Source organism: Amphritea sp., from assembly GCF_016744155.1.
Lineage (GTDB): Bacteria > Pseudomonadota > Gammaproteobacteria > Pseudomonadales > Balneatricaceae > Amphritea.
Map to the genome: position 1 here is coordinate 1 of NZ_JADGEW010000023.1, position 56126 is coordinate 56126.

64 protein-coding genes, 4 tRNA genes and 1 pseudogene (1 of these 69 running past the window's edge) are annotated in these 56126 nt (G+C 46.8%); 20 read left to right on the top strand and 49 right to left on the bottom strand.

All coding sequences use genetic code 11. The features are described 5' to 3' along the window. Positions 1-369: 369 nt before the first annotated feature. The 4 genes from QZZ54_RS15125 to QZZ54_RS15140 all read right to left on the bottom strand — a co-directional run bounded on the left by QZZ54_RS15125 (position 370) and on the right by QZZ54_RS15140 (position 2811). Positions 370-648 carry a hypothetical protein gene (locus QZZ54_RS15125; RefSeq protein WP_290703667.1) on the bottom strand — a complete coding sequence of 93 codons (279 nt, stop codon included), beginning with the start codon at positions 646-648 and terminating at the stop codon, positions 370-372. Between the two features lie 57 nt (positions 649-705). After that, the gene (locus QZZ54_RS15130) at positions 706-1371 is read right to left on the bottom strand and encodes a response regulator transcription factor (RefSeq protein ID WP_290703669.1); all 666 of its coding nucleotides are present in this window, start codon (positions 1369-1371) and stop codon (positions 706-708) included. 100 nt (positions 1372-1471) lie between these two features. Beyond that, a complete protein-coding gene (locus QZZ54_RS15135; protein WP_290703671.1) occupies positions 1472-1930 on the bottom strand; it encodes a response regulator in 459 nt (152 codons plus the stop codon). Positions 1931-1950: 20 nt separating this feature from the next. Further along, positions 1951-2811, bottom strand: coding sequence for a DNA-binding protein (locus tag QZZ54_RS15140; protein ID WP_290703673.1), 861 nt, complete (start codon positions 2809-2811; stop codon positions 1951-1953). 188 nt (positions 2812-2999) lie between these two features. On the opposite strand from QZZ54_RS15140, the gene gap reads away from it, so the two are divergent. Then, entirely contained in the window at positions 3000-4004 is a 1005-nt protein-coding gene (gap, locus tag QZZ54_RS15145; RefSeq protein ID WP_290703675.1) for a type I glyceraldehyde-3-phosphate dehydrogenase, read from the top strand. A 41-nt stretch (positions 4005-4045) separates the two neighbouring features. On the opposite strand, the gene QZZ54_RS15150 is transcribed toward gap, so the two are convergent. From QZZ54_RS15150 to QZZ54_RS15180, 7 genes are all read right to left on the bottom strand, one after another. Beyond that, positions 4046-4121 (bottom strand) — tRNA-Gly (locus QZZ54_RS15150). A 41-nt stretch (positions 4122-4162) separates the two neighbouring features. After that, a tRNA-Leu gene (locus QZZ54_RS15155) sits at positions 4163-4249 on the bottom strand. A gap of 10 nt (positions 4250-4259) precedes the next feature. Beyond that, positions 4260-4333, bottom strand: a tRNA-Cys gene (locus QZZ54_RS15160). Between the two features lie 52 nt (positions 4334-4385). Further along, positions 4386-4461 (bottom strand) — tRNA-Gly (locus tag QZZ54_RS15165). Positions 4462-4573: 112 nt separating this feature from the next. After that, a complete protein-coding gene (pgsA, locus tag QZZ54_RS15170) occupies positions 4574-5122 on the bottom strand; it encodes a CDP-diacylglycerol--glycerol-3-phosphate 3-phosphatidyltransferase (protein WP_290703677.1) in 549 nt (182 codons plus the stop codon). 54 nt (positions 5123-5176) lie between these two features. Continuing rightward, entirely contained in the window at positions 5177-7063 is a 1887-nt protein-coding gene (gene uvrC, locus QZZ54_RS15175) for an excinuclease ABC subunit UvrC (protein ID WP_290703679.1), read from the bottom strand. A gap of 25 nt (positions 7064-7088) precedes the next feature. Beyond that, complete coding sequence (locus QZZ54_RS15180; protein ID WP_290703681.1) at positions 7089-7403, bottom strand: excinuclease ABC subunit C; 315 nt, start codon at positions 7401-7403, stop codon at positions 7089-7091. A 97-nt stretch (positions 7404-7500) separates the two neighbouring features. Between QZZ54_RS15180 and QZZ54_RS15185 the strand changes: the two genes are divergently transcribed. Continuing rightward, on the top strand, positions 7501-8436 hold the full coding sequence (locus QZZ54_RS15185; protein ID WP_290703683.1) for a DUF1853 family protein: 936 nt from the start codon (positions 7501-7503) through the stop codon (positions 8434-8436). A 41-nt stretch (positions 8437-8477) separates the two neighbouring features. Here the strand turns inward: QZZ54_RS15185 and QZZ54_RS15190 are convergent, their stop codons facing one another. Together QZZ54_RS15190 and QZZ54_RS15195 are read right to left on the bottom strand one after the other, a co-directional pair. After that, positions 8478-8621, bottom strand: a complete 144-nt coding sequence (locus QZZ54_RS15190; protein WP_290703684.1) for a hypothetical protein — start codon at positions 8619-8621, stop codon at positions 8478-8480. Between the two features lie 175 nt (positions 8622-8796). Next, positions 8797-9669, bottom strand: a pseudogene (locus QZZ54_RS15195) (NAD(P)-dependent oxidoreductase); the annotation flags it as partial. Between the two features lie 82 nt (positions 9670-9751). Between QZZ54_RS15195 and QZZ54_RS15200 the strand changes: the two are divergent. Next, positions 9752-10282 carry a TlpA disulfide reductase family protein gene (locus tag QZZ54_RS15200; RefSeq protein WP_290703688.1) on the top strand — a complete coding sequence of 177 codons (531 nt, stop codon included), beginning with the start codon at positions 9752-9754 and terminating at the stop codon, positions 10280-10282. Positions 10283-10364: 82 nt separating this feature from the next. Here QZZ54_RS15200 and QZZ54_RS15205 read toward each other — a convergent pair whose 3' ends face one another. The 4 genes from QZZ54_RS15205 to QZZ54_RS15220 all read right to left on the bottom strand — a co-directional run bounded on the left by QZZ54_RS15205 (position 10365) and on the right by QZZ54_RS15220 (position 14221). Then, entirely contained in the window at positions 10365-11543 is a 1179-nt protein-coding gene (locus QZZ54_RS15205) for an alanine--glyoxylate aminotransferase family protein (protein ID WP_290703690.1), read from the bottom strand. A gap of 35 nt (positions 11544-11578) precedes the next feature. After that, the gene (gene mtnN / locus QZZ54_RS15210) at positions 11579-12337 is read right to left on the bottom strand and encodes a 5'-methylthioadenosine/S-adenosylhomocysteine nucleosidase (RefSeq protein WP_290703692.1); all 759 of its coding nucleotides are present in this window, start codon (positions 12335-12337) and stop codon (positions 11579-11581) included. Positions 12338-12439: 102 nt separating this feature from the next. After that, entirely contained in the window at positions 12440-13411 is a 972-nt protein-coding gene (locus QZZ54_RS15215) for a thioredoxin fold domain-containing protein (RefSeq protein ID WP_290703694.1), read from the bottom strand. 36 nt (positions 13412-13447) lie between these two features. Continuing rightward, positions 13448-14221 carry a pseudouridine synthase gene (locus QZZ54_RS15220; RefSeq protein ID WP_290703696.1) on the bottom strand — a complete coding sequence of 258 codons (774 nt, stop codon included), beginning with the start codon at positions 14219-14221 and terminating at the stop codon, positions 13448-13450. Between the two features lie 201 nt (positions 14222-14422). Here QZZ54_RS15220 and QZZ54_RS15225 point away from each other — a divergent pair, with 201 nt between their 5' ends. The 8 genes from QZZ54_RS15225 (at position 14423) to QZZ54_RS15260 (ending at position 18920) form a co-directional block, all read left to right on the top strand. Continuing rightward, complete coding sequence (locus QZZ54_RS15225; protein WP_290703698.1) at positions 14423-15103, top strand: Bax inhibitor-1/YccA family protein; 681 nt, start codon at positions 14423-14425, stop codon at positions 15101-15103. A 137-nt stretch (positions 15104-15240) separates the two neighbouring features. Further along, the gene (gene tusD, locus QZZ54_RS15230) at positions 15241-15633 is read left to right on the top strand and encodes a sulfurtransferase complex subunit TusD (protein ID WP_290703700.1); all 393 of its coding nucleotides are present in this window, start codon (positions 15241-15243) and stop codon (positions 15631-15633) included. A 2-nt stretch (positions 15634-15635) separates the two neighbouring features. Beyond that, entirely contained in the window at positions 15636-16004 is a 369-nt protein-coding gene (tusC, locus tag QZZ54_RS15235; RefSeq protein WP_290703702.1) for a sulfurtransferase complex subunit TusC, read from the top strand. A 2-nt stretch (positions 16005-16006) separates the two neighbouring features. Then, the gene (gene tusB, locus QZZ54_RS15240; protein ID WP_290703704.1) at positions 16007-16300 is read left to right on the top strand and encodes a sulfurtransferase complex subunit TusB; all 294 of its coding nucleotides are present in this window, start codon (positions 16007-16009) and stop codon (positions 16298-16300) included. Between the two features lies 1 nt (position 16301). Beyond that, a complete protein-coding gene (locus QZZ54_RS15245; protein ID WP_290703706.1) occupies positions 16302-16637 on the top strand; it encodes a TusE/DsrC/DsvC family sulfur relay protein in 336 nt (111 codons plus the stop codon). Positions 16638-16651: 14 nt separating this feature from the next. Continuing rightward, positions 16652-17590 (top strand): NAD(P)-dependent oxidoreductase, encoded by a 939-nt coding sequence (locus tag QZZ54_RS15250; protein ID WP_290703708.1) that lies wholly within the window; start codon positions 16652-16654, stop codon positions 17588-17590. After that, positions 17583-18359 (top strand): hydroxypyruvate isomerase family protein, encoded by a 777-nt coding sequence (locus QZZ54_RS15255; RefSeq protein ID WP_290703709.1) that lies wholly within the window; start codon positions 17583-17585, stop codon positions 18357-18359. Before QZZ54_RS15250 ends, QZZ54_RS15255 begins: the two co-directional genes overlap by 8 nt. A gap of 12 nt (positions 18360-18371) precedes the next feature. Continuing rightward, complete coding sequence (locus tag QZZ54_RS15260; RefSeq protein WP_290703711.1) at positions 18372-18920, top strand: chemotaxis protein CheW; 549 nt, start codon at positions 18372-18374, stop codon at positions 18918-18920. Between the two features lie 29 nt (positions 18921-18949). Here QZZ54_RS15260 and QZZ54_RS15265 read toward each other — a convergent pair whose 3' ends face one another. From QZZ54_RS15265 to QZZ54_RS15340, 16 genes are all read right to left on the bottom strand, one after another. Then, entirely contained in the window at positions 18950-19354 is a 405-nt protein-coding gene (locus tag QZZ54_RS15265) for a secondary thiamine-phosphate synthase enzyme YjbQ (RefSeq protein WP_290703713.1), read from the bottom strand. A gap of 119 nt (positions 19355-19473) precedes the next feature. Next, positions 19474-20574 (bottom strand): malate dehydrogenase, encoded by a 1101-nt coding sequence (locus QZZ54_RS15270; RefSeq protein WP_290703715.1) that lies wholly within the window; start codon positions 20572-20574, stop codon positions 19474-19476. A 147-nt stretch (positions 20575-20721) separates the two neighbouring features. After that, positions 20722-21618 (bottom strand): radical SAM protein, encoded by an 897-nt coding sequence (locus QZZ54_RS15275; RefSeq protein WP_290703717.1) that lies wholly within the window; start codon positions 21616-21618, stop codon positions 20722-20724. Continuing rightward, positions 21618-22403: a TatD family hydrolase gene (locus tag QZZ54_RS15280; protein WP_290703718.1), complete on the bottom strand. Its 786-nt coding sequence runs from the start codon at positions 22401-22403 to the stop codon at positions 21618-21620. Before QZZ54_RS15280 ends, QZZ54_RS15275 begins: the two co-directional genes overlap by 1 nt. Before the next feature lie 17 nt (positions 22404-22420). Next, entirely contained in the window at positions 22421-22771 is a 351-nt protein-coding gene (locus QZZ54_RS15285; RefSeq protein ID WP_290703720.1) for a PilZ domain-containing protein, read from the bottom strand. A 95-nt stretch (positions 22772-22866) separates the two neighbouring features. After that, positions 22867-23883, bottom strand: a complete 1017-nt coding sequence (locus QZZ54_RS15290) for a DNA polymerase III subunit delta' (RefSeq protein WP_290703722.1) — start codon at positions 23881-23883, stop codon at positions 22867-22869. Continuing rightward, positions 23876-24520, bottom strand: coding sequence for a dTMP kinase (tmk, locus tag QZZ54_RS15295; RefSeq protein ID WP_290703724.1), 645 nt, complete (start codon positions 24518-24520; stop codon positions 23876-23878). Before tmk ends, QZZ54_RS15290 begins: the two co-directional genes overlap by 8 nt. A 45-nt stretch (positions 24521-24565) precedes the next feature. Beyond that, the gene (gene mltG / locus QZZ54_RS15300; RefSeq protein WP_290703727.1) at positions 24566-25597 is read right to left on the bottom strand and encodes an endolytic transglycosylase MltG; all 1032 of its coding nucleotides are present in this window, start codon (positions 25595-25597) and stop codon (positions 24566-24568) included. Beyond that, complete coding sequence (gene pabC, locus QZZ54_RS15305) at positions 25597-26454, bottom strand: aminodeoxychorismate lyase (protein ID WP_290703729.1); 858 nt, start codon at positions 26452-26454, stop codon at positions 25597-25599. The genes mltG and pabC overlap by 1 nt, the downstream gene beginning before the upstream one ends. A gap of 36 nt (positions 26455-26490) precedes the next feature. After that, positions 26491-27729 (bottom strand): beta-ketoacyl-ACP synthase II, encoded by a 1239-nt coding sequence (fabF, locus tag QZZ54_RS15310; protein ID WP_290703732.1) that lies wholly within the window; start codon positions 27727-27729, stop codon positions 26491-26493. Positions 27730-27818: 89 nt separating this feature from the next. Continuing rightward, on the bottom strand, positions 27819-28052 hold the full coding sequence (acpP, locus tag QZZ54_RS15315) for an acyl carrier protein (protein ID WP_290703735.1): 234 nt from the start codon (positions 28050-28052) through the stop codon (positions 27819-27821). A gap of 160 nt (positions 28053-28212) precedes the next feature. Continuing rightward, positions 28213-28956, bottom strand: coding sequence for a 3-oxoacyl-ACP reductase FabG (fabG, locus tag QZZ54_RS15320; RefSeq protein ID WP_290703738.1), 744 nt, complete (start codon positions 28954-28956; stop codon positions 28213-28215). Positions 28957-28982: 26 nt separating this feature from the next. Next, on the bottom strand, positions 28983-29915 hold the full coding sequence (gene fabD, locus QZZ54_RS15325) for an ACP S-malonyltransferase (protein ID WP_290703740.1): 933 nt from the start codon (positions 29913-29915) through the stop codon (positions 28983-28985). A gap of 120 nt (positions 29916-30035) precedes the next feature. Further along, positions 30036-31067, bottom strand: coding sequence for a phosphate acyltransferase PlsX (plsX, locus tag QZZ54_RS15330; RefSeq protein ID WP_290703743.1), 1032 nt, complete (start codon positions 31065-31067; stop codon positions 30036-30038). Positions 31068-31069: 2 nt separating this feature from the next. Further along, positions 31070-31252 (bottom strand): 50S ribosomal protein L32, encoded by a 183-nt coding sequence (rpmF, locus tag QZZ54_RS15335; protein WP_290703746.1) that lies wholly within the window; start codon positions 31250-31252, stop codon positions 31070-31072. 18 nt (positions 31253-31270) lie between these two features. Then, positions 31271-31792 carry a YceD family protein gene (locus QZZ54_RS15340; RefSeq protein WP_290703749.1) on the bottom strand — a complete coding sequence of 174 codons (522 nt, stop codon included), beginning with the start codon at positions 31790-31792 and terminating at the stop codon, positions 31271-31273. A 121-nt stretch (positions 31793-31913) separates the two neighbouring features. Between QZZ54_RS15340 and QZZ54_RS15345 the strand changes: the two genes are divergently transcribed. From QZZ54_RS15345 to QZZ54_RS15355, 3 genes are all read left to right on the top strand, one after another. Then, complete coding sequence (locus tag QZZ54_RS15345; protein ID WP_290703751.1) at positions 31914-32492, top strand: nucleoside triphosphate pyrophosphatase; 579 nt, start codon at positions 31914-31916, stop codon at positions 32490-32492. A gap of 103 nt (positions 32493-32595) precedes the next feature. Then, positions 32596-33195 carry a YiiX/YebB-like N1pC/P60 family cysteine hydrolase gene (locus QZZ54_RS15350; RefSeq protein WP_290703754.1) on the top strand — a complete coding sequence of 200 codons (600 nt, stop codon included), beginning with the start codon at positions 32596-32598 and terminating at the stop codon, positions 33193-33195. 51 nt (positions 33196-33246) lie between these two features. Beyond that, positions 33247-33834: a YiiX/YebB-like N1pC/P60 family cysteine hydrolase gene (locus tag QZZ54_RS15355; protein WP_290703757.1), complete on the top strand. Its 588-nt coding sequence runs from the start codon at positions 33247-33249 to the stop codon at positions 33832-33834. A gap of 27 nt (positions 33835-33861) precedes the next feature. Here the strand turns inward: QZZ54_RS15355 and QZZ54_RS15360 are convergent, their stop codons facing one another. From QZZ54_RS15360 to QZZ54_RS15370, 3 genes are all read right to left on the bottom strand, one after another. Next, entirely contained in the window at positions 33862-34269 is a 408-nt protein-coding gene (locus tag QZZ54_RS15360; RefSeq protein ID WP_290703760.1) for a GFA family protein, read from the bottom strand. A 318-nt stretch (positions 34270-34587) separates the two neighbouring features. Continuing rightward, entirely contained in the window at positions 34588-35592 is a 1005-nt protein-coding gene (sppA, locus tag QZZ54_RS15365; protein WP_290703762.1) for a signal peptide peptidase SppA, read from the bottom strand. 27 nt (positions 35593-35619) lie between these two features. Further along, on the bottom strand, positions 35620-36282 hold the full coding sequence (locus QZZ54_RS15370; protein WP_290703764.1) for an HAD-IIIA family hydrolase: 663 nt from the start codon (positions 36280-36282) through the stop codon (positions 35620-35622). A 295-nt stretch (positions 36283-36577) separates the two neighbouring features. Here QZZ54_RS15370 and QZZ54_RS15375 point away from each other — a divergent pair, with 295 nt between their 5' ends. Together QZZ54_RS15375 and QZZ54_RS15380 are read left to right on the top strand one after the other, a co-directional pair. Then, positions 36578-36913, top strand: coding sequence for a c-type cytochrome (locus QZZ54_RS15375; protein ID WP_290703767.1), 336 nt, complete (start codon positions 36578-36580; stop codon positions 36911-36913). Positions 36914-36978: 65 nt separating this feature from the next. Further along, positions 36979-38286 carry an FAD/NAD(P)-binding oxidoreductase gene (locus QZZ54_RS15380; RefSeq protein ID WP_290703770.1) on the top strand — a complete coding sequence of 436 codons (1308 nt, stop codon included), beginning with the start codon at positions 36979-36981 and terminating at the stop codon, positions 38284-38286. A gap of 123 nt (positions 38287-38409) precedes the next feature. Here QZZ54_RS15380 and rraA read toward each other — a convergent pair whose 3' ends face one another. After that, the gene (rraA, locus tag QZZ54_RS15385) at positions 38410-38895 is read right to left on the bottom strand and encodes a ribonuclease E activity regulator RraA (RefSeq protein ID WP_290703773.1); all 486 of its coding nucleotides are present in this window, start codon (positions 38893-38895) and stop codon (positions 38410-38412) included. Between the two features lie 124 nt (positions 38896-39019). Beyond that, entirely contained in the window at positions 39020-39598 is a 579-nt protein-coding gene (locus QZZ54_RS15390) for a methyltransferase domain-containing protein (protein WP_290703776.1), read from the bottom strand. A 71-nt stretch (positions 39599-39669) separates the two neighbouring features. Between QZZ54_RS15390 and QZZ54_RS15395 the strand changes: the two genes are divergently transcribed. Further along, positions 39670-39903 carry a hypothetical protein gene (locus tag QZZ54_RS15395; RefSeq protein ID WP_290703779.1) on the top strand — a complete coding sequence of 78 codons (234 nt, stop codon included), beginning with the start codon at positions 39670-39672 and terminating at the stop codon, positions 39901-39903. A 65-nt stretch (positions 39904-39968) separates the two neighbouring features. Here the strand turns inward: QZZ54_RS15395 and QZZ54_RS15400 are convergent, their stop codons facing one another. Further along, on the bottom strand, positions 39969-43031 hold the full coding sequence (locus QZZ54_RS15400) for an FAD-binding and (Fe-S)-binding domain-containing protein (RefSeq protein ID WP_290703782.1): 3063 nt from the start codon (positions 43029-43031) through the stop codon (positions 39969-39971). Positions 43032-43138: 107 nt separating this feature from the next. On the opposite strand from QZZ54_RS15400, the gene QZZ54_RS15405 reads away from it, so the two are divergent. Next, positions 43139-44089 (top strand): LysR family transcriptional regulator, encoded by a 951-nt coding sequence (locus QZZ54_RS15405; RefSeq protein ID WP_290703785.1) that lies wholly within the window; start codon positions 43139-43141, stop codon positions 44087-44089. A gap of 56 nt (positions 44090-44145) precedes the next feature. On the opposite strand, the gene QZZ54_RS15410 is transcribed toward QZZ54_RS15405, so the two are convergent. From QZZ54_RS15410 to QZZ54_RS15430, 5 genes are all read right to left on the bottom strand, one after another. Then, complete coding sequence (locus tag QZZ54_RS15410) at positions 44146-44706, bottom strand: acyl-CoA thioesterase (protein WP_290703788.1); 561 nt, start codon at positions 44704-44706, stop codon at positions 44146-44148. A 73-nt stretch (positions 44707-44779) separates the two neighbouring features. Further along, a complete protein-coding gene (locus QZZ54_RS15415) occupies positions 44780-46594 on the bottom strand; it encodes an SLC13 family permease (RefSeq protein ID WP_290703789.1) in 1815 nt (604 codons plus the stop codon). 135 nt (positions 46595-46729) lie between these two features. Further along, positions 46730-47623 (bottom strand): EamA family transporter, encoded by an 894-nt coding sequence (locus tag QZZ54_RS15420; RefSeq protein ID WP_366645732.1) that lies wholly within the window; start codon positions 47621-47623, stop codon positions 46730-46732. A gap of 50 nt (positions 47624-47673) precedes the next feature. Next, positions 47674-48081 (bottom strand): GNAT family N-acetyltransferase, encoded by a 408-nt coding sequence (locus QZZ54_RS15425; protein ID WP_290703795.1) that lies wholly within the window; start codon positions 48079-48081, stop codon positions 47674-47676. 14 nt (positions 48082-48095) lie between these two features. Continuing rightward, positions 48096-48965: a helix-turn-helix domain-containing protein gene (locus tag QZZ54_RS15430; RefSeq protein WP_290703798.1), complete on the bottom strand. Its 870-nt coding sequence runs from the start codon at positions 48963-48965 to the stop codon at positions 48096-48098. A 149-nt stretch (positions 48966-49114) separates the two neighbouring features. Between QZZ54_RS15430 and QZZ54_RS15435 the strand changes: the two genes are divergently transcribed. Continuing rightward, positions 49115-50284 (top strand): PLP-dependent aminotransferase family protein, encoded by a 1170-nt coding sequence (locus tag QZZ54_RS15435; RefSeq protein ID WP_290703801.1) that lies wholly within the window; start codon positions 49115-49117, stop codon positions 50282-50284. Positions 50285-50361: 77 nt separating this feature from the next. Here QZZ54_RS15435 and QZZ54_RS15440 read toward each other — a convergent pair whose 3' ends face one another. The 5 genes from QZZ54_RS15440 to QZZ54_RS15460 all read right to left on the bottom strand — a co-directional run bounded on the left by QZZ54_RS15440 (position 50362) and on the right by QZZ54_RS15460 (position 55359). Then, positions 50362-53259, bottom strand: a complete 2898-nt coding sequence (locus QZZ54_RS15440; RefSeq protein WP_290703804.1) for an MFS transporter — start codon at positions 53257-53259, stop codon at positions 50362-50364. 177 nt (positions 53260-53436) lie between these two features. Then, positions 53437-53859 carry a hotdog fold thioesterase gene (locus QZZ54_RS15445; RefSeq protein WP_290703806.1) on the bottom strand — a complete coding sequence of 141 codons (423 nt, stop codon included), beginning with the start codon at positions 53857-53859 and terminating at the stop codon, positions 53437-53439. Positions 53860-54000: 141 nt separating this feature from the next. Continuing rightward, positions 54001-54369 (bottom strand): DCC1-like thiol-disulfide oxidoreductase family protein, encoded by a 369-nt coding sequence (locus tag QZZ54_RS15450; protein WP_290703809.1) that lies wholly within the window; start codon positions 54367-54369, stop codon positions 54001-54003. Positions 54370-54385: 16 nt separating this feature from the next. Next, positions 54386-54898: a YgjP-like metallopeptidase domain-containing protein gene (locus QZZ54_RS15455; protein ID WP_290703812.1), complete on the bottom strand. Its 513-nt coding sequence runs from the start codon at positions 54896-54898 to the stop codon at positions 54386-54388. Then, the gene (locus tag QZZ54_RS15460; RefSeq protein WP_290703815.1) at positions 54895-55359 is read right to left on the bottom strand and encodes a DUF1499 domain-containing protein; all 465 of its coding nucleotides are present in this window, start codon (positions 55357-55359) and stop codon (positions 54895-54897) included. The genes QZZ54_RS15455 and QZZ54_RS15460 overlap by 4 nt, the downstream gene beginning before the upstream one ends. A gap of 135 nt (positions 55360-55494) precedes the next feature. Here QZZ54_RS15460 and QZZ54_RS15465 point away from each other — a divergent pair, with 135 nt between their 5' ends. Continuing rightward, positions 55495-56126 carry the 5' portion of a DMT family transporter gene (locus QZZ54_RS15465; RefSeq protein ID WP_290703817.1) on the top strand. 253 nt of this gene lie beyond the right edge of the window, so only the first 632 of its 885 coding nucleotides appear in the window; it begins with the start codon at positions 55495-55497; its stop codon lies beyond the right edge, outside the window.

The window sequence follows — 56126 nt, forward strand, 5'->3', positions numbered from 1 at the left end:
CAGAACTGACGCATAATGCCGGATTATGTATAAAGAGTATGGGGCGTAAGAGACATTTTACGCCCCGTTTTTTAACATAATCGGCGGATATATTATGCGTAGTCATATAATTATCGATAATGCATTTATTTAGGCGTTTAGACAAAAGCGATGACTTACTACTAGTTATTGGAATCATCCAATACAGATGCGCGCTACGTGAAAAATCTGAAGGTTTTGGCGGTAATCATAGCCAGAGACCTCTCTGCGCACGCACAGCTAACAGAGTAAAATCATTACCTGCTCTGCTTAACCGTAAATTGCGATTTGGAGTATTTATAACAGAAGGATTCGCTGAGTAGCGAACCCAAACAATAGTTCAAAAAAGACTTAGGAAATGAGGATTGGCTGGTCCGGGCATTCGTAGCTACAAACTAAATATGGAGACACTGCGATCAATTCACGGGTTTGATAAGACTGAACGATAAGCTCCTGAGCACCACAGGCTTTATCGATTTTAGTTAGTACCTGATAAGGTGCACCCTTGCAAAGCATGCGTTGATTGCCAACGTAGAAGTCAGCATCAAGATAGATCTGATCACCGACGTTAATTTCACGCCAGATAAAATCGGCTTCAATAATTAATTCGGACTGATCCTGGTCATACATCGGCTCTGCCTCATATTGTATTCACTATCGTACAATTACAGTCTGAACTCAAATTGTTCAGGCTTGTACAATATTATGACGAATAGCGATATGTACAAGTTCAGAATTATTATTAATACTCAGTTTGCGCATGATATTGGCACGATGAGCATGAACTGTCTTAGGACTTAGGAACATCATTTCAGCGATCGAAGCGACCGACTGTCCCTCAGCGAGGCAGGAGAATATCTGGAATTCACGTTTAGTCAACTTACTAAAAGGAGAGCTGCTATCAGAAGCGCCTGGAGCAAGCATCTCGCGAATGCTTTCAGCGTAGTATGTGCGCCCTTCTGATATCTCATAAACAGCCTTGAGAAGCTCGTCGGGCGCGCAACGCTTAGTCAGATAACCCGAGGCACCCGCTTGAACCACATGGGCTGGAAACGGCTCGCTCTCCATAACCGTTAGCACAAGAACCTTAGCTTCCGGGTCCTTTGCTCTGATAATACGTATGGCCTCTAGCCCTCCATAAGCCTGTGCTGTATCGCTTTCTGAGCTATCGGTAGGCATTGATAGATCCATAATGACAATATCAGGCTTAACTGAAAAATACTTATCTATGGCTTCCTGACCGCTACTTGCTTCGGCAACAATATCTATCCGACTGTCATTATCTAGCAGGCGTTGAAAGCCCGCCCTGACAACAGGGTGATCATCAACCAGCAAAATCTTGATCATGCTCATATACAATTCAGATCCATTTGAAAACGTAGAGGTTTGGCGATTATACCGGGCGACGCGATGGATTACAGTGGATACTTTAGGTGTGTAAAGACTGCTTTAGCTATTCTTGATCATTATCAGTATTTAACAGGCTGTCGGCTCCCCGATATACGCCATGGGTTTCAATATCTAATGCAACCGCTGGGGACACGTCATCTGCCCGCACAACAACCGGCATAGCAACCAGCTCATCACTGTAACCAATAAGCTGAATGCCTTCTTTTCTGCAGTGTGACATAACTTTCTCAAGCGCCCGGATTACCGCAGTCTGACGCGTACTAAGATGACTATCACTGGGCCGGTCCTGAGAAGGCTTTTTACTGGTGACCTGGCGAGTAGCGTAACCCTGCTCATCAACCAACTGCAAAGTAATGCCAGCCAGCTTCTCCTTTACAAGAACGACCTTTGCCAATGAGAAAACAGCCTCGTCAGTGCAGCACACTGCACCTTCAGCATCGCATTCTTTAATCCCTGCAAGGATATCTTCGTATGACGAACCGTTATCCAGATAAGTATCCATAGTCTCAAATATTCAATTAGTTAGGTCTTTAAGTTAAAGCTTTGCAATAGATTGTGAAGACGTTCAATCTCACGATCTTTTTCACCCAGACGGGCCTCAATTAATGGGTCTGCATATTCTGCGCTAGATCTCTGCTCAAGCTCTCGATAACGGAGATCCTGCTGCCCTATAACTTGCTCAAGCTGGTGCTTCTCTTTCATTGCTTGTCGTTCAATATCAAAAAGCGTTTCTTTCAATTGCTTGTTTTCGTCCAGCAAATTTTGAGCATGCTTTTCAAGTCTCGAAGACTCCCCTTCAAGGTACTGATTTTTATGCTGATATTCCAGTAATTCTTGCTGCTGATTGACTCCACTCCCCTGTTCGAGTTGCTTCAGTGTTATTTCATACTCTTTTACCTTGCGGCGATAATCTCGATTTTCAGCATCCAGTCGCATCTCCCTCTCTTCCTGAGAAAGCTGCTTTTGCTGTAATTCTGAGATGGATTCAAGGCAGCGCTGATTCTCAGCAAGGAGGCGGTCAGACATATTCTGTAGATGACGCAAGTCTTCACGCTCTGCCGCGTTTCGGTCATCGAGCTTCTCTTTCAGCGCCAGATAACGCTGCTCAAGCTGCTGACGCTGATCATTTAACTGATGCTCAGCATACGCCAAAGCCTGCTGCCATAACGCATTTGCACTATCAAAAACAGGCTCTGGAATTTCCGGGCGCTTACTTTTCTCGAGCAACCTCACCCCAAGACCTTGCCACCAATCGTTCAGCGCTTTATTGATGGTTGTAAGACTGCCAGTACCCAGCTCATTTCGCACCATCTGCTGAGTCGGCCTTTTGCCTTGGGCCAACAGACCATCGGCAACCTCAAAAACCTTTTCATACGTTGTCATAATTTTGATGCTACTTTTCAACTTTGATATTAAAAATACATAATACATATTTAATACCAATAATATAATAGGATTCAACTCCCCGCCTCAAAGAGCAAACATTGCTTAGGAGATGAAGAACTTACTTTGTTTTAATTCATAATCGTTTTATGCTGAAAGACAGACATTAGCCACACAAGGAGATGCCCATGTCTATCAGAGTCGCTATTAACGGTTATGGTCGCATAGGACGCAATATACTCCGCGCCCTTTACGAGTCAGGCAAAAACCAACGCATCCAAATAGTCGCCATCAATGATCTGGGCGACAGTAGTGTTAACGCTCACCTTACTGAGTTCGACAGTGTGCACGGACATTTCAGCTTCCCCGTTAGTGCCAATCTGGATGTCATGGAGGTTGCAGGCGATAAAATCAAAATACTGAGCGAAGCCAATCCCCACGCTCTTCCCTGGGCTGAGCTTGATATCGATATCGTTTATGAGTGCACCGGCCACTTCAACAGCCGTGAAGCTGCGGCTGTGCATCTTGAGCAAGGCGCAAAGCGAGTCCTGATATCTGCGCCAGCTAAGAATGCCGACGCAACGATCGTATACGGAGTTAATCACTCAGAACTGAATCCTGAGCATCGGATTATATCCAATGCGTCCTGCACCACCAACTGCCTGGCACCGGTAGCTAAGATACTGAATGACAGCATAGGCATCAACGAAGGGATCATGACCACGATCCACGCCTACACTAACGACCAACACCTCACCGATGCGTATAGCAACGATATCTATCGGGCAAGGGCAGCCGCCCTCTCTATGATCCCTACCCGTACGGGCGCCGCCGAAGCTGTAGGCATTGTCATGCCGGAGCTCAAGGGAAAACTAACGGGTATGGCCGTACGCGTACCTACTGCGAATGTATCACTGGTAGATTTGTGCTTTACACCGGGAAGAAAAACGTCGGTTGAAGAGATAAATCAGCTAATGCTTGATGCCTCAACTGGCAGCCTTAAGGGCGTACTGGAATACAATGAGCGGCCACTGGTATCTGTTGATTTTAATCATCACCCAGCTTCGTCGATCTTTGACAGTACTCAGACCCAGGTTATGGGCGGGTTAGTAAAGGTATTTGCTTGGTACGATAATGAGTGGGGGTTTTCCAACCGAATGCTGGATACCACACTTGAGCTATTCAAAGAGTAGAAATTTAATCACTTGAGGGGAAATGATAGAAGTAAAGCGATTGGAGCGGAATATCGGGCTCGAACCGACGACCTGAACCTTGGCAAGGTTCCGCTCTACCAACTGAGCTAATTCCGCTTCGCTTGTCTTACTGAGTATAGATGAAGATTGTCTATAAATGGTGCCCGGAGCCGGACTTGAACCGGCACGACCTTTCAGTCGGGAGATTTTAAGTCTCCTATGTCTACCGATTCCATCATCCGGGCTAAACAAATATGGAGGCGCGGGTCGGAATCGAACCGGCGTTCACGGAGTTGCAGTCCGCTGCATGACCACTCTGCCACCGCGCCTAAAGAACTACTTACTTTCCAAGCTTTACTCTAGTAGTGCAAGTAAAGTAATTGGAGCGGAATATCGGGCTCGAACCGACGACCTGAACCTTGGCAAGGTTCCGCTCTACCAACTGAGCTAATTCCGCCTACTTCGTAAGAAGTGGTGCGTATTATAGACAGCTCACCTTTTATGTCAACAACTTTTCAACTGGAAAAAAACGCAATCAGATTAATAAGTTAGATCTGTATAACGATTAATCAAATATCGTCAGTCAGGTCCGGCCAAGCCGCTTTTAAATACACATACATAGACCATAGCGTCAGTACTGATGCAAGATACAGTGCACCAATGCCGATCCAGGACCACAACGAGTATGGCACCGCTCCCAGCATAATAAAGATCGCCACCATCTGCAGCGCAGTCTTGAGCTTGCCGACATACGACACGGCGATATTAGACCGCTTTCCTAGTCCTGCCATCCACTCACGCAGAGCTGAGATAACAATCTCCCGGCCGATAATAACAATGGCTGGAATGGTGATCCACCATATCGAATACATATCAACCAGAAGTACCAGCGCTGTCGCAACCATCAACTTATCAGCCACCGGGTCAAGAAATGCACCAAAGGGCGAAGTTTGATTAAGCTTACGGGCCAGATAACCATCAAGCCAATCCGTCGCTGCAGCAAACGCAAAAACAACGGCCGCAGCCATTGGCCCCCATGCGTATGGAAGGTAATAAATCATAACGAATACAGGAATCAAAATGATACGCAGTAAAGTCAGGATGTTAGGTATTTTCATCGACGTACTATTTTCCTGTTACAACGGGGCAAACTAGCGGCTTTATTGCTGCTGTTATGGGTCCGGATGCAGAGTTGCATATATATCTTCTGCAATTTTGCGGCTTATAGTAGAGACTTTTCCGATTTCTTCAATACTTGCCGTCTCAATAGACTGAACACTGCCAAAATGCTTTAACAGTTCTCTGCGGCGTTTTGGCCCCACTCCGGGGATTCCTTCAAGCGAAGACCTACGCCGCGCTTTGCCACGTCGGGCTCGATGACCAGTAATGGCAAATCGGTGCGCTTCATCGCGAATGTACTGTATCAGATGCAGTGCCGGAGAGTCAGAACGCAACACCACTTCAGCACCACTATCACCCAGTATTAGCGTCTCAAGGCCCGCTTTACGATCACTACCTTTCGCAACGCCTAAGATCAAAACCTCATTGATTTGCAGTTCAGCGAGCACATTCACCGCCTGGGTCACCTGCCCTTTACCACCATCAATCAGCAAAATATCAGGAAGTTTACCCTCACCTTTTTTCAACCGGGTATAACGCCGGGTAAGCGCCTGGTGCATAGCCGCATAGTCATCACCACCGGTTATATCTTCAATATTAAAATGACGATAGTCTGACTTTAGCGGCCCGTTACGATCGAATACCACACAGGAGGCCACAGTCGCCTCACCTGAGCTATGGCTAATATCAAAGCATTCCATCCGCTTTGGAACCGCTTCTAGCTGTAGCGCTTCCTGAAGCGCCAGGTAACGGTTGTAAGTATTCTGCTTGCTGGCAAGATGACTTTGCAGGTTTTGTTCGGCATTGGTTTGCGCCAACTTTTGCCAGCCGGCTTTATCTGAACGCACCCGATGCACCAATGAAACCTTGCGACCACTTTTCTCTGTCAGCGCTTCTTCAAGAATTTCACGGTCTGCGGTTTCTTCAATGGTAATCATAACCGGGGGGATTTCCCGACCACTACCTAGATACCACTGAGCAATAAAGGCCGACAGCAACTCAGGCGGCGTTTCTTCAATACTAAATCGAGGGTGATATACCTTACTGCCGATCACGCGTCCGCCTCGAACAAACAGCATATGCATACAGACAGCCCCTGATTGCTGGGCACAACCTATTACATCAGCATCACCACTCGCGCCGCTAACATGCTGCTGTTCCTGCACCTGCTGCAGACTAGAAATCTGATCCCGATAGATCGCGGCATCTTCAAAGTTAAGCGACATTGAAGCGTCATCCATTTGCGAAGCCAGTTCGGTCATAATGGTGCTATTTTTCCCTTCGAGAAACATCATCGCATGACGAATATCTGTCTGATAGGACTCAGGACTGGGAATAGCGACACAGGGAGCGCTGCAACGTTTAATTTGATATTGAAGACAGGGACGCGATCTGTTTTTAAAAAAACTTTCTTCGCACTGACGAATGCGAAACACTTTCTGCATAATAGCCAGGCTATCCCGAACCGCACCACTGCTGGGGAATGGCCCGAAATACCGGCCTTTTTGCCGTTTAGCCCCCCGGTGAAAACGCACTGCAGGGTACTCTTGCCCGGTAGATACAAAAATATAAGGGTAAGATTTATCATCCCGCAACAGAATATTGTAGGGTGGACGATTGGTTTTAATCAGATTTTGTTCCAACAGCAGCGCTTCTGTTTCACTGTTGGTAACCGTAACTTGTATATCCGCTATTCGGCTTACTAGCGCTACAGTCTTGGTATTCAATCCGGTGCTGCGAAAATAGCTACTAACCCGGTTTCTCAGGTTCTTAGCTTTACCCACGTAAAGAATCTCTCCTTTATCGTTAAACATCTGATAGATGCCGGGTCTGCGGGTTAGCCGGGATAGAAATGCCTTACTATCGAAGCCGGTTAAGGCGTCTTGCGTATCCTGCTGATGCAATTCAGTCAGAGAGCTGTTGTCTGAGGTATCATTCATCGGCCTATTCTAACTGCGCTCTATTCTAGACCTCAAGGATATTCAATAACTTATTAGCATCCATGTGAATATGAGTCGCGTCTTTATGAATAACCTCCAGTTGCTTCCGAGTTGTATCAGAGATACCTGCCCCCCGGGATAAACTAACCTCAAGAAAGACACTGATTTCAGCATAGTAGTAAAGCCTGGCATTAAAGCTCTGAGCGCGCTTCAGTTTAGTCAGCGCTATCTGAGCTCCATTAAGCAAAATAGTATTAATATCCGACTCGCCCATCATAGGATGGCGATCCTGTTCGTTTAGTGGAACTTTGAATTCTGTAGGACGGTTTTTTAGAGCCATGAGACATCCTGGTAAAAGTAGAGTAAAGTGAAAATCATTGTATTACTGTATGAGCTTTTCGCGTTAATGTGAACCTATGCTTTATGCGCAGAATGATATGACCAGACCGTCTGAGCTTTGCTCTGATTATCCTCAGGATTCAGGCACTATCTACCAACAAGAGATCGTCCGCGATCTGTTTTGGCTCATACGTAGCCCCTCACTCATGGAGCTGCCCGATCAACTATCCGTTGACTGGCTGTTCGACACCCCTGAAATTGAACAGCAGTTGGCGCTACTCGATAATAACCCAGAACAGTTACTCAGCAAGTTACGCCAACAAGCACGCTTTAGGCTAGGGTATTACTTCGAAGATTTAGTAAGACTTTATCTTAAGTTATTTATGCATCCCACTGATATTAAATGCAATATTCAAGTATCTAGAGATAAAACTACCGTTGGTGAATATGACTTTCTGATGGCGATGCAGGATGGCATTAAAATCCACCTGGAAGCCGCTGTTAAGTATTATCTTTGCACATCAGACGACCCTGATACCTGCCAGCTTAAAGACTTTATTGGCCCTAATCGCTCTGACAGGCTGGACCGTAAATGGCAACGCCTAACGACACATCAGATCAATCTGTCTAACACTGATGCGGGGAAAAACCAGGCGATAGCATTAGATCTGCTACCGGACCGCCACTCTATATTGTTGCGAGGCTTTCTGTTTTACCCACATAAACAGTGGCAACATTACCGGGCACCCGCACCGATCAGCCAGAACCATCTGCGAGGATGGTGGATTCGTACAAGCGAGCTTGAAAAGCTTAACCAGGACAGCCGCTATGTCGTTCTGATGAAACCACGCTGGCTGGCGATGGCTCAATGCAGCTTTCAGGAAACTATCTCCTTTTCAGAGCTGATTAAGACGACTGATAGCATTACTACTCCCCTTTTAATTGCCCGGCTTGAATACGATGCAGGCAAGAAATTATGGCTGGAGGTTGATCGTGGCTTTACCGTTCCAGATAACTGGAACTTACAGACATAAAAAAAGCAGCCTTAGGCTGCTTTTTTATTAATTCGAATCTATTAATCAGCGCGCTGTGATGCTTTAGCTGCATCTTTGGCAATGCACTTACGCAGGTAATGTAGTGCAACAAAACTACCCACTACCATTATTGCAACGAGCGCTACGCTTGGTGCAAAAGAGATCATAGTATACTTATCGGCCATAGAACTGTCCTCATTCGTCTCCGTAATATTAAATACGGATGTTTTATGTGGTTTTTATCATAATTAGTTATAAGGCGCGATTATAGAGCATCCGCCCTCAGGTACAATAGCCCTAAAGGCGTATTACAGAGTTTTGAGCGAACGGCACACTCATGCCGCTCGTTCGATTAGACGACTACTGCTCCAGCCGCTTAACCAGACTAGAAGTATCCCAACGATTTCCGCCCAGTTTCTGAACTTCTGCATAAAACTGATCAACCAGTGCTGTAACGGGCAACTGAGCACCGTTGCTACGGGCTTCATCAAGGGTTATGTTCAGATCCTTACGCATCCAGTCCACGGCGAAACCAAAATCAAACTGGTCATCTATCATTGTCTGATGACGATTAACCATCTGCCAGGAACCAGCCGCTCCATGCTGAATAACATCAAATACCTCAGAAGCATCAAGTCCCGCTTGCTTCGCAAAGTGCACTCCCTCAGCAAGCCCCTGTACCAGGCCAGCAATACAGATCTGATTAACCATTTTAGCCAGCTGACCACTACCGGCAGGCCCTAGCAATTTTGCAGACTTCGCATAACAATCAATAACAGGCGCAATAGTATTATAGGCCGGCTCTTGGCCACCAATCATAATACTCAGAACACCGTTCTCTGCCCCTGCCTGGCCTCCTGAAACCGGTGCGTCAAGAAATTCAAATCCCTGCTTAGAGGCAATTTCTGCCAGCTCCCGGGCTACTTTTGCAGAAGCCGTTGTGTGATCTACTAATACAGCGCCCTGCGCCATACTGCTGTATACACCTTGTGTTCCAGTCACGACCTGACGAAGGTCTTCGTCATTACCCACACAAGTAAAAACAATCTCCGCATCCCGCGCGGCTTCCGCCGGAGTCGCAGCACTAGACCCTTTATGTTGCTGACACCACTGATCAGCTTTTGCAGCTGTGCGGTTATAGACGGTTACTTCGTGTCCGGCTTGCGCCAGGTGGCCTGCCATTGGATAGCCCATTACGCCCAGACCGATAAATGCAACTTTCATACTTTTCCTACTCCACCCAGAGGCTGACTGTTGTTATCATCAGAGTATTCTATGCTATGAGTATAGAAACACCACTATTTTTCAGGGCCCTATGATGCCATCTAAAACACCTCAGAAAACCGTGCGACAATTATGCGGGGCTACGCTATTTATTTTTTTATGCTCTTTTGTAACCGCAGCGTCAGCAGCCGACAGCTTTTATGACAAACTTCAGGTGACTGACATAGAAGGCAACAGCCAAGACCTGAATACATATAAGGGGGGTGTGGTGCTGGTAAATTTCTGGGCTACCTGGTGTCCACCCTGCATAAAAGAGATGCCTTCAATGCAGCGTTTACAACAGCAGTTTGAGCCTGATAAATTTCAAATAGTGGCTATTAATATGGGCCAAAGCGCGACAACGGTAGAAAGCTTTCTGATGGAACAAAGCTTTGAATTTGATCTCCCCGTCTACCTTGATGACATGGGCCGTGCCTTTACTGATATGAAAATCCAGGGGATGCCATCCAGTTTTCTGCTAGACACTGAGGGCAACCTGATTGAAACCATTGTCGGCGCCCGAGAGTGGGATCATCCGGGTAATGTTGAGGCACTCCAAGCGCTGATAGATCAATCAGAATAATTTGTATGTATATACGCAGGTAAATAAGAGACAAAAAAAGGGGCCTTTATATGGCCCCTTTTTTATTTCTAACTATCCGTTCTTACTTTGCGTAAAACGCTTCTGCTGCAGTAAGTGCCTGGCCCTTTGCAATATCAGCGCCCATCCCAGATAGCGTGTTTTCCAACGCGCTGAGACAAAGCAGCACATTCTGTTTATTACACGCAGAACCCATCAAACCGATACGCCATACTTTACCGGCCAAAGCACCTAAACCAGCACCAATCTCTAAGTTGTAGTTAGCCAGCAGCTGACTACGAACTTTCGCTTCATCTATCCCTTCAGGGACGAATACAGAATTAAGCTGAGGCAGACGGTAAGGCTCATCTACCAGGAAGCCGATCCCCATCGCTTCCAGACCTGCGCGTAAAGCGTCGTGGTGATGGCGATGACGTGCCCATGCATTTTCAAGGCCTTCCTCTTCCAGCATCACCAGAGACTCATGGAACGCATAGAGTGAGTTTACCGGCGCAGTATGGTGATAAGCTCGCTTAGCACCGCCACCCCAATACCCCATAACCAACTTCTGATCCAGGAACCAGCTCGGTGTTTTGGATTGACGCTTTTCAATCGCCTCAACTGCACGCTCGCTGAAACTAATAGGAGAGATGCCCGGAGGACAGGACAAGCACTTCTGTGTGCCCGAATAAACAGCATCGATACCCCAGCCAGCAACATCTAACTCTGAACCACCCAGGGAGGTCACCGCATCAACAATAGACAGCGCGCCGTTGTCTCGTGCTATCTGACATAAATGTTTGGCATCAGAGAGTACACCGGTTGAGGTTTCAGCGTGAACAAATGCCAATATTTTAACATCACTATTCGCAGCAAATGCGGATTCAACCTTAGCCGGATCAACCGGTTTGCCCCACTCATCCTCAACCATGATAGCGATGCCACCGAAGCGCTCAACGTTCTCTTTCATCCGACCGCCGAATACACCGTTCTGACAAACAATAACCTTATCACCGGGCTCAACCAGATTTACAAAACAGGCTTCCATGCCGGCAGAGCCAGGAGCAGAGATCGGCATAGTCAGAGGGCTATCAGTTTTAAATGCATACTGCAGCATCTGCTTGACCTCATCCATCATACGGATGAATTCAGGATCAAGGTGACCAATAGTTGGGCGGGCCATTGCTGCAAGAACGCGAGGGCTGACATCTGAAGGACCTGGCCCCATCAGGGTGCGCAGCGGTGGATAGAAAGATTTTGTCATTTTCCGTTGCTCTTTATCGTTATTTTAAATATTAATTATGCAGCTTCATCGGCAATCGTCTGTACGATCGCCATCACCATCTCAGCTGAATGCTTAGCGGCAACAACCAGAAACTGCTCAAATGAAAGGTTGGATTCTTTCCCAGCTATATCCGACAGAGAGCGGATTACAATAAATGGGATATCAAACTGATGACAGGTCTGAGCAATAGCCGCCGCTTCCATCTCAACCGCTTTCATAGTCGGGAAATGTTCACGGGTTTTAGCTACCCGCTCAGGACAGTTCATAAAGGAATCACCGGTGGCGATCAGTCCCTGGACGGTTTTAATACCCTCCATGCGTGAGATACAGCGCTGGGCGACATCCGCCAGAAAATTATCGGGAATAAACGCGGCAGGCAAACCAGGAAGCTGGCCATGCTCATAACCAAAGATAGTGACATCAACATCGTGATGACGTACTTCAGTCGAGATTACAACGTCCCCTACTTCCAGCTCTTCAGAGAAGCCTCCAGCGGACCCGGTGTTAATCACACAAGTAGGTTGGAACTCTTGCAGCATTAGCGTGGTGCCAATAGCGGCATTCACTTTACCTATACCAGACTTGAGCAATACCACCTCAATACCATGCATAGATCCGGTATAAAGACTGTAACCGGCGATGGTATATTCCTGTCGCCCCTCCAGAGTTTCCTTCAGCAGTTCGACCTCTTCATCCATGGCGCCGATAATACCAATTTTAAGCTGATTAGACTGAGCCTTGAGCCGCTCAGAAAAGGAGATGTTGTTGATCATCCGGGGTGATTCCATCACTAAATAATATAAAGAGGTAAGGATACGCAATTTGTACGGTTGGACAATAGACCAAAAGCAGAAAACCGACAATATGGACGAATATTATTCAAGAATCTCTAACTTCAGCCCTTTTGCCCTCAAACGGTCACCCCGTTCATTAATAAAACGCTGGAATTCGGGTTCACGTAAATACTCGCCCTCTGAGACATACTCCAATGCGCTATTGAAATGGAAAGCACGAACATAAGCATCAATGCGTAGCTGCTCTATGCCTTGTGCATCAAGCAGCAACCAGGAAGGAAAATAGGATAAACCTAACTTGGACGCCCATTGTCTGGCGGACAGACGGGTTCCATCAGGTAGAATGATCTGCGGATTGCTCCCGAGATCGATAGTTATATATGTAAAATTATTAAGTAACTTCTGAGTATCAGGCCGCTCAAGAATATCGACGTCGAATTCCAGGCAATGATCACAGTCATCACTGACAAACTGTATAGCTACGGGCTTCCCTATAGGGATATCCAGTGTCTTCGCCCCTACCTCATCAGCAGGTGAAGCTAGAGGCAGAGCCTTCGCTTGTAGTTGATCCAGCTGTTTTAAGAAGGTATCAACTGGCCGATAGCCATCAATTCTCAATTGCGGGGAGCCATCTGTATTCAGAAAAATTAGCGTTGGGGTATATTGAACCCGCAATTTTACTGCAAACTCTTTCTCGGTCAGCTCGCTACCATCGGGCAGCGTTATGCTTCTGTCACCCCAAAGGTCCAGCGCTATCAGATCATAGCTCTGCTGCATTCTTGCATGAACGACAGGGTCACGGAAAACCTGAGTAATAAGGTTGTAGCAATAGGGACAGCCTGCCTGATGAAAATAAAGCACCAGATTGCGTTGCGCATCTGCAGCCTCTTCAATATCCTCGCCCAGATCCAGAAAACTCTCTTTAAACCAGTCAGGCTGGGGTATTTGTACGCCTTGTTCCAGCACCATCATCTTATGCTCAGCCAAAACACTCAATGACTGAAATAGCATGATCAGGATTAATAGACAGCGTCTGCACGAGATTACAGGCATAGCCTTTCCTTTATTAGCAGTAAGGGTTCTTCACATTCAGTTTGACGGTAATTCGCTATCCTGCAAGTTTTCGGATGAGGGTGCGGGATAAAGCCCCTGCCAACCAAATCCAGCAAACAACTTATCAACCCATGGAGTGACCGGGGCCTCAATAACAATGGGCTGACCTGAAAACGGATGAATGAACTCCAATTTAGTAGCCATCAAGAGTAAACGCTCTAAACCAAAGTTTTCCCTAAACAGGGTATTATGCTTCCCGTCACCGTGGTTTGTATCGCCAACCAGTGGGTGGAAAAGATGTTTAAGGTGGCGACGAATCTGATGCTTACGCCCTGTTTTTGGCTTAACCTCGATCAGCGAATAACGAGCTGCAGGGTATTTCCCCACAGGAATCGGCAGCTCAACCGTCCCCAGTCGCCTATATTCACTGACTGCCTCTTTAGCGGGCTTATCCGGATCGGCATGTTTGTCGGCAATCTTATCGAGAATCTCTTTCAGGGGATGATCAATAACCCCCGCTTCCTCGGTATAGCCACGACACACACAGAGATAGGTTTTCTGCACTTGTCGCTCAGCAAAGCAAAGGTTAAGCCTCTTTGCCGCTTCAGAAGATTTGGCAAAGATCAGTACTCCCGATGTCGGACGGTCCAGCCGATGAACGGTGTAGGCTTTGATGCCCATTTGCTCTCGAATTAAAGCGATCGCATTGGCCGCCCTACGCTCTATTGGGCTGGGATGAACCAGCATCCCCGCCGGCTTATCAATAGCAAGGTAGTGTTCATCTTCGAAAAGAATGTTGATGGAGGGCATCGTTATGGCTTATCTGGATTGCTCAAGCCGCGAAGCTTATCAATAAATCACCCTAATATCTTATGAACCTCCTTATTCATATCGGGTCATACTTATTAACACGTAATACCTGTATGGTTGAAATCCTGATAAAAACCTATATATATAGGATAACCGTTAAACTTAAACGGCACCTAAAGCCTTAATTTTCAGAGGGATAAGATGCGTAATATCGATACAATGACCGTCCGTTCAGAGGAATCTGTACTGTCGACCAACAAGGTGATTCGCAACACCTACACGCTGCTAGCGATGACACTGGTATTCAGTGCGGTAATGGCTGGCGTTTCCATGATCATTAACCCGCCTATGCTATTAGCTATTGGCGCTTTAATTGCTGGCTTTATACTGACGTTTGTCATCAATAAAAAACAGAATAGTGCCGCTGCGCTGCCACTTGTTTTTGCATTTACCGGACTGTTTGGCTTTGCATTAGGACCTATTCTTAATAGCTATCTAGCTATGGCTAATGGTGGCCAGATAGTCATGACCGCTATGGGTATGACTGCGGCGACCTTCCTTGGTCTGTCAGCTTATGTGCTGACTAGCAAGAAAGACTTCAGCTTCATGGGTGGTTTCCTGGCCGCTGGCATGATGGTTGTAATGATCTCCATGGTGGCATTGTTCGCCCTGCCATTCTTTGGTGTTCATATTCCAGCATTGCATTTGGCTTTCTCTGCGGCAGTTGTATTACTGATGGCAGGTTTCATCGTTTATGACACCAGCAATATCGTCAATGGTACTTACACCAACTACATCATGGCGACCGTAAGCCTCTACACCAGCATATTCAACCTGTTCATCCATCTGCTTAGCCTGGTTGGTTTCCTTAACGACGACTAAGCCTTTGAATATGCCTGTTTTAAAAAAGGTAGATATGAAAGCTTGACCCAAGCACTTCATACACTGAAACACCACACAAAGCCCTGCAATCCTGATAAGATTGCAGGGCTTTTTTAGTTAACTGAAAACAAGATACTATGATTTTTTCAATTGTCGTTACCGGTGCACCCTATAGCTCTCAGGCAGCAGACAGCGCCCTGCGTTACTGCAAAAGCCTGTTGAAACTTGAGCATCAGATACATCGAATCTTTTTTTACGCGGATGGCGTTCATAATGCTTCAGAACTGGCTGTGCCTCCTCAGGATGAAACCAACATCCCGAGTGAATGGGCGCAACTGGCTGAGCAACATAAGCTGGATATGGTTGTTTGTATCGCAGCAGCGGTCAGACGCGGCGTACTTGATGAAAACGAAGCTGGGCGTTATGAAAAAAACAGCCACAACCTTACTCCCCCCTTCGTACTATCCGGGCTTGGGCAGTTGGTGGAAGCGGGTATCGTTTCTGATCGTGTTGTAACTTTTGGGGCCTGATAATGAGCGATACAAAAAAGTCATTCCTGATCATTAATCGTAAAGCACCCTACGGTTGCAGCGCTGCCCGTGACGCTCTCGATGTAGCCCTTACTATCTCTGTATTTGAGCAGCCTTTGAGCCTGTTATTTATGGACGACGCTGTGCTTCAATTATTACCAGCACAGAATCCTGCTGGTATCGGACAGAAAAACCTGTCAGCCAATCTAGCTATGCTGGAGATGTACGATATCGATCAGCTGCATGTTTGTAGCGAAGCCCTACAACAGCGAGGCTTACGTGCTGAAGATATAGAGCTGAATATTAATCTGCTTGACCGGAGTGGTATTGCTACCCTGATCAAACAGCACGACCAAGTCCTGAGTTTCTGAATATGACCCTGCATACTATTAACAAAACACCGACGGAAAGTAGCGCACTCAACAATTGTTTAGCGTCACTCTCCGATGGCGATGCCCTGCTGTTGATCGAGAATGGTGTTTACGCTGCCATGCCAGGCTACGCAGAATTATTTACCCGGCTCCCGGCGTCCGTTCAATGCTACCTGCTAGGCGAAGACAGCTCCGCACGGGGACTGAATGATCTCAATCCCGATTTTCGCAGTATAGATTACGACGGATTTGTCGAGCTAAGCTGTCGATATAACAAAGTCGTGAGTTGGTTTTAGCATGACCGAAATTTTGATAAACGATCAACCTGTCCCTGTTGATCCTGAGGGATTTCTACGAAACCTTGGTGACTGGACCCCCGAAGCAGCTGAACAGTTAGCCCTGCAGGAAGGTGTTCAGCTGACGGAAGCCCATTGGGAAATTCTGACTGTCCTACGACAGTTTTATCAGACATTTGAGATGTCACCGGCGATGCGTCCTCTGGTTAAAGCCGTAGCGGCTGAACTGGGTCCTGATAAAGGAAAAAGTATCTATCTGATGTCCTTATTTCCCGGAAGCCCTGCCAAACTAGCCAGTAAGATCGCAGGCTTACCTAAACCCACTAACTGTTTGTAAGAGAGCTTCTCCAGATGAAGATTACTTTCCTTGGAATCGGCCTGATGGGACGCCCAATGGCCATAAACCTTCTGAAAGCGGGATACAGCCTTACGCTTTGGAATCGTACTCAAAGTAAAGCAGAAGCATTGATTGATCTTGGTGCGATTGTTAAAAGCAGCCCTCGGGATGCCGTCGCCAACGCTGACATCACTATTACCATGCTTGAAAACGGCCCCATCGTAGATCAGGTTTTATTTGCGCCCCAAGCAGACCTGACTTTCAAGCCTGGCAGTACCGTTATTGATATGAGTTCAATTCCGCCGGAGCTGGCCAAGCAGCATTACCGTCAATTCCAGACATTGGGTATCAATTATCTCGATGCACCGGTTTCAGGCGGCACAGTGGGAGCAGAACAAGCAGCGCTTTCAATTATGGCTGGTGGAGAAAAGACGGTGTTTGATGCCTGCCTCCAGGTTTTGAAAGCTCTAGGTAAGGCCACTTACATTGGCCCTGCGGGCTCTGGTCAACTGGCTAAGTGTGCGAACCAGGCCATTGTCGGGATTACTATCGGCGCTGTTGCAGAGGCTCTTTTACTGGCCGCTGAAGGCGGTGCTGATCCAGTCGCTGTCCGTGAAGCCTTGATGGGAGGGTTTGCCAGTAGCCGCATTCTGGAACTGCACGGACAGAGGATGATTGATCGGGAATTTAATCCCGGTGCGACCTCCAGAGTACAGTTAAAAGATTTACGTACTATTCTTGATACTGCCCGCTCAGAAAACCTGACCCTGCCGTTAGCACAGCAAACCTTTAATCAATATCAGGAACTGGTAAGCAAAGGTTATGAAGAGGTTGATCACAGCGGCCTGCTTCTGCAATTGGAGATGTTAAACGGTAATCGCACTCTCTCAGATAAGCCAACACAGTCTCCCTACTCTGAAGAGAATAATTCGGAGGCTAAGGAAAATGCCTGATTTTGCCGTTAACTTAAGCATGCTGTTCACTGAGGTTCCACTCGCGGAACGTTTCAGTTTAGCCGCAGAGCATGGCTTCAGAAAAGTGGAAATTCAGTTTCCATATGAACTTCCTGCCGTTCAACTCGCCAGCCTTCTCGAACAGAATAAACAGCAGTTGGTCTTACTGAATGCACCTGCAGGTAACTGGCATAAAAGTGACCGTGGCATTGCCTGCCAACCGCACAGAATTGAAGAGTTTCGCCAGGGAATATCTTTGGCCATTGAATACGCTAATATTCTAAAATGCAATAATATCAATATATTATCAGGCATAGCTCCGGTTGATTATGAGCCTATTGAGATTAAGCAGACCTTTATCGACAACCTCCGGTTTTGTGCGGAATCATTCGCTAAAGCAGGTATTCAGTTGTTAGTTGAAGCGATCAATACCCAGGACATTCCTGGTTTTTATCTTAATAACAGCCGTCAGGCTTTTGACCTTTTCAATGAAATTGACCACCCCAACATCAAGCTACAGTACGACATTTATCATATGCAGATCATGGAAGGGAATTTGATTCAAACCCTGCGAGAAAACCTTGATAAAATTGGCCACATCCAGTTTGCAGATGTTCCCGGAAGGCACGAACCCCAAACTGGGGAGCTTAACTTCAGCAATATTTTTCAAGCACTTGATGATATGGGATACTCCGGTATTACTAGCCTAGAATATAATCCTTCAACCAGCACGACTGAAAGTTTACGCTGGATGAAACAGATAGCATAAAGAGAGTGATCTATGGGTCTTGAAGACGCAGCAGCGCAATTACAGCAGATTCAGGCTGAACTTAGCTCAGATAGCTTTGATCTAAATAAGAAAAAAGGCGACTCAGAAGTTTATCGAAAGTGGGCTACGTTCACTATCGCCCAAGAACTTTACGCTATCGACGTAATGCAGGTAAAAGAGGTTCTTCGCTTTACCGACATCACCCCGGTTCCAGGGGCTCCTGATGGTATTCTAGGGATAATAAACCTCCGCGGTAGCGTAGTGACGGTTATCAGCTCCAGAACTCTTTTCAATCTCGAAGACAGAGAGATCGATCATAATACTCGTATTATGGTTGTTGAATTTGATGACCAGGAAGTACTTGGAATTTTAGTCGATGGTGTCGATGAAGTTCTTAATTTGCCGGAAAGTGAAACTGAGCGGGCACCAGGCCTCATTGGTGAAGATACCCAACGTCAGTTTGTACAGGGTGTTTGTTATCGCGAAGAGCAACTTATTATTCTACTGGATCTGGAAAAGATGCTGGTTGGAATGAAGTTACATATTGGCGAAAAACGATAGCCTTAAAGAGATTATTCAACCTGAATAATCTAGCCTATATGCACCGCTATCTGTCGCAACTGGCTACCATGGCGGTGTTCCCAGCAGAAAATCCCTTGCCACGTCCCCAACAATATCTGGCCACCCTTAACGGGCAAGGATAATGTGGTAGCAGTTAATGCTGCTTTTATATGAGCGGGCATATCATCCCGGCCCTCAAATACGTGCGTATAGATAGCATCACCTTCGGGAACCAAGCGATTTAACCAGTTTTCCAGATCATGCTGAGCGCTGGGATCTGCGTTCTCCTGTATTGTCAGACTGGCACTGGTATGCTGAATCAACAGAGAACAAAGCCCCTCTTTTACACCACTGGCAACTAACAACTGGCGCACCCTCTCTGTTATCTCATACAACCCCTGCCCGTGGGTTTTAATACTGATTATCTCCACCACAATCTACGTCTCCAAAAAATATCCTATAAAAGGCTCTCCCATAAAAAAGCCCCGCCAGATTAAATCTGTCGGGGCATTATCTCTAATTAAAGATTAGGAAGAACAGGGCTTACACAGAATTATAGTACTCTGTTGTTATTCATAAACTTACTTTCCGCGCTTGGCCCGGTGCCATCGGCATACAGGGTTACGCCGGATTTCAGACAGATAGTCAGGTCCATATGAGAGGCTTCTGTCTCTTCAGGCAACAGATCTGCAACAACCGCCTTTTCCTCAAGCAGCTCAAACTCAGTCGCGGTAAGCTGCTTACGACTGAAGTCACTGATATCAAGGCCGTGGACAATCTGATAACGACCATAATTACAGCGCACAGGGAAAGAGAAGAAAACTCCTTTCTCAATACCGTAACTGCCATCACTCAGAATACCCATGCTGACAATCTCACCAGGCTCAGTACCCTGAGTCCAGTTATGCATTTGGTCAACAATCGCTTGTGCTGCTGAGGCCGCACTGGAGAGCCCACGAGCTTTAATAATTTCACTGCCACGTTCCTGAACACGGGGAATGAAGTGATCCCGATACCAGGCTGTATCTATCTGCCCCATAGCAGGTACACCGAAAACGGTGGCATGATTCAAATCTGGATACTGGGTTGGAGAATGATTACCCCAGATAATGATATTCTGGATATCACGGGCCGTAACACCACACTGACTGGCAAGCATACCTTTGGCACGGTTGTGGTCCAGTCGTGTCAGACAGGTAAACTGAGAAGGACTGAGGTCTGGTGAATTACGACTGGCAATCAGCGCATTGGTGTTAGCCGGGTTACCGGTAACAAGTACCTTTACATCACGGTTAGCGAAATCATTAAGCGCCTTGCCCTGACGAGCAAATATTTCAGCGTTAACTTCGATCAGATCACTACGCTCCATCCCTGGCCCACGAGGACGGGCACCAACGAGTAATGCGTAATGGCAATTCTTAAAACCCTCTTCTACATTGTCATGCAGAGTAATGGTATGCAGTAATGGATAGGCACAATCTTCCAGCTCCATTGCAACACCACGCAGAGACTCCATAGCGCCGGGCAATTCGATCAACTGAAGGATCACTGGCTGATCCCTGCCCATCATTTCGCCAGCGGCAATTTTAAATAACAAACTATAACTAATGGCACCCGCAGCGCCTGTAACGGCTATTCGAACTGGCCTTCTCATGATCTATCACCTACTCATTATTTTTATATTCTTAACAGAACAGCTAATACGAAAGTATAGAGCAATAGTTTTTACATTGTAACTACTTCAAATTGATGAAATAGGATCAGGCTTAAGTACTAGTACAATAAGAAATAGGCGGGAAAGCTATAAAGCTCTATGGGAATTTTGACGAAGAAATACGCGTTCCGGTGTATCAATAGCTGTTCTAAGTTGTTTGAGCATTACGTCCAAATCTTTATTCAGCACGCCCTTCAACACTAAATAATTTGAGGCATGATCACTTCGGAAGATAGTTTTATCAAGACTCAGATTAGACATCATAAGCTCCATCTCCTCAAATAACTGACGCTGAGTCAGCGCAGTAAAGTCACCGCCATAACCTTCAATCAAGCGCTTATGCCCACTTTTGGAGAACAACACAAGGGTCGATAGGTAATCTGGTTGAACCGCATTAATCAGGCGAGCAGACGAAAGCGCATGCTGCTCACTAAAGCGCACACCGCCCAACCCATTAATTAGCATGACCGACGTTCTGATTCCCGCCTCTTTTGCTTTTAGCAGTGCATCCCTTGTACTCAGGAATGTTTCACCTTTATCAATGTAACTCAGTACTTCGTCATCGCCACTCTCGGCGCCTACATAGATAAGGCTCAAACCGAGCTCACGCAGTGTTCGAAGCTCGTCTACGGTTTTGTTTTTTAGGTTAGAGGGTAATGCATATACTGACACCCGGGTTACAGAAGGCAGATGAATGCGAATAGCTTCAAGGATTTTTTTCAGGCGTCTGAAGGAAAGTACCATCGCGTCACCATCACCCAAGAATACCCTGCGCACCCCCGATAACTGCTCTCCACAACGAATAATCTCCTCTATAACCAGAGACTCACTCTTTGGCCTGAAGGCTTTCTGGGGGTCGATATACATATCGCAATAAGTACAGCGATTCCAACTGCAGCCATTAGTGACCTGAAAAATAAGTGAGTTAGCTTCACTGGGCGGCCTGAAAACGGGTTCGATATACTCTATAGGAGGATATTGCATTACCTTTTACTCGCAGCTTTATTGAAAAGACGATCAAAATTATTGCTGGTTATCTCAGCAACCTCCTCGATACGAAGCCCTTTTATATCAGCAACACACTGCGCTACCTCAACAACGTACTGAGGCTCATTTTGTTTACCACGAAAAGGTACGGGCGTGAGATAAGGTGCGTCTGTTTCAATGAGGATATTATCCAGCGGCACTTGGCGTACCACTTGTCGTAATTCTTCGGCGTTACGGAAAGTAATGATGCCCGAAAATGAGATCATGTAATTCAGATCAATCGCCTGGCGTGCCATCTCCCAACTTTCTGTAAAGCAATGGAGCACTCCGCCTACATCCGGGTCGGCATGTTGGCGCAAAATATTCAGGGTATCTTCACGAGCATCACGGGTATGGACAATAACCGGTAAGCGAGAATCAGTTGAAGCTTGCAGATGCCGAATAAAACTCTCTTTTTGCAGATCCACCGTATCCTGCGAATAAAAATAATCCAGACCGGTTTCACCCAAAGCAATAACTTTTGGATCAGCAGCATGTTCCATCAAGAAAGAAAGTTCAGGTATACCATCAGCAACATGTAGAGGATGTACACCAACCGAAGCATACACATTATCGAATCGTTTTACGGTTTCCAGCATGCTTGGCAGCTGTTCCATATCGATCGCAACGCAGAGCATACGGGAAACATCCCGCGCAGCTGCAGCGTCGATAACAGAGGTTAGTTCATTGTTACGGGCAGACAGGTCCAGCCTGTCCAGATGACAGTGAGAATCTACAAACATTAGAAGGCAACTCAGAATTACATTGTATTGGTGCGTCGACCTGAATTCAGCTGGGCTGCAACATAGGTTTCTATCTTAGAGACCAGGGTAGCATCATCCTGAGATAACTGAATTCCGATACCAGGGATTCGACCACCCTGCGCGGCTCGGGGTGTCACCCAGATAACTTTACCGGTGACCGGAATCTTATCATCTTCTTCGATCAGGCTCAGAAGCATAAAAACCTCTTCGCCAAGCTGATACGTCCGGGTGGTAGGAATGAATAGTCCGCCATTTTTTACATACGGCATGTATGATTTATAGAGATCTTCCTTGGTCTCAATTGCCAGGGACAATATCCCGTGACTCATGCGTGGCACAACTGACATAGGCTGTAGAGCCTCCCTTGTACTAATTTCATCCCGATTCAAGCTTATATCTTACTATCGCTTTATGCTGCTGTATATCTTGTTCGGGCGCTTAGTTACCCTCTGGGCAACGAATACCATTCACTCAATAATTTTTCCATCAATAGCTGCTTATTAGGATTGCGACGAAACATCAGACCTTTCCGTTCTTCCTGGACCAGATCAGCATACTCATAGAGCTTACGGCTACTCACTTTGCGCGCCAATGCCAGTAACATATTACGGGCATCACTATGGCGCAATATCTCAGGATCAGCTTCGTTTTCAGATAACCTGGCGATATCAACCATCCAGCTGTACATCCAGCCAAGTATCAGCTCCAGGTCTTCTTTAAACAGCTGCTGAGCGACTTCAATAGAGCTGCTACGGTTTTTAAGAATATCGGCTAAACCTTTAAGAACTTTTGCACGCAATCCAAGCAGATCATCCTGCTTGTAAGCTAGCGCCTGTAACGGTGAGTTATGCGCAATAACCAGCAGTTGAGCAGCTTCGTCCGACTCTACTTCCAATTGGGTAGCAACCCATTTAGTCGCCATCTCTACTTCTGCCGGTGGTAAATCAACCCGCTGGCAGCGACTTTTTATGGTGGGTAACATCTGACCTAACCGGTGAGTCAGCAACATCAGTAGTGTATTTTCGCCGGGCTCCTCAAGCATTTTCAACAATGCATTAGCGGCATTAATGTTCATGCTATCGGCAGGATCGATAATGACGACCCGATAACCACCCTGTTGAGCCGTCGAATAAATAAATTTTGTTAATTCACGAATCTGGTCAATTTTTATCGGTTTACCTGGCTCATCCGGGCATAACTGGTAAAGGTCTGGATGCCCTCCACTTCCCGTGAGCTCACAACTGCGACACTGACCGCAAGCACTAGTCCCCTGAGGGTCTCTACAGAGCATGAAGTTAGCAAGGGCCAGCGCAAAGCAAGCCTTACCGATACCTTCAGGGCCATTAATCAGAAGCGCATGGGGAAGTCGATTCTGTGATTTGAGTTCCAATAGATCCGTCCAGCGCCCTTTAAGCCAAGGCAGTACTAACGGACGGTCGAGCCAGAGATCGTCATTCACTGGCCGTCTCCTGACTTTCAAGATAATGGTGAAGCACTTCCGCTATCTGCTGCTGAACCTGCTCTAGGGTTCCAGAAGCATCTATCACTGCAAACCTTTGTGGATCAGCTGCCGCACGCTCAAGATAAGCCTCACGAACCTTCACAAAAAAGCTCAACCGCTCATTCTCAAAACGATCTAACTCCCCACGCTCGCTGGCACGGGCCAAACCAATTTCTACCGGCAGATCCAATAATATTGTTAGGTCAGGTTGCAGACCTCGCTGAACCATCAACTCCAGCTGACCGATCATCTCTTTACTGAGCCCACGACCACCGCCCTGATAAGCAAAAGTGGCGTCGGTAAAGCGATCACACAAAATCCAATCCCCTGTTGTCAGCGTCGGACGTATAACCTGCTCAAGATGCTGTGCACGAGCCGCAAAAACCAATAACAGCTCAGCATCATCTGCCACCTGCTCATCCCGATTTGCTAGCAGCAGTTCGCGCACTTGCTCAGCCAGTGGCGTGCCACCGGGCTCCCGGGTTAGCTGATAACTAATCTGATGCTGCTTCAACACCGATTCAATAAACCTCAGGTTGGTTGACTTACCAACCCCTTCGGTACCTTCCAGCGTGATAAAACGTCCTGAACTCATTTTTGTAAACTCACAGTATTCAAGCTCATATCCTTAATCGGGGTGCTACTGGTCAGGACTGGAACGGTAGCCGTTCCGGCGTCTCAGCTGATATTCTTTAACCGCTCGATTATGCTGTTTCAGCGTGGCGGAAAACTGGTGACTCCCATCACCTTTAGCAACAAAATAGAGCCATTTGCCCTCTACAGGGTGCAGCGCAGCCTTTATCGCCTCTCTGCCAACCAGTGCTATCGGTGTTGGGGGCAGGCCCGAGATAGTATAAGTATTATAAGGCGTTGGCCGGCGCAAATCAGCACGACGAATGTTGCCCTTATAACGATCCCCCATACCATAAATCACTGTTGGATCTGTCTGTAACCTCATCCCTTTATTCATTCGACGAACAAATACACCCGCAATAGTCGGACGCTCTGTACTCAGCCCGGTCTCCTTTTCAACGATTGAAGCCATAATCAATGCTTCATATGAATCTTTGTAGGGTAGCTTTTCTGCTTTGTCTTTCCAGGCTGCATCCAGTTCTGACTTTAACAGAGAATGGGCACGACGGAGCAGATCCAAATCAGTACCCCCGCGTTGAAATTGATAAGTATCTGCCAGGAACATCCCTTCCGGGTGCTGCCCATCAAGCCCCAGAGAAGCCATTACTTGCGCATCAGTTTTATCTTTGAACGTCTGATTTAATTGAGAATTCTCCTGCAAAGACTCTCTTAACTCTTTGAAAGTAGAGCCTTCTATGATTGTAAATTTATAAGACAGGCTTCTTCCTTCAATCAATTGGGTAACTAGCGATCTGGGCGTCACCCCCTCAACAACCTCATACTCTCCCGCTTTTAACAGAGGCCCTGCTTTCTGTAGGCGGATAAAGAAAGCGAACCAGTCCGGCTTTTCAAGCACACCCTCTGCCGCCAACTGACTAGCAACCCGACCAAAACTACTGCCAGGCTCAACCATAACAATATGTGATTGCTCTATATTCAGAGGAGCATCCAGGTAAGACTGCAATGAACGCCAGCCACCATAAGCCACAGCAATAACAACAACTAATGTGATAACAAAGGAGACTAAAACTTTACGCACTAATATATTCCTTCAGCAGCCAATCTGGACTGCAATTTAAGAGTCACCGGGCCGATGGAGCCGCTCATCGCATCATTTTCATTCATGACAATGTTTATGACCGGCCAGATACCAATAACACTATTACAGACAAATATTTCATCTGCGGTATTCAGACACTCAGGCGTATAACGCCCTGTAACTAGCGTTATACCTTGTTCTTGAGCAATGGCGATAACGCGTTGTCGGACAATTCCATTAACCCCACAACGATCGAGCTCTGGAGTATACAGAATACCGTTCTGACACCAGAAAAGGTTACTCATGGTTCCCTCTGCAAGGAAACCTTCAGCATCCAGTACAAGCCCCTCACGAAAATCGGAACCATGCCACTCAGACCGTGCAAGCACCTGTTCCAGACGATTCAGATGCTTGATACCAGCCAACTGAGGAGCGATAGCCAGCCGGGTAGCACAAAGCCTCAGACTAATGCCTTGCTCAGAAGGCATATCAGAAAAATGGGGGAAAGGGTTTAACTGAACAATTCTGTTGATCGAGACTGAATCTTCCACGGCATAACCGCGTCCACCACAACCCCGGGTTATAGTGATTTTCAGTATCATTCGATCTTGGCTTACAGACTGCAAACTTAAGAGCTTAGCCAAGTCCTGCTCAAGCAGTTGATCAATATTTGCAGGCAAAGGGATAAGCAAGCGCTCAGCATCCGCTTTAAGACGCGTCAGATGAGCAATCCAGGCTATCGCTGTATTTTGATTCAGTGTGATGGTTTCAAATAAACCGTGACCGTATGCCAGCCCTCGGTCCGTTACCGGTACCGACTGTTCAGACTGACCGTTAATCAGAACATTACACGTCATATAGGGAGGACGGGCGCGACCAGCGCGCCCGTATACTCAGATTTTACGGAATACCAGGGTACCGTTAGTACCACCGAAACCGAAAGAGTTGGACATAGCAGCTTCAATAGCCACTTCTTGTGCCGTATGCGCTACATAGTTCAGGTCGCAACCTTCTGACGGGTTATCCAGATTGATCGTTGGCGGAGCCACTTGATCACGAATAGCCAATACAGAAAAAATAGCTTCAACCGCACCCGCAGCACCTAAAAGATGCCCGATCATAGACTTAGTAGAGCTCATACGCACATCTGCTGCTGCGTTGCCTAAGACTAATTTAGCAGCATTAGATTCAGCAATATCACCAGCAGGCGTAGAAGTGCCGTGGGCATTGATATAGTTAAGCTGATCCGGGTTCAACCCCGCATCTCTAACCGCATTAGCCATCGACATAGCAGCACCTGCACCATCTGCTGGAGGTGAGGTCATGTGATAAGCATCATCGCTCATACCAAAGCCAACCAGCTCAGCATAGATGTTAGCGCCACGAGCTTTAGCCGCCTCGTACTCTTCAAGCACGATAACACCTGCACCGTCTCCTAACACAAAACCATCACGATCGCGGTCCCAGGGCCGGCTAGCGGCCTGTGGATCGTCATTACGTGTAGACAATGCACGTGCCGCAGCGAAACCACCAACACCCAGAGGAGTGGTTGCCATCTCAGCGCCACCGGCAATCATTACGTCAGCATCACTGTTCTGAATCATCCGAGCAGCGAAACCAATGTTATGCGTACCTGTAGTACAGGCAGTAGTGATCGCGATATTCGGACCCTTGAAACCATATCTTATTGCCAGATTACCGGAAATCATGTTGATAATACTGCCAGGCACAAAGAATGGTGAAACCCTGCGAGGACCACTTTTATTAAGAATGTCATGGGTTGCCTCAATCATAGGCAAGCCACCGATACCAGAACCGATTGCAACACCGATACGGTGAGCGCTCTCTTCGGTAACTTCCAGTCCGGCATCTTCAACTGCCTGAATCGCAGCGACCATACCGTACTGAATAAATAGATCCATTTTCCGTGCATCTTTAGGGCTCATATAAGCACTAAGATCATACTCTTTGACAGAGGCGGAAAAACGAGTGCCAAACGGCGAGGCATCAAAGTGGGTAATTTCTGCTGCACCACTTTTACCGTTTAGAATATTGGCCCATGTCTCCTGGACAGTGTTACCTACCGGGGTCAGCATTCCCATTCCAGTAACCACTACTCTTCTGCGAGACATCAAATTCCTCCTGGTTTACCGCACTTAATAAAAGAAAAGCCGCACTATATCACTATAGTTGCGGCTTTTCGGTATTCTGGTTGTGTCGATTACTGATGTGAGTTGATGTAATCGATTGCCAGCTTAACTGTAGTGATTTTCTCTGCTTCTTCATCAGGAATTTCAGTTTCGAATTCCTCTTCCAGAGCCATAACCAGCTCAACAGTATCCAGAGAGTCTGCACCCAGGTCTTCAACGAAAGAAGCTTCGATCGTTACTTCTTCTTCTTTAACACCAAGCTGTTCTGCAATGATTTTCTTTACGCGATCTTCGATGTTGCTCATAACTCTTCCTATTTTTTATCGACATCCACATCCTAAGATGTGAACAGGGATTTTATTAGAATCCGCCGCCCTGAATCAAGCCTGTCGGCGACATTTCTCCACTGAGCTGCGGCTCATTATCAACATTTTTGCAAAAAAAACAATTCCCTAGGGAAAATCTTTACGACATATACATGCCGCCATTGACATGAATCGTGTCTCCGGTGACATATCCGCCGGTTTCACTTGCCAAAAATCCAACGACTGCAGCCACTTCTTCCGGTTGACCTAAACGCCCGAGCGGAATCTGTTTCTGCAATGTATCTTTGTGTTCTTGAGCTAATCCGCTCGTCATATCGGTATCAATAAATCCCGGCGCAACACAGTTAACTGTGATATTACGAGAACCAACTTCGCGAGCAAGCGCCCGACTAAAACCTTCCATGCCAGCCTTCGCTGCAGCATAGTTTGCCTGACCTGCATTACCCATTGAAGCGACCACAGATGAGACATTAATAATGCGACCCCAACGGGCTTTAGTCATACCTCGCAGGCAGCCTTTAGCCATGCGATATACAGACTTAAGATTGGTATTCATAACTGAATCCCATTCGTCTTCTTTCATGCGCAACATGATATTATCGCGCGTGATACCCGCATTATTGACGATGATAGCAACAGCACCAAATTGATCCTGCACCAACTTCAACACATCATCAACGGATTCATTAGAGCCTACATCCAGGCAAAAACCAGCACCTTTTATGTCAGCTTCTTTTAGATATTCCGTTATTGAAGCTGCGCCATTGTCGCTGGTTGCGGTACCCACTACAACCGCTCCCTGACGACCCAACTCCAGCGCAATCGCCCTGCCGATACCTCGAGTCGCCCCAGTTACCAGCGCAACCTTGCCTTCGATACTCATAATTTCAGTTTCCTTAATTTCAGAGATTAAGCGCTTAGCGCTTTCTCAAGACCGGCCACATCATTAATTGCAGCAACAACTAACGGACGATGAATCTTCTTATTCAAGCCAGACAGCACCTTCCCAGGGCCGCACTCGGCAGTAGCTTCAACACCCTGCTCTATCATGCTTTCTACAGAGTCAGTCCACAGAACAGGACTGTAGAGCTGAGCCAGGAGATTCTCAATTAGCTCATCTACCGAAGCAGGAGCTCTGGCGGTAAAGTTCTGGATGACCGTCACCTCAGGCATCTTTACTTCAATATCTTTTAGTACCACAGCCATCTGCTCAGCAGCAGGCTTCATCAATACGCAGTGAGACGGAACACTTACCGGTAACGGTATGGCTCTTTTAGCCCCTGCTTCTTTACAGCCTGCTATCGCACGCTCTACAGCGGCTTTATTCCCTGCAATAACAACCTGCCCAGGGCAATTGAAATTAACAGGCGAAACTACTTCCTCACCGGCTGCAGCATCACAAGCGGCCTGAATTGCATCATCCGCCAAGCCAAGAATAGCCGCCATAGCACCAGTGCCCGCAGGAACCGCTTGCTGCATAAATTCACCACGCAGCTTTACCAGATTAACCGCATCTTTAAAGCCTATTGCGCCAGCACAAACCAGCGCAGTATATTCACCGAGGCTATGCCCCGCCATAATAGCAGGCTGCTTACCGCCCTTCTGCTGCCACAAGCGCCATAAAGCCACACCTGAAGTCAGGAGAGCAGGCTGAGTGCGATCAGTTTGATTTAGATCAGCCTCAGGGCCATTCTGGATAAGATTCCAAAGATCGTAGCCAAGCACTTCAGAGGCTTCAGCATAGGTCTCTTGGATAACGGAGTATTCGGCCGCCAACTCTGCCAGCATACCTAGATGCTGTGAGCCCTGACCGGGAAAAACAAACGCGAGGGGTTGTGACATTGTTACCTCAATTAACAGATAAGCGCATAACAATTCAAAGATCGTAGTTTACAGGATTCAGAATGAAATAAAACGTTTGTCTTAGAGCAGTAATCCCATAATAAACAACAGCATTAAGAATCAGAGCGCTTGCGACTCCAAACGCCTGTTGATACTACCTGGTACATCCATCTTTACTTCAGCTATCGCCTGATCAATAGCGTAACCAAAACAGGTACGATCAGCTGAACCATGACTTTTAACAACAATTCCCTGCAGCCCTAATAAACTTGCCCCGTTGCGACGGGCCGGGTCAATATGTGTACGAATTTCAGCAAGAACAGGACTTGCCAACCAGGCAAGAAAGCGACGCATAGGGGAACGGGAAAAACTAGTACGTAACTGCCGCCCAATAAGGCGCGCTGCACCTTCACTGCTTTTCAGAGCAATATTGCCTACAAAGCCATCACAAACAACCACATCAGCCTTGCCCGTGAAGATACCGTCACCCTCGATAAAGCCGATATAGTTCAGATCACCATGTTCCCGAATTAATCGGGACGCAAGTTTAACCTGCTCATTACCCTTCATCTCCTCTTCCCCAACATTCAGCAACCCAATTCGAGGCTCAGCTATTCCTTCAACCGCCGTCGTCATTACTGAGCCCATTATGGCGAATTGCAGCAGATGCTCTGCACTGCAGTCGACATTTGCCCCTAGGTCCAGCATGTAGCTGACACCTTTTACAGATGGAATAGCCGTAATAATGGCAGGTCGATCTATACCAGGAAGCATCTTTAAGGTGAATCGACCCAGAGCCATAAGCGCCCCTGTATTACCAGCACTGACACACGCCTGTGCAGATCCCTCAGAAACCTGAGTTATCGCACGAAACATGGAAGTATCACTACGCTTACGCAACGCGTGTGATGGCCGCTCGTCATTTTCAATAACGTTAGCCGCATCTATTACAGAAATTCGCGAAGCACAGGACTGAGCAGAGAGCTCTTGGAGTGTTTTATCTAACAGAGGGGTGACAATATGCTGCTGACCTACCAATTGAAGGGTCAGCTGAGGGTGACGCTGAAGAGCATCAACTGAAGCGGGAATAACAACGCGGGGACCAAAGTCCCCGCCCATCGCGTCAACCGCGATACAAATGCTGTCTGACAAGCTTACTCGTCGTCTTGCTGTGCAACAACCTGCTTACCACGGTAAAAGCCGTCTGCACTTACGTGGTGACGAAGGTGTGTTTCACCAGTAGTCGCGTCAACGGAAAGAGTCGGGTTGCTTAGCGCATCGTGTGAACGACGCTGACCGCGACGTGAACGAGTTACTTTGCTCTTTTGTACTGCCATGGGAATTTAGCTCCTATTTCACTTATCAGCCTTCAGTGAGGCTAATACACTGAAAGGGTTCGGTTTATCAAAATCAGTTTCTTTGTTAGACGAAGCCTCGTCACCGAAGGAAGTCTGCACACTGCAATCATCGTGATATGGCACAATCGGCAGCGACAGAATCAGCTCCTCTTCAACCATTGCAAACAATTCCAGATCTTCTTCCCCTACAATCATAGGATCATAGTACTTGGGCAGCTTCTTTGAATGCTCCTCCGTAGGAGCAACAGCCAAATTAAAATTGGCTTCTACTAAAATTTCAACTGGCTCAAGGCATCGCTGACAGGTCATATTAACTGTGCCAGCAGCATTGCCTTTAATCGTACGAATACGCAACTCATCTAAATCAAACTGCAGATCAACTGAAATTGTGCTCTGCGAATCAGTCAGCATTGTGACCAGATTCGGGAAAGAGCTAATTTCAGCTTCACCTTCAATCCGTACTCCCCGATCGGCTAACTTTCTCGGGTCAATTTTCTTTGGTAATGGGGCGTTCGACATAAGCGCGCAATTCTAGGGATCAATAACCTGTCTGTCAAAGGAAATAAGGCTTTTAAAGCGAAAAAAACAAGCTAATATCTGCAGCTTAGCGCAACCTATACCGTTTTGGAGATTTTCAGGCATGACACAGCTGATTCTAGCTTCCAGTTCACCCTTCAGAAAAATGATTCTGGATAAGCTAAACCTCGAGTATAAAGCAATATCACCCGATATTGATGAAACGCAGTTAGACGCAGAATCGCCTATACATTATGTTGCACGTCTGGCTCAGGCAAAAGCACAAGCCCTCCAAGCAGATCACCCAGACGCTCTGATCATCGGGTCAGATCAGACGGCGGTCATTAATGGAGAGATTATTGGAAAACCCGGCGGCTATGGTAATGCCTTCAAGCAACTTTCTGATGCATCCGGACAGAAGATCTCATTTTTTACTGGTTTGACTCTGCTTAACGGCCTCACCGGGCAGTTCGAAACCGATGTTATTCCTTTCCATGTTCATTTTCGCACCCTGACTCCCCTGATGATTGAACACTATCTACTAACAGAACAACCATATAACTGTGCAGGAAGCTTTAAATCAGAGGGATTGGGCATAGCGTTATTTGAGAAACTGGAAGGCGACGACCCCAATACATTGATAGGCCTGCCATTAATCAGGCTTATTAGAATGCTGGAAAACCAAGGCATCAACGTTATTTAAGCCGCAAGGTATCCATATACGATACTTTTAACCTATAGATTCAACAAAGGCCCTGAAACTAACAAAATCAACTCCATCGAATTACTCAACGACGGAGTTGAACATGAAAAACACCCACCTTAACAGCCTTGAACAACAGGTCACCGCTACTCTTCAAGAAGGCGACATCATCTTTATCTCAATTGATGCTTTCCTGTATAAGCAAGTTGCTAAAGGAACCGGGAGTTGGAGTTCCCATGTGGGATTTGCGATTAAGGAAGACAATCAGTGGATGGTGATAGAAAGCAAGGTTCCTTTTGTGTGCAAAACACCGCTACGTAAATTCCTCAGCCGCACCTGTAAAGGCGAAGTGATGGTACGTCGTCTACAACAACCGCTGTCTTCACTAGAGATAGATAAATTAAAGCATTCTGCCGAAAAACTGTCCGCAACACTTCCAACCACACTTTACCATCTAGGTTTCGACTTTGATTCTGATCGACAATTCTGCTCTAAGTTTGTCCACTTGGTTTATAAAGATGCATTAGGTATTGAGCTAGGTAAGGCACAAACCCTTGAGCAGCTGCTTGAAGAGAACCCACAGGCATCGGTGAGATTCTGGCGCTGCTGGTTTCTGGGATTTATTCCCTGGAAACGTAAAACTCTCACTCCTGCCAGCCAGATAGAAGACTCTCAGCTTAATACTATTTTCTGTACCGTTTAGGCTCATTTCTTAGACAAGGTAACAAAGCAACTGACCAAACGGAGCCCTCAAATGAAACATATGGATATTAATAAGCTTGAAAAACAAGTTAAGTACCGGCTTGCCGAGGGTGACCTTATATTTTCTTCAATAGACCTCTTAGTATGCAGGCAGGTTGCCAGAGAAACCGGAAGCTGGAGTTCACACGTCGGTTTTGCAATCAAAGAAAACAATCAGTGGATGATAGTCGAAAGTAAAGTCCCCTTTGTCTGTAAAACCCCCTTGAGAAGGTTCCTCCAAAGAACTCGACACGGACAGATAGTGGTTCGCCGTTTGAAGCAGCCTTTATCCGACGATCAAATAAAAAATATTAAGCAGCTAGCCTCAAACCATATCGGTAAGCTTTATCATCCAGGGTTTGATTTCAACTCTGATCGTCAGTTCTGCTCCAAGCTCGTTTATCTGATATATAAAGAAGCCATAGGAGTTGAGCTGGGAACAGTCCAGACTCTGGAACAACTGTTGAATCAAAACCCACAAGCAAGAATTGGGTTATGGTATTTCTGGTACTTTGGCAATATACCCTGGAACCGTAAGACTCTGTCCCCTGCCAGCCAGCTTCAAGATCAGCAGCTACAAACAGTCTTTAGCGCTGTTTAAGCCACTGATTAGAATCTCATCTGATGCTCAAGGCTGTTTTTCGAATACTTTGACGCCTTCAGGTATGTCATACCAGTCTTGCTTTTCGCTGACCCACACATGAGCCGTCGGTCTGATAATACTGGTATCAGATAACGTCGAGGGCTTAAGTTTGATCATATCGGGCTCGTCAGGATTAAAGTGATAGATACGATTTCCACAGGTAGGGCAAAACTTAGCCCCACTGACATTGCCACTATCTGCTGGCCTGCTCCACTCGCTCATCTCTCCTTCAAACTCCAAGGAGGAGGCTTTCACCATCGCGGTAATACTGAAAGCGCTGGTTGATAGCTTTTGGCACTCTTTACAATGACATGCCATTACCATCAACGGGGCTTCGAGCAAGCGATATTTTACACCACCGCACTGACAGGACCCTTCGATTGGATAACTCATAACTTTAAACCTCTAATAAGAACCGTTGTGATAAATAGCGGTACGCTCAGATAACACTATAGATCAACTTAGTAGCAAGCTATTTAACAACCTGCTGCTAAGATAAAAACATAAGCCATGGGAAGATATAAAGCTTCCGAGCTGCTTGCCCGTAATCCAAACAAGCCACCATTCAATTACACTAAACTTTTTCGAGAAAAGATTATAAAAAGCAGAGAGTCAAACCGATAGCAGCTCATAGAGTTAAGCAACTCCAAAACAAAAAAAGGCGGCTACATTAATGTAGCCGCCTTTTATTGTATCGATGCAACAAGTCGCTCAACGCAACTGCACAGCACCATTGAGGCCTAACTGCGTAGCCATACTCTTTGCAAAGCTCACTCCAAGTTGATCGACCAGCTGCTCAAAGGGAGTCCCTTTAGGTGTGTAATCAACCAGCTTTTCTGCACCGATAATATCACGTGCAACTGAGCTACTACTTCCCAGACCATCGATCAGTCCAAGACCTACCGCTTGTTCACCAGTCCAGACCAGGCCGCTGTACAGTTGGTCGTTTTCTTTCAGTCGATCCCCCCGCCCTTTACGCACCTGATCTATAAACTGCGCGTGGGTGGTATTCAATACGGTCTGCCAAAATGCACGATCTTTATCAGATAATGGCGAAAACGGGTCGAGAAAAGTTTTATTCTCTCCCGCGATCAGGTTACGACGCTCTACACCCACCTTTTCCATCAGATCAACAAAGCCGAAACCAGACGATACGACTCCGATTGATCCCACCAAACTCGCCTTGTCTGCGTAGATCTCATCTGCAGACGCTGCGATGTAGTATGCACCGGACGCACCAATATCAGTGATAACAGCGTATATTTTCTTCTCAGGGTAAAGCGCCCGCAGGCGTTTTACTTCATCATAAACATAGCCGGATTGAACCGGACTTCCCCCTGGGCTATTAATACGCAGAATAACGGCCTTTGACGCTTCAGCCTTAAACGCTTTTCGCAGTGCATAAATGATGGCATCTGCACTGGCTTCCTCACCATCTGCGATCACTCCTTTAACCTGCACTACAGCAGTATGGGATCCACTTTCATCCATATCTGGCGTAAAAGAGTCGGCAAACAGGTAGATGCCCAAAATCACAAATAGATAACCAAATGTAAGCAGTTTAAAAAAGATTCCCCAGCGACGAGCGCTGCGTTGCTCTTTTTGCATCCCCATCATCGCGCGCTCAATTAGCCGCCACTCTTTGGTTTTGGTTTCCTGCGGTTTTGCTGCTTCAGTTTCCTTGCCGTCTTCCGCTTCCCAGGGATTTGAGCCCACGTACTTCTCCTTATATAGACTTAATTTTTATATTCGATTGAGGGACTTTTCAACTAACCAGCTTTCCAAATCTGGAAAGCGGTCCATTATCAGTACCGGATTATAGGCTGTCAGTCGGTCAACATGGTGAGCACCATAACTTACTGCAATAGTATCCATGCCTGCTCTGACACCCATTTCAAGATCAAATTCCGTATCACCGATCATAACGGCATCAGAAGAGGTTAAACCTGTTTCCTCAAGTATCTCTTCAAGCATATGGGGATGAGGTTTCGAAGTCGTTTCATCCGCACAGCGGGACGTCTCAAAAAGGTATTCCAGACCCGTATCTTCAAAGACCCTGTTCAACCCTCTTCGGCTCTTACCCGTTGCAACCGCTAATCGGTAACCTTTATCTTTAAGATTATTCAGGGTTTGCTCAACTCCCTCAAACAGCTCAGTCGGTGTTTCATCAACACCAAGGTAATAATGCCCATACCTTTCCCGCATCTGTGGGATCAGAGAATCATCGACACCGGGAATCAATACGCGAATCGCTTCAGGCAATCCCAAGCCTATGATGTTACGTACTGCTTCATCAGTTAGTTCAGGTTGACTAAGATCCTGGGCGGCCTTTTGCATACTCGAAATAATCCTCGCAGCGGAATCAATCACCGTTCCATCCCAGTCAAAAATCAGTAATTTATACACAAATATATTCCAGAGTCGCTAATAAAAATCATAGGAAACTGATCTTACGTCAACAAGGCTTTAAAGATAACCTCCGTTTTTATTTAAATAACTGCTATTTATCCCTCTTTCTGATGGATAAAACGGAGTACATATGTCCTAAATCACCCATTTTGGGTACACAAGCCGTTCTAAGTACACTTTTTTTACCTATATATTGAGATGTGCTACAGACGTAGCCGCTTGTTGGGGGGGAGAGTCATACGCAGACTATGGAGTACTGCGTCAACTTAACTCAATAAGCAAGGTGGATTGTATGAGTTCTTTCTCTACAGGTTTGTCCAGCAAGCTCGCCATTATCTCAGCTATTGTTATCCTGCCTCTGAATTCTGCTATGGCAGAAGACCCTACTGTGAACCGTATGATTGCTTCTCAGTGTGCCCAGTGCCATGGGACTAACGGCTATGCCCGCGGCTCCTTTCCGGACCTCGGTGGTGACGAAGCTAAAGATCAGGCTGATCATCTCCTCGATATGAAAGGAGAGGATCGTGCTGAAGATATGATGGATCATCAGGCCCTCGGTTATACCGACGATCAAATAAGACGAATAGCCCAGTATTACTCCACCCTTCCAGAAAGCGGTGATGATTAACAAGTATTCGAGCTTATTCGTACATATCGATATAGCTTGCTACGAGCAGGCTGGAGGGTTTCAAAATGTCTTTAACACGACGTAATTTTATCCAGATGGTGCCGGCTTCTGCTGCAGCACTCGCTTTAACTAGCGGTTCTACCGCTAAAGCAGCTGAACCTATTCACCATGTAACTGTTTTGGGCGGTGGCTTTGCCGGCTGTACCATCGCTAAGTATATTCGCATGTGGAGTGATGGTGAGATCGCTGTCACCTTGATTGAGCCAAGGGCTAATCATGTATCTTGCGTAATGAGTAATCTGATTCTGAATAAGCGATTGAAAACAGCAGATCTCACATTTGAATATAACGATTTGCAACTTAAATATGGGGTTAATGTAGTTCGTGATAAAGCTTTGAAAATCAGAGGACCCCAGAAACAAATTAGACTAAAAAATGCTGGCTGGATCAGTTATGACAGTTTGGTAGTTGCCACGGGTATACAATTTGACAAGATACCTGGTCTTAATTATAAAAACGCCCCTCACGCTTGGATTGCAGGGGGATCGACGAATAAACTACGTAACTTAATCAATAAAATGCCGGATACCGGCACCTTTGTCATGACCGTCCCTAAAACACCCTATCGCTGCCCTCCTGGACCCTATGAACGCGCCTGCGTTGTTGCTGATATTCTGGGTCGACGTAGTGGTTATCTTGATGGAAGTGGTAGCACTCCTCCCCGAGTCATCGTTCTGGATGCTAACCCGGGTATACAAGCGGAAAAGAGCACCTTTACCAGCGCATTTAATGACCTTTATGGCGGCATTATTGAATATATTCCAGATGCGCAGGTTGAATCTGTCGAGTCTGACGACCCAAATAGTCTGGTTGTGCATACAACTCAAGGCAGTTTCGGCGGAGATGTAATTAATGTTATTCCAACTCATGGGGCGCAAAGTATTCTACGCAGAAGCGGCCTGACCGGTGAATCCCGCTGGGCAGACGTTGATCCAGTTACCTATGCAACCACTAACACCCTTTTCCAGGACGTTTATGTTATCGGTGATGCTCAGGGGACTAGCCAGCCTAAGTCGGGTCACATGGCTAATGCCCAGGCTAAGATCTGCGCTGACAGCATTATCCGCACAGTTCATGGCCAGTCGAGCTATACAGAGGAGCGATTACAGAATATCACTACCAATTCCGCCTGTTTCAGTCCCATTACTTATGATAAAGCATCCTGGCTGACAGCTGTCTACAGCTACAATCCGGATACCGGCTCCATGGCTCTCGTACCAGGCTCTTTGGGTGAAGCTCATAACTGGAGCACTCGCAACTTTAACGATATGTTCGACTGGTCTAACAACCTGTTCGCCGATACCTTTAAATAATGGTAGTACCATAAACAGCAAAAAAATCAGTGCCAACAAACAAAAAACCTCTGCAGGTGAAGCCCTACAGAGGTTTTTTAATGATCTTTTATTGAAAATAAGTTTGAAGACTAAATGCTTTGTCTAACTTAATTCGAGTTTTTCAGGAGAGATCAGAATGCCATTATTGTCAGCATAAACGTACTGCCCAGGCTTAAAGGTTACACCACCAAAGGTTAAATCGAGATTCAATTCACCCAGACCTTTCTTCTCAGTTTTCATCGGGTGCGTCCCCAATGCCTGAACACCCAGATCAATGTCGCTGATCGCATTTACATCACGAATAACGCCGTAAATAATTATTCCAGACCAACCGTTTAGTGATGCCTTTTCGGCCAGCATATCCCCAAGCATTGCTTTGCGCATAGAGCCACCACCATCCACCACAAGCACTCGACCTTCACCGGGTAGAGCGACCTGTTCACGAACCAGTGAGTTATCTTCAAACGCTTTCAACGTAACGATCTCGCCACCAAAGCGCTCTCGCCCACCAAAATTGCCAAACATCGGTTCTACAACCTGCACCAGATCGGGAAACTGGTCACAGAGTTCAGGTAATAAATCATCCACTAGGAGGCTCCTTAAATTGAACTGTTATACATTTAACAGGTAACTGAATCACTACAGACTATCATCGCTGATATAAATCTTTTTTGCACTTGCACTATAGGACGAAGGTTCTTTTGCCTGAAAGCTATTTCTGGAAAAGATAATTATCCAACGGCCTCCCTTCTTCTGCCCCGTTTTCGTACTCGACCAGCTTAAGCTGAGGAAAACTATCGCATAACATACGGGGTTTCAAACAGAATCGCTGCGAAAATCCAGTTTGACGGTGATGTTCCAAATTAAAGGTGGAGATAAATAATCTACCTGAAGGTTCAATTAGTGCTGAGAGTTGCTGCAATAGCGAAGGGTCAGGGAGATAGCGCAGAATAACGATATTATCAAAACAGCCCAGTGCTGACAGAGCTCCAGTGACACTAAGATCTAACTGATGAGTATCAATCATCCTCCCCTGCTCTGCGGCAAAGACCTGCAGACGCTTCAGCCCCTCTTTGGCAAAATCAACAGCAACAACTTGATGACCTGCTGCAGCAAGCTGTAGTGCGGCTGCTCCATCACCACATGCCAGATCAAGGGTTCTACCGATCGGTAACTGATCTAATTTCTCCTGTAATTCATCTGATAACTGGCCAGCCGCTGCTGATTTATTCTGGTAACGAGTATTCCAGATTGCTGCTCTATCAACTGTTTTGCCATCGGTATGGGTCATAGTGTTTTTCCGCAGAATTTTAAGCAACTAAAGGTTAATATATACAAAATACATATAAGAGACTGCAACCAGTGTTTGAAGAATACAAACTAATTATTGTCATCCTATTTATTGCCGTTGTCTTTATACCTGTAACCTGGCAGGCGCTGCAACGTCGAAAACTCAGCCCGCCCCCCATGGCCAGTAATGACCGTAAACTCTTCAGGCTATGGCGTTCAGACCCACAGTCGTACGAGCGTCAATATGGCGAGATGGATCGACATTATTTAGAAGCTCAAAAAGAAAAAAACCGAAATACTGATTAATATTTCGGTTTTTAAACTTTAAGATTTTGAAGAAAGCCTGTTAATGCCTGATTCCAGAGCTTTCTTTATGTTCTCGTTTGTAAAAGGCCTAGCAATACCTGAGCTGGATGTGGAATCTGCTTCTCATCCAACCGCTTAACCTGGCTACGGCAAGAATAGCCGCTAACAACCAACCTGTCCTCATTAGCTGGATCAGCCACGACTTCAGCCCAGCTCAGATCATAGATCTTCCTAGACGTATCGTAATGCTCGGTTTCATGACCATAGGTCCCTGCCATACCGCAACAGCCCGTCGCCTGAAGATCAAGTGTCTGACCTAATGACTGATAGATCGTTTTCCAATCCGCCATAGAGGCAGCTGCAGACGTCTTCTCAGAACAATGCGCCATCAGCTTATAGCTCTGCTGCGGTAATCCTGCAGCTTTAGAGCTAAGCAGGTCACAATGCTTAACCAGCCACTCCTGTAATAACTGAACCTCTATTTTCAGGCGAGTCCCATCATCAACATACTCCTGACGGTAAGTCAGGGTCATGGATGGGTCGATACCAATCATTGGAATTCCACTGCTGGTAAATTCCTGCAACATCCGTGTATTAGCATCGGCAGCTTTATTAAAAGCACCTTTGAAGCCATGCACATGTAAGGGTTTACCGTTAGGCTTAAACGGCGCTATCAGCACATTGAAACCGGTGCGTTGTAACAACTCGATAACATCCAGTACCAGCTGAGTTTCGAAGTAACTGGTAAAAGCGTCCTGAACGATGATGACTGAACGTTCACGCTGATCCGGGGCAATTGATGAGAGCTCTTCAGGGCTGGCAAACTTTACATTACGCTCATCCATTCCCTGCTTTAAACTGTTAGTGCAGATAGGCGGGCTGTCGATCATACCCACCCAGCGCTTAAATACTGATTGAATAAGGCGGTTCTTCATCATCCAGTTATACGGCGCCGGAAAGCGGGCAAGATAAGGGATCATATACTCCAGACCGCCAACCATATAATCTTTCATCGGCCGTAAATAACGACTGTAGTAAGCTTCCAGGAAACGGGAACGAAAATCTGGAACATTAACTTTGATTGGACACTGGGCAACACAGGACTTACAAGCCAAACAGCCCATCATCGCCTCGTGAACTTCATGATTGAAGTCATATTGCCCCTGCTTTTTACTCCAGCTATTTTTGATCCTCTCAGGCAAACTGCTGATGAAAGAACCGTAGCGGGCTTTACGGCCTTCGGCAACAACATCAACCCCTTGCAATGACATCAACCTCAACCACTCCCGTACCAGAGAAGCACGGCCTTTAGGTGAATGTTTACGCTCCCGAGTCGCTTTCCAGGAAGGACACATCGCATCATTCGGGTCAAAGTTATAACAACCTCCATTACCATTACAGAACATCGCCTGCTTATACTCATCCCGGGCAGGTGCCGGAATCTGACGATCATGCTGGCCTCGCGTAGGCACTTCATCAATTTTTAGCAGCTCAGCGCCGTCAATCATGGGGGTACAGATTTTACCCGGGTTCAGCTGATTTCGGGGATCAAAGGTCCCTTTAATACGTTGCAATTGAGGATAGAGCTCGCCAAAAAAGGCCGGCGCATATTCAGAACGAACCCCCTTACCGTGCTCTCCCCAAATCAGGCCATGGTATTTTTGGGTCAAAGCGACAACCCCGTCAGAGATAATTCGAATCAGCCCCTCTTCAGCCTCGTTTTTCATATCGATCGCAGGACGAACATGTAAGACACCGGCATCCACATGGCCAAACATACCGTAAGCCAAATTATGACTGTCGAGTAACTCACGGAACTCCTTGATGTAAGCTGCCAGATTTTCGGGCGGCACTGCCGTATCTTCAACGAAAGGAATTGGACGTCGTTCACCCTGAGCGTTACCCAGCAGACCAACCGATTTTTTCCGCATCCCCCAGATCTTATTTACTTCCGCCGTACCGAAAACAACAGAATAACCGAAGGTTTTCCCAGGGTTACCCGATACTGTATCCAGATAAGCGGTCAGCTTATCAATTTTTTGCCGTAGCTCCGCTTCATCATCGCCGGTATACTCAATCAGGTTGATACCCTGAATGCTGGGCTCTCCTTCATGTTGAGGAAAATAGTCTTTGACTGACTCCCAGATGATGTCGTTCATGGCCAGGTTTAACACTTTAGAGTCAACCGTTTCAATTGAGGTTGGCCCCCATGACATCAGGTCAGCAGCGTCTTCCAGGGAGTCCTGAAAACCGGAGTATTTTAAATTGACCAGCGCTGAGTATTTAGGAATTGGCAAAACATTCAATTTCGCTTCAGCTATGAATGCCAGCGACCCCTCAGCACCGCAAAGTACAGAATTAAGGTTGAAACGCCCCTCTTCATCGCGGATGTGTGCAAGGTCATAGCCCGTCAGGCAGCGGTTCAGTTTAGGGAATTTTGCTTCTATTAGTTCGTGGTGTTCAGTAAAGACCTGATCAACGACCCGATGCACGTCACCTACCCGGTCATCCCGTTGTTTAATCTGTTCCAGAGTTTCATCATCGATCGGCCCAGAGCCCCATAGGGTGCCATCAAGAAAAACAGACTTTAACTCCAGCACATGATCGCGGGTCTTGCCGTACATACATGAACCCTGACCACTGGCGTCGGTATTGATCATTCCGCCGATAGTGGCCCGATTACTGGTAGAAAGCTCCGGCGCGAAAAACAGCCCGTAAGGCTTCAATGCAAGATTAAGTTGATCTTTAACCACCCCGCCCTGAACCTGGACCCAACGCTCATCAGCGTTAATTTCGAGAATCTGATTCATATGCCGCGAGACATCGACTATCAAGCCATCACTCAAAGACTGGCCATTCGTACCGGTGCCTCCGCCACGTGCACTGAGCACGATATCATTAAAACGAGGCTTTGCTGCCAGACCCGCTAATACCACCAGATCTTCAACTGACTTAGGATAAACCACACCCTGAGGCAACACCTGATAAATACTGTTATCAGTAGATAGCACGACTCTATTGGCATAATCAGGATTAAGTTCACCATCAAAGTGACTGTTTTTTAAAGCTTCAATAAAGTCTAGATAGCGCTTCTGGGTACTATCAATCTCAGCTATACGTGGAATCATCTCTCAACCTGTCAGATCAGTGGTATCAAATTAGTTTGTTATAATGAGGGCATATCATTTATCATTCAAACGATAAAATATGATCAATTAATTGGTAAAAACGATAAATGTCAAGAAGCCTATCAATTCGTCATCTTCGCGCCTTCACACAAGTTGCTCACTGTGGCAGCTTTACTCAGGCAGCCAGCCGGCTTCACCTTACTCAATCGAGCCTTACTGCGACCGTAAAGCAGCTGGAGCTATCGGTCGGGCTAACCCTGTTTGACCGCACAACCAGACGGGTATTGCTGACCCACGAGGGTGAACAGTTCCGTCCTGTAGCGGAGAAACTGATCTCTGATTTCGATACCGCTATAAACGACCTGAAAGCAGTTGCCGGGCAGCAACAGGGACAAGTGGCTATCGCCGCCTCCCCTTCAACTATCAGCCGCTTGTTGCCACCGGTGGTGGAAGCTTACCGAAAGCAGTTTCCTGATATTGCCATCTCGTTGCACGATGATAGCGCCGGGCAGATCGAACAAAAGGTACTGGATAACGGTGTCGACTTCGGTATCGGAGCCAATCATTCAGCCCATCCAGAGCTTAACTATCAACCGGTGCTAACCGATCGATACGGTGTTGTTGTGCCTGCTAACCATCCATTTAGTAGTGAAACAACGATACAGTGGCAACAGTTGATCGAAGAGGACCTGCTGTTTCTGTCGGTGGATACCGGTATTCGTGCCCAGCTGAATCAATTCAAACAAGCGGGGCAGTTTCAGCTTTCAGATCGCAAAGCGATGCTTGAGGTATCGAATCCGGCGGGTATGGCTGCATTAATCAGACAAGGGATCGGAATCTCAGTACTGCCCGCTCTCGCGGCTAGCACTGATTCATTTAAAGAACTTCGTTTTGTGCCATTAACTGAGCCATTAATGCGCAGGGAGATCTGTCTGGTGAGCCGTAAAGGTCGATCGCTGAGTCCGGCCGCTATGACCCTCCTCAGCTATACTCGTGACCATCTGCTCAGCATGCAACTTCCGGCATACCTGGAAAGCCTGGCAGAAAAGCCTGATTAAGCTGCAGCTCTTTTCAGGCTCAGAAGACCAAACTCTGAGAAATCAGGAACAAGAAATCAGAGTTTATAGAGCCGGCAGTTTTCACCTTCAAGAGCATTAATTTCTTTGATCATATCCAGCCCTTTACGGATCTTTTGCATCTCTGCCCGATGACCGGCTTTCAGACTCTTACGAATCTTACCTTCGATGAAACGCTTAATCTCTTTTTCATCTTCAAGAATAAGGCCCGGAACAGGGACAGGCTTACGGGTATCCTCATCCATCGCCACCATGGTGAAATAGGAAGTATTAGTGTGCTTCACTATACCCAGGCGAAAATCTTCAGAAATAACTTTAATACCGATCTCAAGAGAAGAGTTGCCGACGTAGTTAACCGACGCGGACAGGGTTAGCAGATCCCCTACTTCAACCGGATTCAAAAAATCGACTGAGTCGACAGATGCAGTCACACAGTATCCTTTCACATGGGACGCAGCACAGGTATAAGCAATCTTATCCATCAGCGATAGAATGAACCCACCGTGAACTTTACCGCCAAAATTTGCATAAGATGGCACCATTAACTCTTTCAGTACCGTCTGCGATGCTTTAACTGTTCTATACTCGCGTTCACTCATGAATTTAAAGCCTATCAATTTATATTATTATTCAGCACCGATAATACCGTGTTACTAGACTAATGTAGAAGACCTAAAACGGAAATATCAGTGGCGTTATAAGTAAAGTGATGATCATCGCCATGACCTGTAACGGTAACCCCACCTTCACGAAATCGATAAAGCGGTAATTGCCCGGCACCAATACCAGGGTATTCACCGGGGACGCTATTGGCGTGGAAAACGCGGTTGATGCTGCAATTGCAACGGCCATCATAAAAGGCTCCGGGCTCATACCTAACCCCTGGGCTATCGCAATCGCGATTGGGGCGATCAGAACAGTCGTCGCTGTATTAGATATAAACTGGCTCAACACCGAAGTAAGCACAAAGAGCCCGGCACAGATAAGAATCGGCGTGCTGTTGCCCAATATCGATAGCAACCCATTTACAATAAGATCCAAAGCACCACTTTTCTGTATCGCCAAAGCCAGTGGCAGCATACCGGCAATCAGCACCAGGCTGGTTGCATTCAGAGAACGGTAGGCTTCATTCATATTGATGCAGCCGGTCAGTATCATCGCTACAGCAGCCAATAGAATGGCACTCAGACTCGACAATACACCACTGATCATTAGTACCAGCATGCTGAGCATAATGAATAATGCGATCGGAGCATGCCCCCATCGAGCGGAGGTTTCCGTCATCTCAGCAGGCGTTTCCAAGACAACAAAGTTATGTCGTTCTTCCAAAGCTTCTATATAACGCCAGCCTCCCGCCAGCAGTAAGGTATCACCAAATGCGAGCGGCTCTCCGTTATAACGGGTGGTAAGGGGTTTACCATCCCGAAGGACACCTATCACACTTAAATTATACTGCTCCCGAAACCGTGCCCCCTGAATAGTTTTGCCAACAATGGGAGATCGGTTGTGCAGCATCACTTCTGCCACACCAAACTCTTTATCCATCCGGGTGCGCTCATCATCTGGAAAGCCGAAAAACATGCATCCGGTTTGAATGCACATTTTCTCTATCCCTTCCGGCTCGCTATATGCGAGCAGGATGTCACCACCTTCTATGAGAGTCTCACTTAATACCGGCATCAACGATGACAGCAGTTTCCCATCGCGTCGAATGGCAAATACCGTCACTTCAAACTGGGTGCGAAGGCGAGCATCAGAGACGGTTTTACCCACGAGTTCTGAGTCATTTCTGACCCTCAGTCGGTAAAGGTTATCCTGAATGCCGTAGCGTTCTGCAAACTCTTTAAGGTACGGGTGAACCGCCTCCCTAACGCCGGTTTCAGGTAACAACGCGGGAGCAATAAATACCAAATATACTGTACCAACAATCAGGATAATGCCGCCAATTGGCGTGAAATCAAAGAAACCGAAAGGTTCAAATCCTGCTACCTGCAACTGGGTACTGGCAACCATATTCGGTGGTGTACCGATCAGTGTCATCATGCCGCCGATCAGTGACGCAAACGAGAGCGGCATCAACATTCGCGAAGGCTGAAGTCTGGCTGAGCGACAGATACTTAATACCACAGGAATAAACAGGGCCACTGCACCGGTAGAGCTCATCACCGCAGACATACCCGCAACGACCGGAATTAACACCAGTAACAGCTTCTTCTCACTCTGCCCACCCATGCGCATAATCCAGCTACCGACAGCCGCGGCAACACCGGTACGAAACAATCCCTCACCCACCACAAACAAACCGGCAATCATCACTACCAGCGACTGTCCAAAGCCCGATACAGTCTCGGCTGGCGTGATAATGCCTGAAACGGCCAAAGCAACAACCACCATCATCGCCACCAGGTCCATACGAATACGGTCCCAGATAAATAATCCGATAGTGATCAATAGCAAAGCAAAGACAAACAGAATTTCAATATTCACAAGGTGTCCGATGGGTTTGTCATGCTATAACTTGATAGCGCGACCTTTTAATTGGCAGATAGCTACAGTATCCGTCAAAAAGGTTAAAGCTTTAGGTTGATGACTCAGATCGCAAGGCGAAACCAACACTGACGCTCAACTTACTTCCCTACGAGGCTTCAATACCAGATATACACCGCAAACCGTGACCATAATGGCAGCCACCTGAATCCAATTTAACGATTCGCCAAAGAGTATCCAGGCTTCCAATGTCGTGACGGGGGGGACTAGATAAAAATAGCTGGCCACACGGGCTGCCTCCCCTTCGCGGATCATAAACATCAGTAGCAATATTGCCGAGATAGACAAGCCAAACACCAGCCACCCAAGAGCCAACACTAACGTTAGGTTCCATTCAATCTGGCGTTCTTCAAAGAAAAAGGCCAGCACACCCATCACTACAGCTGTAGCGAGATACTGCCAGATAGAACCAGTTAAAAGATCTACCTGCCCGCCAAAACGCTTCTGATACAGCGTACCCAATGAAATGCCCACCAGAGCCAACAATGCTGCCACAATAGCCTCTGGCCGAATAATCAGGGTTTCACTGTTCTGACCGCTGAGTAGAATAGCTATTACGCCTAACAGGCCCAACAACAAGCCAAACCATTGCAATGAACGCAAGCGTTCCCCCAGCCATTGCCAGCCAATCAGAGCGGTCAATAAGGGTTGCAAGCCCACGATAATCGCAGTAATGCCTGCCGGCATCTGCCACTTAATAGCCGCAAAAACCCCACCCAGATAACAAGCATGTACCAGAAAACCGACGACCGCTTGGTGCCCACCCTGTCGCAGGGAAGGCCAGCGAGAACGATACAACAACGCCAGTCCCGTAAATACGGCCAGGGTCAGCAGCATACGGATAAAGAGTAGATAGAAAGGTTCTATATAGGGTAAAGCGTACTTTGCACCAATAAAGCCGGTGCTCCAAAGTAAAACAAAAAACAATGGCACTAAACGGGCAAATCGAGAATGGCTCAAGGAGGTCACCGGTTCAAAATAAAATGGCTGTAACTAATCTAAGAATAAAGCGCTAATGACTAGTGATCATTGCCCGCATAGACCCACATCGGCTCTGTTTTGCCGGCTCGGGTAAAGCCCATTGCTTTATAAAAGCCAACAGCATCACCATCAGCAGTCAGCATCTGCTGATGAAACCCCTGATAACGCTGCTGCATAACCAGCATCAGTTTTTTTCCAACTCCCTGCCCCTGGTATTCAGGCAGAACCAATAGATGGGGATAATACACCACCAAATGGCCATCCGAGATCGCATTTCCAATCCCTATTAACTTACCGCCATCCCGGGCCGTTACCAGACTGTGGGAAGCCTTCAAAGCGGCCATCAGTTTTTCCGGTTTATCCGCTGCAGACCAGTTATTACCCCGGTAAAGTTCTAGTACCTCATCCACTTCAGGACTATCGGACAAACTAATCTCTATGCTCATTAAATATTCCTTTTTCAATAAAGAGAAACCGGTTGGTAATAGAACAACTCAAACCGCTCTTGAGGGTCAATAAATTGATTACGCTGATATTCTGCAAACGCGGGTGTAGCACCCACTTTAAACCCGGACCCTGACAACCACTCGTCTTGTAAGCGGGTGATCCAGGGTAACAAATTCCCATATTGGCCACTAAACTTAAATCTTGCATGCAGCCCGCCAGGAATCACCAGTGAGTTTACCAGACCCCGTCGGGTAATTGCCCGATCAATACCAAGACAGGCAACGTAACGGCACTGATCTAATGGCGTCAACGCCGGATTGGAATGATGTAGCCCCACTTGCTTGTTAAATGGACGGTTCTCAGCAACAGCCCAGGCTTGCAAAATTTGCCAGGCCGTTTTAATCGAGCGACCGTAACCCAGGTGGCGAATATAGGCAACCGGCTGGTCGGGTAACTCAATCAGATCGGGTAAAGGCAGAGAACAATCAGCGATTCGTTTAGCTCCTGCTGCAATCTCAGGGTCGTTCTTATAAGGCAATCTCTGTGGGCGTTCCTGATTTCGCCAGCGCCCTGGACTGACACCAAATTGTTCACCGAATACACGGGTAAAAGAAGCTAACGAGTTATAGCCAGACTTCAACGCGATATCCCGTACCGGTGTGCCGGGTTCGAACATCAAATGATTTGCCGCCTGTTCCAATCGAACCCGCCGAATATATCGATGCAGAGACTCTCCGGTAACACTTCGAAATACCCGGTGAAAGTGTTGCTCCGAATAAGCAGCAACCCGCGCTAGAACAGCACCGGTTAAAGGCGCGCTCAGATCCCGATGAATATGATAAAGAACATCATTAATTCGCGCTTCTTGTTGTATAGCAGCCATATTGACTCAATTTATAACTTATTAGCATATATAGACAAAAAATAAATCATATATGGATAATATACAAAGCATAAATGGATAAATACATTACCTAACTCGAGCATACACTCTGGAAACAATCAAAATAACCCATCCAGAGAAGCTGCAATATGCAATTTTCCAGCCCCGCAGGCTCACTAAAGCCATCCTACATAAGAGAAATTCTAAGTGCTGCGAGCCAACCTGACATGATTTCAATGGCAGGTGGCCTACCCGCTTCATCTTTACTGCCGGTAGATCTTATTCGTACTTCATGCGAATCACTCGCCGATCATAGAGAGCTGTTCCAATACGGTGCCAGTCGCGGATACTCCCCTCTGATAACAACATTGAACAAACTGTACCCAGAACAGAACAACCCATGGTTAATCTGTAACGGCAGCCAACAGGGGATCGACCTGATCGCCCGCGCATTTGTGAACCCTGGTGACGGCGTAGTAGCAGAAATTCCTGCTTATCTTGGTGCGTTACAAGCTTTTCAACTGTCAGGCGCTCAGATATATCCGCTGTACCATATCAGCGAGGCTGGCGAGGCTGGGTCAAAGCCTGATCTGATTCAGCTTGAAAGCCATTTTAAAACAGGCAAGGTTAAGCTTTTCTATGCAGTTCCTGACTTTCATAACCCCACTGGCAAGGCCTGGTCAGAAGAGACTAGAATCAGAGTTTCCAACCTATGCCGCCACTATGGCGTCATTCTTATTGAAGATTCTCCCTATCGCGAATTACGCTTCTCTGGTGAACAGTGCTCATCACTAACCCCTCTATGCCCAGAGGTTTGTATCAGCCTTAAATCATTTTCAAAAATAGGTTTTCCGGGTATCCGGCTTGGCGCGATGAGTGGACCGGCTGAATTTATAGCTATTGCTGAACGTATTAAACAAGCGACTGACCTGCATACAGGGTTACCACAGCAAGCATTAATTAACGCGCTACTTAATCACCCAAAATACCCTGATCACTTGGCACATTTGCGAAACAGCTACAGGGGTCGTCATCAACAACTTAGATCAGAACTTATAAAGCAGTTAGGAAATCAGGTTCAGTTTGAAAGGGTTGAGGGCGGGATGTTTATCTGGTTAAAACTGACAAAGGGTAGCGGAACTAACGTTGCGGCAAGGGCCTTGAAGCACAAATTAGCCGTCGTTCCCGGAGCTGCCTTTTACCCTGAAGGGGTAATCGCCGAGGATAGCGCCATCCGACTGAATTTTAGTAATACCGAGCCTACTCTTATTCCTGAAGCGGTATCCAGGTTAGCCAACTCTCTTGAGAGCTCATCCTGAACGGTCAAAAAATAGTGAAAGAGATCGATACAATTAAATACAGTTATTAAACCCTATTGATCTCTTACTCTTATCACTCAACTGTTCTTATCAATGGACTCAACCCACTCGCCCTCACGAGCCTCCATCCCATCACTAATCGCATCAACTACCTCAGAGGCAGCATCAGGAATATTTTCGACCACGGCGATGGCAACATCTTCGATATTATCCGGTGCAGCCTCGCTGAGTCTGTTAACCACCTCAACCGCATCTTCAATTTCACTGGCGGGTTCTTCTATGATCCCAGTATTCTCTTCGTTATGACTTTCATGCAACAGTCTGGAGACCTCAGCAGCGACATAGCCTGCGCTCTCCGGTACCGCTTCAACAATTTTTACTGCAAGGTTTAGGGACATCTCCGGTGACAGTTCTGACATTCGGGTTAACCATTCAATGGCTTTCTGATGCTCATCATCGTCAATGACTTCCGCCCCCTCCTCGATAGGATCTAAAACTCCGTCAGTCTCGCTTAATGCCTCTTCTTCCTCCTCGGAAACTGATAGGTACTCATCAGTAATCTCAAGCATAGACTCAGGCACCGCTTCAACCACGGTAGCAGCAACATCCATCGCTTGATCAGGAGCGGCTTCAGACATTCTGGAGACCCATTCAACCGCATCCGGATAGTCAGCTGATTCTGCTAAATCATCGGTATCCGAGGTAACGCCTTCCTCGGTAGAACCTTCTTCATAATTAGCCATATACCCTTCGGTCATTTGAACCGCAGTTTCAGGTACCGATTCAGCCACTGCCACCGCAATGTCCAATGCCTGCTCCGGTGCCGCTTCGGATAGTCTGGAGACCCACTCAATCGCATCAGAATGCTGGCCTTCATTACTTGAATCAGCAGCAGAACTCCCTGAGCCCCCAGCTTCCTCTATACTGTCAGAATCATAATTTGCCATATACCCTTCGGTCATAGGCACTGCGGTTTCAGGTACGGATTCGGCAACTGTTACAGCAATATCCAAAGCTTGGTCCGGCGCAGCTTCAGACATTCTGGAGACCCATTCAACTGCATCTGAATATTCTTCTGCCTCGACCTCTGTATCACCATCTCTATCTACCAAAGCGCTATCCTCAACGGCATCCTGCTCATAATTCGCCATATACTCTTCGGTCATTGGCACCGCGGTTTCAGGAAATGATTCAGCAACGGTTACCGCAATATTCAACGTCTGCTCTGGATTTGCTTCCCACAACTCTGATGCTATGTTCATAGCATCGGATTCACTAGTATCCTCATCTCTATCCGCTGGGCGAACCGCTTCCCATTCCTCTGCTAACAGCCCTGAATAATACTCAGCCACCTGAGTAGCCGATTCTGGTGCCGAGGCCACAGCAATTCGCGCCATCTCTAGACGCATTTCAGGAAACACCCGCCCTACCTCAATCGCTACTGCTATCACCTGTTGCGGATACCATACGGCCAGTTGCGAGATCAGTTCGGGGGCTAATTCTGGTTTAGCTTTAACGATAGCCTGGGTAATCTCAAGAATCTGATAGGGAGCCGTCTCCTTCATGACTTCATAGAGCCGCATAACATCAATGCCAGGTACTGTTGCGACTGCGGCCGCAACTTCCGTGCCTTTTTCTGGATTGTTCCGGGTTAAAGCTCGTGCCATATTTACCGCTGCAGCAGGGTCAGATTCGGCAATCAGAACAGCCGTTCTTGCTGCAGAACTAGGAGCAGCATCAGGCTCTACATATTCCGTTCGTGGATCCAGGCCAACCGAGCTAGAAAGCGCGGCGTTTTGCATGACAAAGTCTTCCTGATCAGACACTGGCAACGCCTTACTGACAGTCATTCGATACGCCGTAAACAGAGCTAATAGAATCTGAAGGATAGCGAGGAAGTAGAACAGACTAGAACTACCGAATACCTGCATCACCACAGAAGCCGCATAAGGACCGATTGCACCACCGATACCAAACGCCAGCAGTAAACTTCCCATGGCTGACACCATCTCGGTCTTTTTCAGCTTATCAAAAGATTCGGCAACACTTAGTGGGTAATAGCAGGTGACGATACCTGCAGCTACACCGTTGAGAATAAAGATACCCACTATCATTCCCCGTTCAGCCAGCGGAATAATCGCGAGACCCAATACCGACGAAAGCAGCAACAGTACAAGTAAAATTGATCGACGATCAAAACGATCGGACAGCAACCCTACAGGAAACTGTAATACAAAGGCCCCTATAATCGCACACCCCATAAACAGCGAAAGTTGAAAGCCGCTTATATGATATTCCGCGGCAAACACGGGTAGCATATTAAACAGTGCAGAATAAACAGCTCCTGAGATTAAACAGGCAGCAACCCCCAGCGGTGATATTTTGAACAGTGAGATGACTGACATGGGCGCAATCGTTTCAATAACCGGCCCTTGAGCGCGGCTGAAGAGTATCGGTAACGCCGCCATGCAGAAGAGCATTCCGACAATAATGAATAACGTGCTATCGGAGGGGTCTGCAACCCCCATCAGAAACTGCCCACCGAATAAGCCGCCCAGGATACAAGCGTTGTAGACCGCTAATACTTTACCCCGGCTTTCCTCAGAAGCACTATCCGTCAGCCAGCTTTCCATCGCCGTCAGCAAACAAGCATGACTAAAGCCCAGCAATACCCGTAGAACGCCCCAAAGGAAAGCATTGGTATCAAGCGTAAAGGCAAGAATACAGATCGCTTCAATCGCGACACTACCTGCGAAGGCACGAATATGGCCGACACGTTTAACCAACTGTTTACTGTAAATCGCACCGGCAAATAAGCCGACAAAAAACATCGACAGCACCATACCGATGGTATCGGTAGACATGCCTTCCAATCCCATACGAGAAGGCACTAGAATATTCATAAGCCCGATGCCCAGATAAAGAATCACTGCGCTGCTAAACAAGGCTATTAAAGGCAACAGGGTATTTCGCACTAAACGTATTCTCTAAAATTCTGACTGAATAAAGGTTTCAAAAAACAAAAAAAGCCGGCTTCTTAAGCCAGCTTTGTATGAGGGCAGTCTAGCACCACAACCCAAAATGAAACACTATATAATTATCTATTTACGACAGAATTAGAGACGTTTTACCCAAATTTTGGGCTATTTTGATTATCTTTTTGAGAGCACCGACATCGTTAGCCGCGAGATGCAGATAGCTTTATCATTTTCATCTTTAATACGGATATCCCAGACCTGTGTTGAACGACCGATATGAATCGGTGAGGCCTTGCCATAAACCCTTCCGGTGCTAATACCTGAAAGGTGATTAGCATTCACTTCAAGACCCACACATGAGTGCCCTGGTTCAGCCGCTAACTGTGCAGCAACACTACCCAGCGTCTCAGCTAAAACCACTGATGCGCCACCGTGGAGCAGGCCCATCGGCTGATGGGTGCGGGTATCAACGGGCATAGAAGCACAAACATAGTCAGGACCGATTTCAGTGATCTCAATCCCAAGATGATCTACCAATGTGTTTTTGGTAAAAGACTGCAGCTGCTCGACACTCATCTCTGTTTTCCAGATAGGCATAATCTGTTCCTTTGATTAGAAAGAAACAATTTAACCTGAACCTCAGGGCTGAAAAAGGACATATCCTGTCAGAAAACTAACATCTACGGTCAGATGCCGATCGAGACTTAGCAGCAATGTAGGGAAAAGCAGGCACTAGTTCTATAAGCGCCCCTCCTTGCGTAACCGCCGCTCAACCCACCAGTGATAGAGGTAACGGGATACGGCTCGAATTAGCGGCAAGCCGAGCAACCAGCCAAGCCATTTCAAGCGCGGTACCCGGCGCATCAATAGCCTATAGGCATCAAGTTCAGAATGAATTTCACCCTGTGAATCGCGAATATGAAGTTCAAGCAACGCTTTATGGGGATCAATTCCCCACTCCCTAAGCTGCCGTTCTTGCCCGGTAATATCAAACCAAATCACAGTGGCATCATCTGCTGCCTGCAGAGATTCATAGTACATCCGATCCTGCACACAACCGTCGCAGGAACCATCATAAAAAACGGTTATAGAACGTTCATCAGACATAATAATTTGTACATAATTAAAATACCGAGCCAAACCGGTCGAGACAGGTAAGGTAAAGTCGCAGATCTAACTCAAGCTGATGGTAATCCGGCTCCATATACTGACAGAGTTTATAGAAAGCACGGTTATGTTCCTTCTCACGAATATGAGCTAACTCGTGGACAACTATCATGCGCAGAAAAGGCTCAGGAGTACGCTTAAAGAGAGACGCGATACGGATCTCTTTTTTCGCCCGCAATTTATTCCCTTGTACCCGTGAGATATGGGTATGAAGCCCCAGAGCATTGTGAATGACATCAATTTTGTCATCATATTCCACCTTACTCAGCGGCGCTGATTTTCGCAGGTAACTATTCTTGAGCTCTAAAGTATATTGATAAAGCGCTTTGGAACTGGCGATAGTATGATTGCCTTTATAGCGCTTACGCAGATAGTCCGGGAGTTTCCCTGTGTCTATTAGTGAATCCGCTTGCTGCTTAAGCTCTGGTGAGTACCCTGCCAGGTAATCAACTGATTTTCGCTGGCTCATCCACGGCCTTCCAGCAATGCCCGAAGCTGCTCTGCCCGCTTACGGTTTACGCCCATGTCGGAATAACCCACCCGGGAAGCTGAACGGATATGAATCACACCGGCTACGCTATCTTTACGTAGTTCCAAGTCGTCCACAAACCCGAATAAACTGGACTTAAACTCAGCGGCTAGATAATTAGTGTCAGAGCGGACAACTTTACCGCCCAATGATTCGACATCCTTAGCAACCGAAGAGAGATCCAAAACACATAAGCCAATTGGTTCTATAAAATGGGCGCTATCGGTGCCCACTTCACTGCAAACGGCATTTGGTTTAGAACCACAGGGGGCTAGCAAACCCTCTGAAAGCCCAGGTGATGTTGCGCTACGCGAATTGTAACCCTGTAGCGCGAAATAACCTGACACTAGTAACAACAGCCCAACTAACACCATAGGAGCGATCATAATAAATTGTTTCATTTCAATACCTAGAATGAAAAGTTGAATGTTAACTATCGGGACATAAGCTGTAATAAGGTAAGGCAGTCTAAGCATTCCCAAAGAACCTAGTATAAACTAGCTCTCTCTCAATAATAGCGAAACAGTCTGAATACAGTGCTAACCCCTCAACTGATCAACTGGCTTCTTCTTAGCATCCTGATAGTCGTCTGGGGCACCTCTTTTATGGTGACCTCAATCGCTATCGAAGGAGGACTCACTGCAGTCACCATAACCTTGCTGCGCATAGGTTTAGGTGCACTTGTCATTACCCTGTTTGCATATTCAAGGGGGTTACGCTTACCGTTCAATCTCAAGAGCTGGGGTAGCTTTTTGCTACTGGGGCTATTCGGCAGCGCTCTACCTTTTATGCTTATTACATGGGGCCAGCAGTCGGTTACCTCTGCAAGCACCGGTGTACTGATGGCTATAATGCCTTTCGTCACCATGCTAATTGCGCACTACTTTGTTGAAGGTGAACAGCTAAACCGCTACAAAATCATCGGCTTTATTCTCGCATTTACCGGTGTGACTGTTTTACTCAACCCTTTTGCAGCTGGCAGCATTGATCTTCTTGGAGCATTAGCCATTCTTGCAGCGGCAAGTAGTTATGCGTTAAACACCGTACTGATAAGACTCCTTCCTAAATTTAATCCGCTAATTGCAGGCGCAGGAATGTTGATATCTGCACTGTTGCTAGTGATGCCATTGGTCGTCATCAATGGCGCCAATATTTTTGATGAATTAGT

Excerpts from the sequence above, each read along its gene's own strand:
- QZZ54_RS15125 (WP_290703667.1), bottom strand. The coding sequence starts at position 648 with ATGTATGACCAGGATCAGTCCGAATTAATTATTGAAGCCGATTTTATC.
- QZZ54_RS15130 (WP_290703669.1), bottom strand. The coding sequence starts at position 1,371 with ATGAGCATGATCAAGATTTTGCTGGTTGATGATCACCCTGTTGTCAGG.
- QZZ54_RS15135 (WP_290703671.1), bottom strand. The coding sequence starts at position 1,930 with ATGGATACTTATCTGGATAACGGTTCGTCATACGAAGATATCCTTGCA.
- QZZ54_RS15140 (WP_290703673.1), bottom strand. The coding sequence starts at position 2,811 with ATGACAACGTATGAAAAGGTTTTTGAGGTTGCCGATGGTCTGTTGGCC.
- gap (WP_290703675.1), top strand. The coding sequence starts at position 3,000 with ATGTCTATCAGAGTCGCTATTAACGGTTATGGTCGCATAGGACGCAAT.
- pgsA (WP_290703677.1), bottom strand. The coding sequence starts at position 5,122 with ATGAAAATACCTAACATCCTGACTTTACTGCGTATCATTTTGATTCCT.
- uvrC (WP_290703679.1), bottom strand. The coding sequence starts at position 7,063 with ATGAATGATACCTCAGACAACAGCTCTCTGACTGAATTGCATCAGCAG.
- QZZ54_RS15180 (WP_290703681.1), bottom strand. The coding sequence starts at position 7,403 with ATGGCTCTAAAAAACCGTCCTACAGAATTCAAAGTTCCACTAAACGAA.
- QZZ54_RS15185 (WP_290703683.1), top strand. The coding sequence starts at position 7,501 with ATGACCAGACCGTCTGAGCTTTGCTCTGATTATCCTCAGGATTCAGGC.
- QZZ54_RS15190 (WP_290703684.1), bottom strand. The coding sequence starts at position 8,621 with ATGGCCGATAAGTATACTATGATCTCTTTTGCACCAAGCGTAGCGCTC.
- QZZ54_RS15200 (WP_290703688.1), top strand. The coding sequence starts at position 9,752 with ATGATGCCATCTAAAACACCTCAGAAAACCGTGCGACAATTATGCGGG.
- QZZ54_RS15205 (WP_290703690.1), bottom strand. The coding sequence starts at position 11,543 with ATGACAAAATCTTTCTATCCACCGCTGCGCACCCTGATGGGGCCAGGT.
- mtnN (WP_290703692.1), bottom strand. The coding sequence starts at position 12,337 with ATGATCAACAACATCTCCTTTTCTGAGCGGCTCAAGGCTCAGTCTAAT.
- QZZ54_RS15215 (WP_290703694.1), bottom strand. The coding sequence starts at position 13,411 with ATGCCTGTAATCTCGTGCAGACGCTGTCTATTAATCCTGATCATGCTA.
- QZZ54_RS15220 (WP_290703696.1), bottom strand. The coding sequence starts at position 14,221 with ATGCCCTCCATCAACATTCTTTTCGAAGATGAACACTACCTTGCTATT.
- QZZ54_RS15225 (WP_290703698.1), top strand. The coding sequence starts at position 14,423 with ATGCGTAATATCGATACAATGACCGTCCGTTCAGAGGAATCTGTACTG.
- tusD (WP_290703700.1), top strand. The coding sequence starts at position 15,241 with ATGATTTTTTCAATTGTCGTTACCGGTGCACCCTATAGCTCTCAGGCA.
- tusC (WP_290703702.1), top strand. The coding sequence starts at position 15,636 with ATGAGCGATACAAAAAAGTCATTCCTGATCATTAATCGTAAAGCACCC.
- tusB (WP_290703704.1), top strand. The coding sequence starts at position 16,007 with ATGACCCTGCATACTATTAACAAAACACCGACGGAAAGTAGCGCACTC.
- QZZ54_RS15245 (WP_290703706.1), top strand. The coding sequence starts at position 16,302 with ATGACCGAAATTTTGATAAACGATCAACCTGTCCCTGTTGATCCTGAG.
- QZZ54_RS15250 (WP_290703708.1), top strand. The coding sequence starts at position 16,652 with ATGAAGATTACTTTCCTTGGAATCGGCCTGATGGGACGCCCAATGGCC.
- QZZ54_RS15255 (WP_290703709.1), top strand. The coding sequence starts at position 17,583 with ATGCCTGATTTTGCCGTTAACTTAAGCATGCTGTTCACTGAGGTTCCA.
- QZZ54_RS15260 (WP_290703711.1), top strand. The coding sequence starts at position 18,372 with ATGGGTCTTGAAGACGCAGCAGCGCAATTACAGCAGATTCAGGCTGAA.
- QZZ54_RS15270 (WP_290703715.1), bottom strand. The coding sequence starts at position 20,574 with ATGAGAAGGCCAGTTCGAATAGCCGTTACAGGCGCTGCGGGTGCCATT.
- QZZ54_RS15275 (WP_290703717.1), bottom strand. The coding sequence starts at position 21,618 with ATGCAATATCCTCCTATAGAGTATATCGAACCCGTTTTCAGGCCGCCC.
- QZZ54_RS15280 (WP_290703718.1), bottom strand. The coding sequence starts at position 22,403 with ATGTTTGTAGATTCTCACTGTCATCTGGACAGGCTGGACCTGTCTGCC.
- QZZ54_RS15285 (WP_290703720.1), bottom strand. The coding sequence starts at position 22,771 with ATGTCAGTTGTGCCACGCATGAGTCACGGGATATTGTCCCTGGCAATT.
- tmk (WP_290703724.1), bottom strand. The coding sequence starts at position 24,520 with ATGAGTTCAGGACGTTTTATCACGCTGGAAGGTACCGAAGGGGTTGGT.
- pabC (WP_290703729.1), bottom strand. The coding sequence starts at position 26,454 with ATGACGTGTAATGTTCTGATTAACGGTCAGTCTGAACAGTCGGTACCG.
- fabF (WP_290703732.1), bottom strand. The coding sequence starts at position 27,729 with ATGTCTCGCAGAAGAGTAGTGGTTACTGGAATGGGAATGCTGACCCCG.
- acpP (WP_290703735.1), bottom strand. The coding sequence starts at position 28,052 with ATGAGCAACATCGAAGATCGCGTAAAGAAAATCATTGCAGAACAGCTT.
- fabG (WP_290703738.1), bottom strand. The coding sequence starts at position 28,956 with ATGAGTATCGAAGGCAAGGTTGCGCTGGTAACTGGGGCGACTCGAGGT.
- fabD (WP_290703740.1), bottom strand. The coding sequence starts at position 29,915 with ATGTCACAACCCCTCGCGTTTGTTTTTCCCGGTCAGGGCTCACAGCAT.
- rpmF (WP_290703746.1), bottom strand. The coding sequence starts at position 31,252 with ATGGCAGTACAAAAGAGCAAAGTAACTCGTTCACGTCGCGGTCAGCGT.
- QZZ54_RS15340 (WP_290703749.1), bottom strand. The coding sequence starts at position 31,792 with ATGTCGAACGCCCCATTACCAAAGAAAATTGACCCGAGAAAGTTAGCC.
- QZZ54_RS15345 (WP_290703751.1), top strand. The coding sequence starts at position 31,914 with ATGACACAGCTGATTCTAGCTTCCAGTTCACCCTTCAGAAAAATGATT.
- QZZ54_RS15350 (WP_290703754.1), top strand. The coding sequence starts at position 32,596 with ATGAAAAACACCCACCTTAACAGCCTTGAACAACAGGTCACCGCTACT.
- QZZ54_RS15355 (WP_290703757.1), top strand. The coding sequence starts at position 33,247 with ATGAAACATATGGATATTAATAAGCTTGAAAAACAAGTTAAGTACCGG.
- QZZ54_RS15360 (WP_290703760.1), bottom strand. The coding sequence starts at position 34,269 with ATGAGTTATCCAATCGAAGGGTCCTGTCAGTGCGGTGGTGTAAAATAT.
- QZZ54_RS15375 (WP_290703767.1), top strand. The coding sequence starts at position 36,578 with ATGAGTTCTTTCTCTACAGGTTTGTCCAGCAAGCTCGCCATTATCTCA.
- QZZ54_RS15380 (WP_290703770.1), top strand. The coding sequence starts at position 36,979 with ATGTCTTTAACACGACGTAATTTTATCCAGATGGTGCCGGCTTCTGCT.
- QZZ54_RS15390 (WP_290703776.1), bottom strand. The coding sequence starts at position 39,598 with ATGACCCATACCGATGGCAAAACAGTTGATAGAGCAGCAATCTGGAAT.
- QZZ54_RS15400 (WP_290703782.1), bottom strand. The coding sequence starts at position 43,031 with ATGATTCCACGTATAGCTGAGATTGATAGTACCCAGAAGCGCTATCTA.
- QZZ54_RS15405 (WP_290703785.1), top strand. The coding sequence starts at position 43,139 with ATGTCAAGAAGCCTATCAATTCGTCATCTTCGCGCCTTCACACAAGTT.
- QZZ54_RS15410 (WP_290703788.1), bottom strand. The coding sequence starts at position 44,706 with ATGAGTGAACGCGAGTATAGAACAGTTAAAGCATCGCAGACGGTACTG.
- QZZ54_RS15425 (WP_290703795.1), bottom strand. The coding sequence starts at position 48,081 with ATGAGCATAGAGATTAGTTTGTCCGATAGTCCTGAAGTGGATGAGGTA.
- QZZ54_RS15430 (WP_290703798.1), bottom strand. The coding sequence starts at position 48,965 with ATGGCTGCTATACAACAAGAAGCGCGAATTAATGATGTTCTTTATCAT.
- QZZ54_RS15435 (WP_290703801.1), top strand. The coding sequence starts at position 49,115 with ATGCAATTTTCCAGCCCCGCAGGCTCACTAAAGCCATCCTACATAAGA.
- QZZ54_RS15445 (WP_290703806.1), bottom strand. The coding sequence starts at position 53,859 with ATGCCTATCTGGAAAACAGAGATGAGTGTCGAGCAGCTGCAGTCTTTT.
- QZZ54_RS15450 (WP_290703809.1), bottom strand. The coding sequence starts at position 54,369 with ATGTCTGATGAACGTTCTATAACCGTTTTTTATGATGGTTCCTGCGAC.
- QZZ54_RS15455 (WP_290703812.1), bottom strand. The coding sequence starts at position 54,898 with ATGAGCCAGCGAAAATCAGTTGATTACCTGGCAGGGTACTCACCAGAG.
- QZZ54_RS15460 (WP_290703815.1), bottom strand. The coding sequence starts at position 55,359 with ATGAAACAATTTATTATGATCGCTCCTATGGTGTTAGTTGGGCTGTTG.